Annotated in this window: 53 protein-coding genes (2 of these 53 running past the window's edge); 37 read left to right on the top strand and 16 right to left on the bottom strand. The window is 53.1% G+C overall.

Annotated elements, in window-relative coordinates:
* From cobJ to H6F94_RS07500, 4 genes are all read left to right on the top strand, one after another.
* Positions 1-11: the 3' portion of a precorrin-3B C(17)-methyltransferase gene (gene cobJ / locus H6F94_RS07515; protein ID WP_313949242.1), read on the top strand. It extends 1771 nt beyond the left edge of the window; only the last 11 of its 1782 coding nucleotides appear in the window; its start codon lies beyond the left edge, outside the window; the stop codon is at positions 9-11.
* Positions 8-448, top strand: a complete 441-nt coding sequence (locus tag H6F94_RS07510; protein WP_190801592.1) for an ATP-dependent zinc protease family protein — start codon at positions 8-10, stop codon at positions 446-448. Before cobJ ends, H6F94_RS07510 begins: the two co-directional genes overlap by 4 nt.
* Positions 449-579: 131 nt before the next feature.
* On the top strand, positions 580-1092 hold the full coding sequence (locus H6F94_RS07505) for a single-stranded DNA-binding protein (RefSeq protein WP_190801591.1): 513 nt from the start codon (positions 580-582) through the stop codon (positions 1090-1092).
* Between the two features lie 480 nt (positions 1093-1572).
* Positions 1573-1836 carry a DUF7219 family protein gene (locus H6F94_RS07500; RefSeq protein ID WP_190801813.1) on the top strand — a complete coding sequence of 88 codons (264 nt, stop codon included), beginning with the start codon at positions 1573-1575 and terminating at the stop codon, positions 1834-1836.
* 37 nt (positions 1837-1873) lie between these two features.
* On the opposite strand, the gene H6F94_RS07495 is transcribed toward H6F94_RS07500, so the two are convergent.
* From H6F94_RS07495 to petB, 3 genes are all read right to left on the bottom strand, one after another.
* Positions 1874-4225: a heavy metal translocating P-type ATPase gene (locus tag H6F94_RS07495; RefSeq protein ID WP_190801590.1), complete on the bottom strand. Its 2352-nt coding sequence runs from the start codon at positions 4223-4225 to the stop codon at positions 1874-1876.
* A 119-nt stretch (positions 4226-4344) separates the two neighbouring features.
* Positions 4345-4830, bottom strand: a complete 486-nt coding sequence (gene petD / locus H6F94_RS07490; RefSeq protein ID WP_190801589.1) for a cytochrome b6-f complex subunit IV — start codon at positions 4828-4830, stop codon at positions 4345-4347.
* 35 nt (positions 4831-4865) lie between these two features.
* Positions 4866-5513 carry a cytochrome b6 gene (gene petB / locus H6F94_RS07485; RefSeq protein WP_190801588.1) on the bottom strand — a complete coding sequence of 216 codons (648 nt, stop codon included), beginning with the start codon at positions 5511-5513 and terminating at the stop codon, positions 4866-4868.
* Positions 5514-5680: 167 nt separating this feature from the next.
* On the opposite strand from petB, the gene H6F94_RS07480 reads away from it, so the two are divergent.
* The 4 genes from H6F94_RS07480 to H6F94_RS07470 all read left to right on the top strand — a co-directional run bounded on the left by H6F94_RS07480 (position 5681) and on the right by H6F94_RS07470 (position 10130).
* Complete coding sequence (locus H6F94_RS07480; RefSeq protein WP_190801587.1) at positions 5681-6937, top strand: S41 family peptidase; 1257 nt, start codon at positions 5681-5683, stop codon at positions 6935-6937.
* A 68-nt stretch (positions 6938-7005) separates the two neighbouring features.
* The gene (locus H6F94_RS32870; RefSeq protein ID WP_277878016.1) at positions 7006-7134 is read left to right on the top strand and encodes a hypothetical protein; all 129 of its coding nucleotides are present in this window, start codon (positions 7006-7008) and stop codon (positions 7132-7134) included.
* Positions 7135-7281: 147 nt separating this feature from the next.
* Entirely contained in the window at positions 7282-9513 is a 2232-nt protein-coding gene (rne, locus tag H6F94_RS07475; RefSeq protein ID WP_190801586.1) for a ribonuclease E, read from the top strand.
* A gap of 2 nt (positions 9514-9515) precedes the next feature.
* Positions 9516-10130 (top strand): ribonuclease HII, encoded by a 615-nt coding sequence (locus H6F94_RS07470; RefSeq protein WP_190801585.1) that lies wholly within the window; start codon positions 9516-9518, stop codon positions 10128-10130.
* Here H6F94_RS07470 and H6F94_RS07465 read toward each other — a convergent pair.
* Positions 10094-10684: a DUF1997 domain-containing protein gene (locus H6F94_RS07465; protein WP_190801584.1), complete on the bottom strand. Its 591-nt coding sequence runs from the start codon at positions 10682-10684 to the stop codon at positions 10094-10096. The two genes, H6F94_RS07470 and H6F94_RS07465, sit on opposite strands and share 37 nt — an antisense overlap.
* 315 nt (positions 10685-10999) lie before the next feature.
* Here H6F94_RS07465 and H6F94_RS07460 point away from each other — a divergent pair, with 315 nt between their 5' ends.
* From H6F94_RS07460 to acs, 10 genes are all read left to right on the top strand, one after another.
* On the top strand, positions 11000-12103 hold the full coding sequence (locus H6F94_RS07460; protein ID WP_190801583.1) for a sulfate ABC transporter substrate-binding protein: 1104 nt from the start codon (positions 11000-11002) through the stop codon (positions 12101-12103).
* 123 nt (positions 12104-12226) lie between these two features.
* A complete protein-coding gene (gene cysT, locus H6F94_RS07455) occupies positions 12227-13087 on the top strand; it encodes a sulfate ABC transporter permease subunit CysT (RefSeq protein ID WP_190801582.1) in 861 nt (286 codons plus the stop codon).
* Entirely contained in the window at positions 13077-13955 is an 879-nt protein-coding gene (gene cysW / locus H6F94_RS07450) for a sulfate ABC transporter permease subunit CysW (RefSeq protein WP_190801581.1), read from the top strand. Before cysT ends, cysW begins: the two co-directional genes overlap by 11 nt.
* Before the next feature lie 34 nt (positions 13956-13989).
* Positions 13990-14727: an NIL domain-containing protein gene (locus H6F94_RS32175; RefSeq protein WP_190801580.1), complete on the top strand. Its 738-nt coding sequence runs from the start codon at positions 13990-13992 to the stop codon at positions 14725-14727.
* Positions 14728-14765: 38 nt separating this feature from the next.
* A complete protein-coding gene (locus H6F94_RS07440) occupies positions 14766-16142 on the top strand; it encodes a selenium-binding family protein (RefSeq protein ID WP_190801579.1) in 1377 nt (458 codons plus the stop codon).
* Between the two features lie 81 nt (positions 16143-16223).
* Positions 16224-16589: a 2Fe-2S iron-sulfur cluster-binding protein gene (locus tag H6F94_RS07435; RefSeq protein ID WP_190801578.1), complete on the top strand. Its 366-nt coding sequence runs from the start codon at positions 16224-16226 to the stop codon at positions 16587-16589.
* Positions 16573-16878: an NIL domain-containing protein gene (locus tag H6F94_RS07430; RefSeq protein WP_190801577.1), complete on the top strand. Its 306-nt coding sequence runs from the start codon at positions 16573-16575 to the stop codon at positions 16876-16878. Before H6F94_RS07435 ends, H6F94_RS07430 begins: the two co-directional genes overlap by 17 nt.
* Positions 16847-17242, top strand: coding sequence for an NIL domain-containing protein (locus H6F94_RS07425; protein WP_242041040.1), 396 nt, complete (start codon positions 16847-16849; stop codon positions 17240-17242). The genes H6F94_RS07430 and H6F94_RS07425 overlap by 32 nt, the downstream gene beginning before the upstream one ends.
* On the top strand, positions 17239-17832 hold the full coding sequence (locus H6F94_RS07420; RefSeq protein WP_190801576.1) for a Crp/Fnr family transcriptional regulator: 594 nt from the start codon (positions 17239-17241) through the stop codon (positions 17830-17832). The genes H6F94_RS07425 and H6F94_RS07420 overlap by 4 nt, the downstream gene beginning before the upstream one ends.
* 190 nt (positions 17833-18022) lie before the next feature.
* Entirely contained in the window at positions 18023-19987 is a 1965-nt protein-coding gene (gene acs / locus H6F94_RS07415) for an acetate--CoA ligase (protein ID WP_190801575.1), read from the top strand.
* Positions 19988-20062: 75 nt separating this feature from the next.
* On the opposite strand, the gene H6F94_RS07410 is transcribed toward acs, so the two are convergent.
* Positions 20063-21562, bottom strand: coding sequence for a pectate lyase family protein (locus H6F94_RS07410; protein ID WP_190801574.1), 1500 nt, complete (start codon positions 21560-21562; stop codon positions 20063-20065).
* A gap of 622 nt (positions 21563-22184) precedes the next feature.
* On the opposite strand from H6F94_RS07410, the gene H6F94_RS07405 reads away from it, so the two are divergent.
* From H6F94_RS07405 to H6F94_RS07385, 5 genes are all read left to right on the top strand, one after another.
* Positions 22185-24383 carry an NACHT domain-containing protein gene (locus H6F94_RS07405; RefSeq protein WP_190801573.1) on the top strand — a complete coding sequence of 733 codons (2199 nt, stop codon included), beginning with the start codon at positions 22185-22187 and terminating at the stop codon, positions 24381-24383.
* A gap of 196 nt (positions 24384-24579) precedes the next feature.
* On the top strand, positions 24580-26625 hold the full coding sequence (locus H6F94_RS07400) for an NACHT domain-containing protein (protein WP_190801572.1): 2046 nt from the start codon (positions 24580-24582) through the stop codon (positions 26623-26625).
* A 220-nt stretch (positions 26626-26845) separates the two neighbouring features.
* Complete coding sequence (locus tag H6F94_RS07395; protein WP_190801571.1) at positions 26846-26986, top strand: hypothetical protein; 141 nt, start codon at positions 26846-26848, stop codon at positions 26984-26986.
* A gap of 90 nt (positions 26987-27076) precedes the next feature.
* Positions 27077-27481, top strand: a complete 405-nt coding sequence (locus H6F94_RS07390) for a hypothetical protein (RefSeq protein WP_190801570.1) — start codon at positions 27077-27079, stop codon at positions 27479-27481.
* Complete coding sequence (locus H6F94_RS07385) at positions 27478-27819, top strand: Cdc6/Cdc18 family protein (protein WP_190801569.1); 342 nt, start codon at positions 27478-27480, stop codon at positions 27817-27819. Before H6F94_RS07390 ends, H6F94_RS07385 begins: the two co-directional genes overlap by 4 nt.
* Positions 27820-27846: 27 nt before the next feature.
* Here H6F94_RS07385 and H6F94_RS07380 read toward each other — a convergent pair whose 3' ends face one another.
* Together H6F94_RS07380 and H6F94_RS07375 are read right to left on the bottom strand one after the other, a co-directional pair.
* On the bottom strand, positions 27847-28929 hold the full coding sequence (locus tag H6F94_RS07380; RefSeq protein ID WP_190801568.1) for a substrate-binding domain-containing protein: 1083 nt from the start codon (positions 28927-28929) through the stop codon (positions 27847-27849).
* A 100-nt stretch (positions 28930-29029) separates the two neighbouring features.
* A complete protein-coding gene (locus H6F94_RS07375; RefSeq protein WP_190801567.1) occupies positions 29030-30493 on the bottom strand; it encodes a carotenoid oxygenase family protein in 1464 nt (487 codons plus the stop codon).
* Positions 30494-30642: 149 nt separating this feature from the next.
* Here H6F94_RS07375 and recJ point away from each other — a divergent pair, with 149 nt between their 5' ends.
* Entirely contained in the window at positions 30643-32367 is a 1725-nt protein-coding gene (gene recJ / locus H6F94_RS07370) for a single-stranded-DNA-specific exonuclease RecJ (protein WP_190801566.1), read from the top strand.
* A 248-nt stretch (positions 32368-32615) separates the two neighbouring features.
* Here the strand turns inward: recJ and H6F94_RS07365 are convergent, their stop codons facing one another.
* Together H6F94_RS07365 and H6F94_RS07360 are read right to left on the bottom strand one after the other, a co-directional pair.
* Positions 32616-32858, bottom strand: a complete 243-nt coding sequence (locus H6F94_RS07365) for a hypothetical protein (protein WP_190801565.1) — start codon at positions 32856-32858, stop codon at positions 32616-32618.
* 176 nt (positions 32859-33034) lie between these two features.
* On the bottom strand, positions 33035-33340 hold the full coding sequence (locus tag H6F94_RS07360) for a carbohydrate porin (RefSeq protein ID WP_190801564.1): 306 nt from the start codon (positions 33338-33340) through the stop codon (positions 33035-33037).
* A gap of 345 nt (positions 33341-33685) precedes the next feature.
* Between H6F94_RS07360 and H6F94_RS07355 the strand changes: the two genes are divergently transcribed.
* The 6 genes from H6F94_RS07355 to H6F94_RS07330 all read left to right on the top strand — a co-directional run bounded on the left by H6F94_RS07355 (position 33686) and on the right by H6F94_RS07330 (position 42152).
* On the top strand, positions 33686-35311 hold the full coding sequence (locus H6F94_RS07355) for an alpha-amylase family protein (protein ID WP_190801563.1): 1626 nt from the start codon (positions 33686-33688) through the stop codon (positions 35309-35311).
* A 428-nt stretch (positions 35312-35739) separates the two neighbouring features.
* Complete coding sequence (locus H6F94_RS07350; RefSeq protein ID WP_313949241.1) at positions 35740-36987, top strand: ABC transporter substrate-binding protein; 1248 nt, start codon at positions 35740-35742, stop codon at positions 36985-36987.
* Positions 36984-37901 (top strand): carbohydrate ABC transporter permease, encoded by a 918-nt coding sequence (locus H6F94_RS07345; protein ID WP_190801561.1) that lies wholly within the window; start codon positions 36984-36986, stop codon positions 37899-37901. The genes H6F94_RS07350 and H6F94_RS07345 overlap by 4 nt, the downstream gene beginning before the upstream one ends.
* Positions 37902-37913: 12 nt before the next feature.
* Positions 37914-38786, top strand: coding sequence for a carbohydrate ABC transporter permease (locus H6F94_RS07340; protein ID WP_190801560.1), 873 nt, complete (start codon positions 37914-37916; stop codon positions 38784-38786).
* 7 nt (positions 38787-38793) lie between these two features.
* Positions 38794-39894: an ABC transporter ATP-binding protein gene (locus H6F94_RS07335; RefSeq protein WP_190801559.1), complete on the top strand. Its 1101-nt coding sequence runs from the start codon at positions 38794-38796 to the stop codon at positions 39892-39894.
* Positions 39895-40082: 188 nt separating this feature from the next.
* Complete coding sequence (locus H6F94_RS07330) at positions 40083-42152, top strand: P-loop NTPase family protein (protein WP_242041039.1); 2070 nt, start codon at positions 40083-40085, stop codon at positions 42150-42152.
* 88 nt (positions 42153-42240) lie between these two features.
* Here the strand turns inward: H6F94_RS07330 and H6F94_RS07325 are convergent, their stop codons facing one another.
* From H6F94_RS07325 to H6F94_RS07315, 3 genes are all read right to left on the bottom strand, one after another.
* Entirely contained in the window at positions 42241-43617 is a 1377-nt protein-coding gene (locus H6F94_RS07325; protein WP_190801557.1) for an aldehyde dehydrogenase family protein, read from the bottom strand.
* A 203-nt stretch (positions 43618-43820) separates the two neighbouring features.
* Entirely contained in the window at positions 43821-43988 is a 168-nt protein-coding gene (locus tag H6F94_RS07320) for a hypothetical protein (protein ID WP_190801556.1), read from the bottom strand.
* A 330-nt stretch (positions 43989-44318) separates the two neighbouring features.
* On the bottom strand, positions 44319-45464 hold the full coding sequence (locus H6F94_RS07315) for an iron-containing alcohol dehydrogenase (RefSeq protein ID WP_190801555.1): 1146 nt from the start codon (positions 45462-45464) through the stop codon (positions 44319-44321).
* Positions 45465-45680: 216 nt separating this feature from the next.
* On the opposite strand from H6F94_RS07315, the gene H6F94_RS07310 reads away from it, so the two are divergent.
* On the top strand, positions 45681-46337 hold the full coding sequence (locus H6F94_RS07310; protein ID WP_190801554.1) for a ferritin-like domain-containing protein: 657 nt from the start codon (positions 45681-45683) through the stop codon (positions 46335-46337).
* 167 nt (positions 46338-46504) lie between these two features.
* On the top strand, positions 46505-47464 hold the full coding sequence (locus H6F94_RS07305) for an alpha/beta hydrolase (RefSeq protein WP_242041038.1): 960 nt from the start codon (positions 46505-46507) through the stop codon (positions 47462-47464).
* 721 nt (positions 47465-48185) lie between these two features.
* Here H6F94_RS07305 and H6F94_RS07300 read toward each other — a convergent pair.
* Positions 48186-49067 carry an SDR family oxidoreductase gene (locus H6F94_RS07300; protein ID WP_190801553.1) on the bottom strand — a complete coding sequence of 294 codons (882 nt, stop codon included), beginning with the start codon at positions 49065-49067 and terminating at the stop codon, positions 48186-48188.
* Positions 49068-49265: 198 nt separating this feature from the next.
* Here H6F94_RS07300 and H6F94_RS07295 point away from each other — a divergent pair, with 198 nt between their 5' ends.
* On the top strand, positions 49266-50984 hold the full coding sequence (locus H6F94_RS07295; RefSeq protein ID WP_190801552.1) for an ABC-F family ATP-binding cassette domain-containing protein: 1719 nt from the start codon (positions 49266-49268) through the stop codon (positions 50982-50984).
* Between the two features lie 78 nt (positions 50985-51062).
* On the opposite strand, the gene H6F94_RS07290 is transcribed toward H6F94_RS07295, so the two are convergent.
* Positions 51063-51530 (bottom strand): PAS domain S-box protein, encoded by a 468-nt coding sequence (locus tag H6F94_RS07290; protein WP_190801551.1) that lies wholly within the window; start codon positions 51528-51530, stop codon positions 51063-51065.
* A 423-nt stretch (positions 51531-51953) separates the two neighbouring features.
* Positions 51954-52535, bottom strand: coding sequence for a general stress protein (locus H6F94_RS07285; protein ID WP_190801550.1), 582 nt, complete (start codon positions 52533-52535; stop codon positions 51954-51956).
* A 419-nt stretch (positions 52536-52954) separates the two neighbouring features.
* Between H6F94_RS07285 and H6F94_RS07280 the strand changes: the two genes are divergently transcribed.
* Positions 52955-53551, top strand: coding sequence for a MarC family protein (locus H6F94_RS07280; protein WP_190801549.1), 597 nt, complete (start codon positions 52955-52957; stop codon positions 53549-53551).
* 19 nt (positions 53552-53570) lie between these two features.
* Here H6F94_RS07280 and H6F94_RS07275 read toward each other — a convergent pair whose 3' ends face one another.
* A complete protein-coding gene (locus H6F94_RS07275) occupies positions 53571-54740 on the bottom strand; it encodes a hypothetical protein (RefSeq protein ID WP_190801548.1) in 1170 nt (389 codons plus the stop codon).
* A 130-nt stretch (positions 54741-54870) separates the two neighbouring features.
* Between H6F94_RS07275 and H6F94_RS07270 the strand changes: the two genes are divergently transcribed.
* From H6F94_RS07270 to H6F94_RS07260, 3 genes are all read left to right on the top strand, one after another.
* Positions 54871-55257 carry a hypothetical protein gene (locus tag H6F94_RS07270; RefSeq protein ID WP_190801547.1) on the top strand — a complete coding sequence of 129 codons (387 nt, stop codon included), beginning with the start codon at positions 54871-54873 and terminating at the stop codon, positions 55255-55257.
* Between the two features lie 163 nt (positions 55258-55420).
* Positions 55421-56158, top strand: coding sequence for a hypothetical protein (locus tag H6F94_RS07265; protein ID WP_190801546.1), 738 nt, complete (start codon positions 55421-55423; stop codon positions 56156-56158).
* Between the two features lie 45 nt (positions 56159-56203).
* Positions 56204-57009: the 5' portion of an aldo/keto reductase gene (locus H6F94_RS07260; RefSeq protein ID WP_190801545.1), read on the top strand. 79 nt of this gene lie beyond the right edge of the window; only the first 806 of its 885 coding nucleotides appear in the window; the start codon lies at positions 56204-56206; the stop codon falls past the right edge of the window.

Genomic DNA, 57009 nt, shown 5'->3' with positions numbered 1-57009 from the left:
TTGAGCCATGAAAACCTTGGGCTGGCGGGAGTATGTTGATCTACCGGAATTAGGGATCTATCAGCTCAAAGCCAAAATTGACACAGGGGCTCAATCTTCATCGCTCCATGTCTCCGCCGTAACCGTACTCGACCACGATGTCGGAGGCCGTGAATACATTGAGCTCACTGTGCCCCTAGCCAGCCATGATGCCCCTACGCTAATCGCTCGGGCCTGGGTGAGCCGCTACACTTGGGTCAAAAATACAGGTGGGGTTCGGCAGAAGCGCCGCGTGATCGAAACGCTCCTCTGTCTGGGCGGAGAATGTATTGTCATGCCCCTCACCCTCAGTGATCGCAGTGCTATGAGCCATCGGATGATTCTGGGCCGCACTGCCCTGGCAGGACATTTTCTTGTAGATGTCAGCTGTGAGTTTCTGATCTCGCCGATTCCAGTTCCAAATAGCTAAAATAGATCATGTGTACTACTCAGCTACTCACTCACTCCAGTTAGGTGGAGCCGAGAGATTGACTGACTCGATCTGTAGCTGAGACTCATAGCTAAACTGATGGTGACTTGCTTGGGAGAGGACGTTACCCGATGAACCACTGTGTATTGCTGGCGGAAGTCCTGAGCGATCCGGAACTACGCTATACCCCTGACAATCAAACTCCCATTGCGACTTTCAGTGTGGAGTTTGCTGGCTTGCGTCCGGATGACCCAGTCTCACGGGTGCGTGTTGTGGGCTGGGGCAATTTGGCTCAGGAAGTTGTGGAGAAGTATCACAAGGGCGACCGGCTCTTGATCGAAGGACGGCTGGGCATGAACACGGTCGAGCGCGAGGGCTTCAAGGAGAAGCGGGCTGAACTCACCGCGCAACGCATCTTTGCCCTTGGCGGCCAGGGTGAGGTCCTAAATAGCAGCGCTAGCACACCTACACCTTCTACACGCACCGAGACCAATCGGGCTCCGGCCTCCCGCAGCACTCCAGGTTACACTCCAGCGCCTGAGCTGGAAACTCCAGCTCCTAAGGCGCAACCCGCTGCGGTCCGGCGTACTAAGGTGGCGCCTCCACCTCCAATCGAACCTGATCTGGATGATATTCCGTTCTAAGGAGTCTGCTGGTCGCAATAGCGCTCCTGCTGGAGTGACTGCTTAACCAGTTTTCCAATGGCCCCTGCTGCCAAGACTGTCTTGGCCAAATTTATCTGTGCTTAGTCCCTCTGAAATTTTTTGAGGGACTACTTTAGCTTGTTTAGCTTTCAAATGTTTGGCCTTGCAATTGTGTTGTAGGTAACCGTTGCTTATCGCCAAGGCCAAGCATAGTCACCTAATCGTGATGCCTCTTAATCTGCTATGAACCCCCTACTTAAGAGGCTAGGTCCAAGCAACAACCTTAGACTGCCTACTCCTTAAACTATCCTGCTCTTGAGTTGGTGCTTTCCAGTCAATAAGCTCCCAGCTTCCAACCTTCCCTGCCAACTCAACGAATCACCCAACTCAGTGAGTTAATTGAGTTTGTATCGCTAACCATTGCTTGCTAGCTACGGGGAACGATTTATTTATTAGAGGTAGAGGTGCGAAAGTTTGACTGTGACCAACTCCGATAAGGACCGCTTCATAACGCCTCGTAGTCGCTACTATGGCGAATTTACTCCAGAGCAACTCGCCTTCAACGCCAACCTTCAGGAATTCGCCCAAAGGGTCAGTCTGATCTGCGCTCTAGAAACTGGGGGCAAGCTCTCAGCAGAGGATGCCTACACCCAAATTCAGGCGCTATGGAAGGGCCTAAAGCTTTCCAAGAAAAACCTGTTGGATGCTGAGCGGCCGCCCAGGCCCGACTCTGAGCAAGGCTAGAGCTGTCTAGGGCTAACTCCGCTGTCCCTGCGTCCCTTCAAATGCCATCCAGCTGCGTCCGGCGCAGCAGCAGTGAGCTCGTAACCACACTGACTGAGCTGAAGGCCATCAACAGACCAGCCACGGAGGGACTGAGCAGCACACCAAAAGCCGGGTAGAGCACGCCCGCCGCGACCGGAATGCTGAGCAGGTTGTAGCCAAAGGCCCAGAACAGGTTGGCACGGATTTTGTCGAAGGTGGCTTGGCTCAGATGCAGAGCTCGAATCACGTCACGCAGATCGTCACGCATCAGGACAATCTGGCCTGTTTCCACGGCTACATCCGTGCCAGAACCCAGGGCGATACCCGCATCGGCTTGTGCCAAGGCTGGGGCGTCGTTGATGCCATCACCGACCATCGCGACGCGCTCACCTTGCTGTTGCAGTTCCCGAATGACTTCAGCTTTGTCAGCTGGACGAACTTCAGCGTTGACCTGCGACGGCGAAATCCCTAATTGTTGAGCGATAGCTAGGGCTGTTTCTAGCCGGTCGCCAGTCAAGATCCGAACCTGCAAGCCGGAGCACTGCAACTGCTCAACCACCGCTTTTGCTTCTGGCTTCAAGGAGTCAAAGACCGCGATTAACCCCAGAAACTGACCTGCCACCGCTAGATAAATCGGGGTTTTGCCAGCTTGAGCCAGTGTAGTAGCTTGTTCCTGCCAAGCCTGGCCCACACAGATTTGATGCTGTTCTAGCCAAGCCAAATTGCCTAGAGACACGCTTTGGCCTTCCACTAGAGCTTGTACGCCCCCTGGCGCTACCTGAAATTGCTCAACCGTGGGCAGCTCAATCTGCTGCTGAGCGGCGTAGCGCACAATCGCTCGGGCTAGAGGATGAGTCGTTCCCTGCTCAACCGCTGCTGCCCAACGCAAGATAGTCTGCTCATTGTCCTGGCCCAACACATCGGTGACTACGGCTTGCCCCTGAGTCAGCGTTCCGGTCTTATCGAAAACGACGGTAGTCAGACGGTGAATACGCTCTAAAGCCTCACTGCCCCGAATCAAGATGCCACGCTCAGCGCCAATGCCCATACCGACAATGATCGCTGTAGGGGTTGCCAGGCCTAAAGCGCAAGGGCAGGCGATCGAGAGGATGGCAATAGCGATCTTGAGGCTGAACAATAGAGGCGATGTTGTCGCCACGCTCTGCATGAGGTGATCGTGCATCGCATGGGCAGGCAGAGTAGCCATAGCCCCCATCGGTGGCCAAATACGACTACCCAGCAAGAACCAGAAGCTAAAGGTCAAGGTTGCCAGCGCCATAACTCCGTAGGTGAAATAGCCCGCCACCTGGTCGGCTAGTTGCTGCGCCTTAGACTTGCTGCTCTGGGCTTGCTCCACTAAAGCCACAATCTGGGCCAAAGTCGTATCTTGACCCGTACGGGTAGCCTGGAGCGTCAACATACCCGTTTGATTGAGCGATGCGCCTGTGACTGTGTCGCCGTCCCGTTTGGTGACAGGTAAGGGCTCGCCGGTCAGCATAGACTCATCAACCGTAGACTCACCAGCAATGACTAGGCCATCCACTGGAATCTTCTCGCCTGGCAATACCCGCAAGTAGTCACCAGGGCTCACCTGTTCTATGGGGCGTTCCTGTGGGTCCGCGCCCGATGCCGAGCTCAAAACCTGCGCTGTTGGCGGTTGTAGGTTGAGCAGAGCCTTGATTGCGGCTGAGGCTTTCCCTCGGGCCCGTGCTTCCAAGGTGCGTCCCAGTAAGATAAAGCCCAGCAGCATCACGGGCTCCTCAAAGAAGCACTCCCAATCGAGCCGGGGAAATAGCAAGGCAACGGTGCTCGCCCAATAAGCAGAGCCTGTACCCAAAGCCACCAGGGTGTTCATGTTCGGGGCGTTGTGCCACAGGCTGCGAGCCCCGTTGATGAAAATCTCACGTCCCGGTCCAACTAGGGCTAGCGTCGCCAATAGCCAATGCACCCACATATTGCTGAGCAGAGGCACGTCGGGCAGACCCATCTTGCCCAGGTGACCTAGACCGGCTAGCAAAACCAGCGCGGCGGCAATGCCAATCGCAGGTCCCTCGCCGGGAGACTCAACAAGCGTTACGCTAGCAGGCGCATTGGCCTGCTCACTCCAGGAACGCAGGCGTCCTGTAAAGCCTAGTTCTTCAAGGGACTCCAGCAGTTGCTGCGGTTGAACGGCTCCAGCCTTGTGCGTTACGGTCGCCAGCTCTGTTGCCAGGTTGACGTTGGCACTAAGCACGCCTGTATTGGCGCTCAGGTGTTGCTCTACGGCACGAACACAGCCTGCACATTTCATGCCACTAACCTCCAGGGTTAGCGTCTCTGGTGTGCTCGGCAGCGTAGCTTTCTCAGGCGCTTTAGACGTCAATTGCACAGTAGTGGTCCTGGCGACAGAAAACTATTTAAGCCTAGCGAAGATCTCAAATAAACGAGACTGACGCCCGGTTTCTTAAACCGAGCGTCAGAAATGAGGCAAGTTTCGGACCGGGAGCTTTAGAACAAGCCCAGGGTCAGAGACTTGTCGATGGGGAAGGTCGCACCCACACCCAGCCACAGCGTAACCAGCGTTCCGATCAGAAACATTGTGGTTGCTACAGGCCGACGTAGAGGGTTCTGGAACTTGTTGACGTTCTCGATGAAGGGCACCAGGATCAGACCCAGAGGTACAGAACCCATGAGCACAACTCCCAGCAGCTTGTTGGGCACCGTGCGTAGGATCTGGAACACCGGGTAGAGATACCATTCCGGCAGAATTTCGAGAGGGGTAGCGAAGGGATCAGCGGGCTCACCGATCATTGCAGGGTCGAGGACCGAGAGGCCAACGATGCAGGCAAGCGCTCCTAGCATCACCACCGGGAAGATGTAGAGCAAGTCATTGGGCCAGGCAGGCTCACCGTAGTAGTTGTGGCCCATGCCCTTGGCAAGCTTGGCGCGTAGAATCGGGTCGCTCAGGTCCGGCTTCTTTTCAACTTTTGCCATAGTGCTCGGGTGTTCTCCTTTTTCAAGTTTAGAGATTACAAGGGACCAGAGATGCCTTGCTTACGGATCATCAGGAAGTGCAGCAGCATGAACACTGCAATCAGCCAGGGCAAGACAAAGGTGTGTGCGCTGTAGTAGCGAGTCAACGTTGCTTGACCTACGCTAGAACCGCCGCGCAGCAGGTCGGAGATGAGAACACCGACTACAGGGATGGCCTCAGGCACGCCAGAGACGATTTTAACGGCCCAGTATCCCACCTGGTCCCAAGGGAGGGAGTAGCCAGTCACACCAAAGGATACGGTGAGAACTGCCAGGATCACACCCGTTACCCAGGTGAGTTCGCGGGGCTTTTTGAAACCGCCGGTTAGGTAAACCCGGAAGGTGTGCAGGATCATCATCAGCACCATCATGCTGGCGGACCAGCGGTGGACGGAGCGGATTAGCCAGCCGTAGTTCACTTCGGTCATCAAAGACTGCACCGAGGTGAAGGCTTCAGCCACAGTGGGCTTGTAGTAGAAGGTCATTGCAAAGCCGGTGGCAAACTGGATCAGGAAGCAGGTCAGTGTAATACCACCGAGGCAATAGAAAATATTGACGTGGGGAGGAACATACTTGCTAGTGACGTCTTCCGCTAGCGCCTGGATTTCGAGCCTTTCCTCGAACCAGTCGTAAACTTTGGCCATAGAGCTAGTGATCCTGGATTATGAATTGCTCTTCATGAAAAATGTAACATAGGCACCACGGGGATTTCCTTCCCTGGATGCCTCGCTCAATTCCAGTCTACTCGACCGCTTCCCTCTTGCTTTTGAGCCTCTATTCCGCTTCTTTGAAAATTCTTGACTGCGTAGCAATGCACAACTGGTTATCGGTTACAGGATGGCTGAAACGGTGGCTTTGGGGTATAGTTCTCCTCCTACTGATTCAAGGGTTCTGGAGCCTACCAGTTGCCGCCCGCGTCACGCTGAACGAAGATCAGCAACTGCTGAACGAAGTTTGGAGAATTGTTAATCGCACCTATGTGGATGCCAGCTTCAATGGCCAGAACTGGTCATCCCTGCGTCAGAAAGCCTTACGAGGTGGGCTCAAAGACCGCAAAGCGACCTACAGTGCGATCGAGTCAATGTTGGAACCTCTAGGTGACCCGTTCACGCGTTTCCTACGTCCAGAGCAGTACCTCAGCCTGCGCACTAGCACTCGTGGGGAGCTGACTGGTGTCGGACTTCAGATCGCCTTGGAGCCTGAAACTGGTGCGCTTACCGTGATTTCGCCGATTGAAGGTTCACCCGCCGATCGAGCCGAATTGCGGCCACTAGACAAAATTCTGGCGATTGATGGCGTTCCGACCACAGACATGGCTCTTGATGAGGCTGCAGAGCGGATGCGGGGGACCATTGGCAGTCAGGTCCGGCTCACGGTGGGCCGCGAGGGTCAGTCTAGCTTTGAGGTGCTCCTGGTTCGCGACCGGATTGAACTCAACCCAGTTCACGCCGAACTGCGCCAAGTGCCCGACCAGAGCGCCATTGGTTACATTCGGCTCAGTCAATTCAATGGCAATGCGGTGTCTGAGATGGCACAAGCTGTTCAAACCCTCAAAAGCCAGGGTGCCACGCGCTACATCCTTGACCTGCGAGGCAACCCTGGCGGTCTGTTGCAAGCGGGAGTCGAGATTGCTCGGCTTTGGCTAGATCAAGGCGCTATCGTTTACACAGTCAATCGGGAAGGCGTCCAAGATAGCCTGGAGGCCCGAGGTTCTGCCCTGGCCCAGGAACCGTTAGTTGTCCTGGTCAATGGCGGTACAGCCAGTGCTAGCGAAATTCTCGCCGCTGCTCTGCAAGACAACGGACGGGCCAAGCTGGTCGGCACCCAGACCTTTGGCAAAGGTTTGATTCAGTCCTTGTTTGACCTGAGTGATGGCTCTGGATTGGCAGTTACTGTTGCCAAATATCAGACTCCCAGCCATCACGACATCAATAAGCTAGGCATTACCCCAGATGTCGTCGTTGAGGCTCCCAGTTTGAAGCGCGACCAGATTGCAACGGCTCAGGATCCGCAGTACCAGGCGGCTATCAACCTGTTAAGCAATGCAACACTAGCTGTGTCTGGCTAGCTTGCGTTCACACGTTATAATGCTGAACTATAGGAAGCTGCCTGAGTCGCCACAGTGTGAGTTGGCGGATGCAGATCCCCAGACTGTTTGCGGATAGCCGTCCGCAAGCTCAAAGTGCGATACGGGTGACTTCTGCCAGAGCCTTCTCCCAATTTGACTTTTATGACCCTGACCCGACGCGTGTGCCGGGATTTTAGCAGTTTAGGGATCTTCTCGTCGCTTGTCAGACCATTAGCTTAGCCTGGGGTTTGGTGCTTTTTACATCACTCATTCCGATGGCAATTTCACGTTTTCCAGAGCAGCAGACCTAGGTGCTCTGTGCTTCTCACTTTTGAGGAAATTGAATGTCCAAGCAAATTATCATTGCGGAGCAACACCGAACGGCTGCCGTCTTCTCAGAAGACCAAATCCAGGAGCTGATCGTTGCCAAGGGTTCGCATCAAGTTGGCGATGTGTATCTGGGCGTGGTCGAGAATGTTTTGCCCAGCATCGACGCGGCCTTTGTCAATATTGGTGATTCGGAGCGCAATGGCTTCATCCACGTGTCCGATTTGGGTCCTCTGCGCCTCAAGCGAATAGCCGCTTCGATTACTGAACTAGTGGCTCCCCAGCAGAAGGTGCTGGTGCAGATCATGAAGGAGCCGACCGGCAACAAAGGCCCTCGCCTGACGGGCAACATCACACTGCCGGGTCGCTATCTAGTCTTGATGCCCTTTGGTCGAGGTGTAAACCTCTCTCGGCGCATTCGTAGCGAGAACGAGCGCAATCGATTGAGAGCTTTAGCAATTTTGATTAAACCGGCAGGCATGGGTCTGCTAGTGCGCACCGAGGCTGAGGAGATGACCGAAGAGGCCATCATGGAAGACCTCGATACGCTGATGAAGTCTTGGGAAACGATTCAGCAGGAGGCCACAACTACTCGTGCTCCGGCCTTGTTGAATCGGGATGACGATTTCATTCAACGGGTGTTGCGCGATGTTTACAGCGCCGATGTCAACCGCATTGTGGTTGATTCCAGCACTGGGTTGAAGCGAGTTAAACAGTATTTAACCAACTGGAGTGCTGGTAAGCCGCCGACTGGGGTCTTCATCGATCACCACCGTGACCGCGCTCCGATTCTGGAATATTTCCGGGTCAATGCAGCAATTCGTGAGGCACTGCGCCCTCGGGTTGATTTGCCTTCGGGTGGCTACATCATCATTGAGCCGACTGAGGCGCTCACAGTCATTGATGTCAACTCAGGCTCCTTTACTCGCTCGGCGACCTCCCGCGAGACGGTGCTGTGGACCAATTGTGAAGCCGCTACTGAAATTGCTCGTCAGTTGCGCTTACGCAATATCGCTGGCGTGATTATCGTCGATTTCATCGACATGGACGCGCGGCGTGATCAGTTGCAGGTGCTGGAGCACTTTAGTAAAGCCCTCAAGGCTGACAAGTCTCGCCCGCAAATTGCTCAACTGACTGAGCTGGGTCTGATTGAGCTGACCCGGAAACGGCAGGGCCAGAGTATTTACGAATTGTTTGGTCGGCCTTGTAATACCTGTGCTGGCTTAGGCTACATGGTGCATTTGCCGGGCGACCTTAACGGTGAGGGTGAGAGCCTAGAGCGCATGGTTTCCTCCTCTCCCCGTCCCACCTTCCGAGAACGGGAGCCGCGCGAGCGCGAACCTCGGGAGAATCGCGAGTTCCGTGACTTCCGACCGATTACCCAAGAAAATCCACCGCGTACCCAGCCGGCTCAGGTTGAGCCAACTGAAGATTTTGATCTGTCGGAGAACGACGATCGAGAGCTGGACCTGGGTGGGGGGCCTGGCTATCCAGATCGTGGTGCTAATGGCAACCGTCGTCGTCGTCGTCGTCGTGACGGTTTTCGCGAGAATGGCAGCCGCGAGAATGGCCTGCCGCCTAGCATTCCCAGTTTGCAGAATGGACGTTCTGAGCCACCCAGCGGTGTCGAGGAGCGTCCCGAGCCACCGCGAACAGATACTCCTACTTCAAGACCAGAACCTCTAAGGATTGATCGGCCTCGCGAGCCTGAGCCAGTCGAAGCGCGGCGGGAAGACCCTCGGCCTCGACCCGAGCCGCCTGAGCAAATCACTGTGGAGATGACCGAAGAGGAGCAAGACCTCTACGCACTCATGGGCATCTCGCCTGTGGTTTTAGCGCCTCCAGGTCTCAAAAACCCCCGCACGGCAGTTGTGACAGTTGCCCTACCTGGAGAACCGCCTCGCCCTCTGGTTCCCCCTGTCACTACAAGGTCGGAGCCCGAGCCGATCGCCCAACCTAGTATTCCAGCCTCTAACATTTCAGCCCCTATAGGTGAAGAAGCTGAGACTGAACCAATTGCTGCTCCGAGTCCTCTAAGCCCTGTGCAGGCAAGTCCTGTGCAGAGTGGAGTGCCAGTAAGTGCGGCTAGCGATCTAACTCCAGGGGACGAGACAACTACCGAGGAGGTGCAAAGCTCAGAGCTGGCATTCAGCACTGATACCAGCGTTGCTGAGGACAGTGCTGATGACGTTGATGCTGCGGGTGGTCCTCCCCGCCGTCGTCGCCGTCGCTCTTCTGCGCGAGGCTAAACTTGTCCCCCTTAGTCGCGGGGGTTGATGAGGTTGGACGGGGCTGTCTATTCGGTCCCGTCGTAGCGGCGGCAGTCATCCTGCCTGATGCCAGTTTGCCCCTACTGTTGAAAGCAGGGCTCACTGACAGCAAGAAACTGACAGCCTTGGATCGAGAACGGCTGGATCAGCAGATCCGGTTTGTCGCGCTCACTTGGGCGGTAGGCAGTGCCTCAGTAGTAGAAATTGACCGGATCAATATCCTACAGGCGTCACTATTAGCGATGGCGCGGGCAATTGCCCAGCTCGAACCGCAGCCAGCCCATTGCTTGATCGACGGCAATCAACGAGTGCCTGAGCTGCCGATGCCACAAACTACCATCATCAAAGGCGATCGCGACTCTCCGATGATTGCCGCAGCTAGTATTGTGGCCAAAGTTTGGCGCGACCAACTGTTAACCCAATTGGCACTGGAATACCCTGGCTATGATCTAGCAGCCAACAAAGGCTATGGCACGCGTAAGCATCGAGCTGCCATTGCCCGCCAGGGCTTAACTCCGTTGCATCGCCGCAGCTTTAAGCCTTGTCAGCTCGATCTGCTTCAACCATTGGCTGGCAGCGAAGACGGATCCAAGTGAGGGGCACTGCGGTTAGGGGCATCAGACTGCACCCAACGGCTATAGTCCTCTAGGAGTTGTCCGGCTAAGCGCTGCTTGATCGTCATCAATACGCTCTTAAGTAGACCGGTGCCAGTGGCTTCCAGCAAGGGAGTCGGAGTCAGCCAAAGCGCTGGCGGCAACTCGACCCGTACTTCTAGATTGGCTTCGCCCACCAACCGAGTTTGCCCTGCAACCTCCAAGGGTTGCAGCACCCCCACCAGATCCAGCGCAAAACGTTGGTTGAAATACTCCATGCCTCGAATTTGGCTACCAACCGAGCGGAGCCGTACGGTGCCATCTGCCTCCGCCCACACCTTCAGGTCCACAGTCGGCTGGATTGCTAAGTGCAAAAAGTTCAGGGGCCGCATCTTTAAGCGAAATAGATCTGGGCCCAATGTCTCCAGGCGACTAGGGTCAACCAACGCACTGACTAGGCGTCGTGGTTGACGCAGATAGTGCCGAACCAAAGTAGGGGCAGCCCCTGGCAAGGCGGGAACGACCAGGGACACAGGCTGAGAGGCAGTAAACCGCATGGGTTACAAACTCGGGAGGTTTAAGAGAAGAGCGTAAAGGTCTGACGGCAAGACCTGAACATTACTTAACCTAATTTTACAGACTTCTCATCCAAGCGTTATTCTGCCCTGCGACCCATTCGCGCTGAATGCAAACTCAGGCTTTAGTCCAGCTTGACCCTCATTCCTCAGGCAGGTGTTGCTACTGCATTCAGGGTCAGGGCAAATCTGATAAAAAATTTCATTTGCCTTTTTGGCAATCCCTTTGTAACATTTACAGTCAGACATAAATCCGGTATTCCGGGCGGATAATCGGGGATTTAAGGAGCGCGTGACATGGGTTGGTGGCAACAAATTGGACAAAGTATACGCAGAAATAGGTCACTCAAGAGTTTGGTGGCGCTGTTTCTGGTTGGGGTCAGCTTGAGTGTGTCAATGGCAGCCTGCACCGGGGGTAATGCCAGCAACTCCGCAGCCAGCCCTGCAGATGGCGCCAGCCCTGCTGCTCAAAAAGACGTCGAGTTGACGTTGGTTTCCTACGCAGTGACCCGAGCTGCCTATGAGAAGATCATCCCGCAATTCACGGCTAAGTGGCAGCAGGAAAAAGGTCAGAATGTCACTTTTAATCAAAGTTATGGTGGATCTGGCTCTCAAGCCCGGGCGGTGATCGACGGCTTGGAAGCTGATGTCGTGGCTTTGGCGCTGGCGCTGGACACCAAGAAAATTGAGAAAGCAGAGCTGATCCAGCCCGGCTGGGAGAAGGAAGCCCCTAACGGTTCGATTGTGCACAAGTCTGTAGCGGCGCTGATCACGCGTGAGGGTAACCCGAAAGCCGTTAACACTTGGGCAGACTTGGCTAAAGATGGCGTCAGTGTGATTACTGCCAACCCTAAGACTTCTGGCGGTGCCCGTTGGAACTTCCTAGCGCTATGGGGCTCGGTCACCCAGACTGGCGGTGATGAGGCGAAGGCTAAGGAGTTCACCACCAAAGTCTTTAAGAACGTGCCAGTGCTGCCCAAGGATGCCCGTGAAGCCACTGACGTCTTCGTGAAGCAAGGCCAGGGCGACGTTCTGATCAACTACGAGAACGAGGCCATCCTTGCCAAGCAAAATGGTGAGAACCAACCCTATGTCGTGCCCACGGATGTCAACATCTCCATTGACAACCCTGTAGCTGTGGTTGACAAGAATGTTGATAAGCACGGCACTCGAGAAGTGGCTGAAGCCTTTGTTCAGTTCCTCTTTACGCCAGAAGCACAGCGTGAATTTGCCAAAGTTGGCTTCCGTCCGGTTGACCCAGCGGTAGGTTCAGAAGTGGCTGACCAGTATCCAAAAATCACCAAGCTGTTCACCGCTCAAGATATGGGTGGCTGGGATCAAATTCAGACCAAGTTCTTCGATGACGGTTCCGAGTTCGACCAAATCCAAGCCAGCAAGTAGGGCAACTTGAGTCAGCATCTCTAGCTGGCTAGCCACATCAGTCATGGCACCGGGGTCTTGAAGCCCCGGTGCTACCCCAATCCCGTTAACGGTTGAACCCAGCCATTCTCTTCACTCTCCCCTATGGCCGTATCATCTCTGCGCAAATCTTCACCCCCTGGCTGGAAGAGCACCTTAGGCACGATTTCCAAAATTTCCTGGCCCTGGCGCATCACCATTGGCTATCTCAGCATCATGTTGCTGCTGCCAACGGCGGCGCTGTTTGCTAAGGCTGCTACCGAAAGTCCTGCTAACTTCTGGAAGATTGCCACCAGTCCCGTTGCGCTGTCCGCTTACGATGTCACCTTTGTGACCTCATTCATTGCCGCCCTGTTCAATGGTGTATTCGGCGTTTTAATCGCCTGGGTTCTGGTCCGCTACGACTTTCCGTTCAAGCGGATTATCGATGCTGCAATTGATTTGCCTTTTGCGTTACCAACCTCAGTTGCAGGCTTAGTTTTAGCTTCGGTTTATAGTGACAACGGTTGGATCGGCTCCCTATTTGCGCCACTGGGTATCAAGATCGCCTTCACCCGCTTAGGGGTTGGGATGGCGATGGTTTTCATTTCACTGCCCTTCGTGGTACGCACGCTGCAACCCGTGCTGCAAGAGATGGAAAAAGAGATTGAAGAAGCGGCTTGGTGCTTGGGAGCTTCGCGTTGGCAAACCTTTTGGCAAGTGATTTTGCCGCCTCTAATGCCCGCAATTCTGACTGGTGTGGCCTTGGGATTTTCGCGGGCAGTGGGTGAATATGGGTCTGTAATTATTGTTTCTTCAGGTATTCCGTTTAAGGACTTAATTGCACCGGTACTGATTGTGCAGAGACTTGAACAATTCGACTACTCTGGTGCAACGGTTATTGGCACCGTTTTGTTGGTTGTTTCGCTGTTGATCTTGCTGGCGATCAACTTGCTACAAGCTTGGGGACAACGTTATGCCGACTAAATTAGAACAGCCTGCGGGTCATTCCTTTGGCGTCTCCCAGCAAGACGCACCGGATCAAGAGCGGGCTTGGGTCAAATTTACGCTGATCGGCGTGGCTCTGGCTTACTTAGGCGTGGTGCTATTTATCCCAGCAGTCAATGTTTTTTACGAAGCCTTTAAGAACGGCTTCGGTGCTTTTATCGCCAACCTGACCGAACCTAACTTCGTGCATGCCATCCAGCTCACAGTGCTCATTGCCCTGATTGTGGTGCCCCTGAATACAGTGTTTGGTTTGTGTGCAGCTTGGGCGATTGCTCGACATCGGTTTCCAGGTCGTGCTTTCGTGATCAGCATTTTGGATGTGCCGTTTGCGGTGTCGCCGGTAGTTGCTGGTCTGATGATTGTCTTGCTCTACGGGCGCAACGGTTGGTTTGGCCCCTTTTTGCAGGCCGAAGACATCAGGATCATTTTTGCCCTGCCCGGTATGGTCTTAGCCACTGCTTTTGTGACCATGCCCTTTGTTGCCCGTGAGGTTTTGCCTGTTTTAGAAGAAGCAGGCTCGGATCAAGAAGAAGCTGCCAAAACCTTGGGCGCGAGTGATTGGCAAATTTTCTGGCGAGTCACGTTACCCAATATTCGTTGGGGTTTGCTCTACGGCGTGATTCTCACGAATGCTAGAGCAATGGGTGAATTTGGTGCGGTTACGGTTGTCTCGGGCAACATTGCTCGCAAGACCCAAACCCTGCCGCTATTTGTTGAAGAAGCTTACAAACAGTACCAAACTCAGGCCGCTTTTTCAGCAGCGGTTCTGCTGGCAGCTCTAGCGCTCGTGACCCTGGTGCTCAAGGAAATTCTAGAGCGCAAAACTCGCATTCGTGATGCCGAATAAAAGCTGAATCAACGCTACATAGGAGAAGTTCAAGATGGCTGTTCAAAGCAGCAAAGTTCAAGCTCAAGCTCAAACCCCTGAATCTAACCATTCAGACGCCACTGATTCAATTATTCAAACGCGAGTTCGGGTGCGGATTCCTCGAAATTACTATCAGGATCCCGTTATTTCGCAACTTGCTTCCCGGCATAATCTAGTGGTTAATATTACCGCTGCTTTGCTAGGGGCGAATGCCCGTGATGAAGGCTGGTTTGATTTGGAACTGCAGGGCACAGCTGAGCAAACGGCAGCGGGCATTGACTACTTGCAATCGCTCAATCTGGATGTCTATGGCTTGACCCTGAAGGACATTCTGGAAAGCAAATTAGTGAAGCCTAAGCAACCGCAAGCCGATGTAAACTCTACCCACTTAGGCAATATCAACCCAGGCTATACCAACCCGGACCATACAAGCCCTACAGACAGCGCGACGCCTGCTACCCATTCATCTGCTACTCGTTCGCCTGTAATCGATCAGGCTTTGGCCCACACTCGGGTGCGCGTGCGTATTCCCAAAACCTTTCGTGAGGAACCAGTCATTTCCAGACTGGTTTCGCAATACAGCCTGACAGTCAATATTGCTGGGGCGCTGCTAGGCCCAGAGGCTCGGGACGATGGTTGGTTTGATCTAGAGTTATGGGGCCAGCCTCAGCAAATCCAGTCGGGTTTGAGCTATCTGAAGCAACTGAAATTGCAGTTGTGGTTCGATTCTGGTGCTGCTGATGACTGGTAAGTCTTAATCTCGCGCCATTCAACAAGAGGTGTAGAACCATGTCTGATCAAACCCCTCACTCTAATGCCCATGCTTGCTGTGGCCCCGGCTATGCCTCGCCAGAAGCAGCCATGCAGGCCGAGCGAGAGAAACTGCTCTACACCATCGCCCTCTACACCGGCACTAGGGTTGAGGCTCCCGACTATCTGGCCACCGTCGATGTCGATCCAGCCTCACCCACTTACTCCCAGGTCATCTACCGCACGGAGATGCCCTATCTGGGTGATGAACTGCATCACTTTGGTTGGAATGCCTGTAGTTCTTGCCACAACGATGCCAGCCGCGCTCGTCGCTTTATGGTGGTGCCCGGTCAGCGCTCCAGCCGCATTTATATTATCGATACGGCTGATGCCCACGCACCCAAAGTGCATAAGGTGATTGAGCCTGAAGAAATCAAAGCCAAAACTGACCTGACCGCTCCCCATACGGTGCATTGTCTGGCCGATGGTCAAATCATGATTTCGATGTTGGGGGATAGTCAGGGTAATGCCCCCGGCGGCTTTTTGCTGCTGGATGAAAACTTTGATATCGCTGGGCGTTGGGAACACCAGGCAGATGCCATGCGCTTCAATTACGACTTCTGGTATCAGCCCCGCCATAATGTGATGGTCAGCAGCGAATGGGGCGCACCCAAAACTTACTATCCCGGCTTCAATTTAGAAGATGTCAGCGCTGGCAACTACGGTCGGCAATTGCATTTTTGGGATTGGGCCAAACACGAAATTACGCAGAGTGTTGACCTGGGTGAAGAGGGCTTAATTCCTCTCGAAGTGCGCTTCCATCACAACCCCGATAGCACTCACGGCTATGTTGGTGCTGCGCTCAGTAGTAATATCTGGCATTGGCAAAAGACTGATGGGCAATGGAAGGTCAGTAAAGCAGTCGATGTGCCGTCCGTTGAATTGGAAGGTTGGCCTTTTCCAGTGCCCTCTTTAATTACCGACCTGCTGATTTCGCTGGACGATCGCTATCTCTATTTCTCTAACTGGTTGCATGGCGATATTCGTCAGTACGACATCAGCGATCCAGCTAATCCCAAGCTAGTCGGTCAAGTTTGGTGCGGCGGTTTGTTGGGCAAGGGTGGTGAAGTCAAAGGGCACAAACTAGTGGGTGGCCCGCAAATGCTGCAACTGAGTTTGGATGGCAAACGCCTCTATGTCACTAGCTCGTTGTTTAGCACTTGGGACAATCAGTTCTATCCCGATATGACCGAGACGGGTTCTTATCTATTGCAGATCGATTGCGATACCGAGCAAGGCGGTTTGCAAATCAACGAGAACTTCTACGTTGATTTTGGCAAAGAACCACATGGACCGGCCCGTGCTCACGAAATGCGCTATCCCGGCGGTGATGTCACCTCGGATATTTGGGTCTAGCTAGATCAAGACAGCCCAGACCAAGAAAACCAGACCAAGACAATCAACTCAACCCGTCCAATCCAGTAGGAGCAGCCAGCGATGAAAACCTACCAGATTGAATTGCTCAATCGCAGCCAGCAAGTAATCACCGTTGCTGAAGATCAATTCATTCTGGATGGTGCTGAAGCTGTAGGCTTGCGCTTGCCCGTAGGCTGTCGTTATGGGGCCTGTGTGACCTGTGCCGCTCGCTTGATTGTGGGTGAGGTCGCACAGCCTCAGGCAGTAGCGCTCAAACCTGCTCAGGTTGCACTCGGTTATGTGCTTTTGTGTGTGGCTTATCCGCGTGCGGATTGCCAGTTTGAAGTGGGGCTTGAAAGCCAGAAAGATCTCTACGTCAATCCCTTTAAAGGTTCTGCTGGGCACCTTTCAAGTCGCATAGGAGCTTCAGATGGTGACTCGAAATAATTACGAACCCCCTGATCCGTCTGCTGAAGATCAACGTCTCACTCAAACCCGAATTCGCATTCGGATTCCCCGTAACCACCAAGAACCAGTCATTTCACATTTGGTTTCTCGCTATGGCCTAACCATCAATATTTCGGCAGCTCTATTAGGGGCTAGTGTTCATGAAGACGGTTGGTTTGATCTGGAATTACGGGGTGCGGCTAAAGCCATTCGCAGCGCTCTGATTTACCTGTCCGATTTGGATGTGGAGATTTGGCATGGATCGAATCCTGAACAAGATGGTTGGTGATCACTCAGCAGCCCGTGAGTGGGCAGGGCGTTTGCCTAGCCCAAACTTACCGAGCCCAAACTTGCCTGGCCCAAATCTAACTAGCTCAAACCTGAATAGAGGCACAGCTACTCGCATCCGCGTCAAAATTCGAATTCCCAGTGAGCATCGTCAAGAACCGGTCATTTCCCGCCTGATTTCTGAGCACCGCTTGCTCGTGAATATTACCGGGGCCAAGTTAGAAGATTGCCCTCAAGCCGAAGGCTGGTTTGACCTGGAATTGCACGGCACGCCGCCGCAGCTTCAGCAAGGACTCGCCTACCTTCAGAACCTGGACATCCAAATCTGGGGCAAACCCAATCCTGATGGAGATAGTTGGTCATGACTGCAAGAACAATACCGCTAGCTTTTCCGGTCAAGTTCACTGATTTTCGGCTCGATTTCACCCGTCGCAGCTTTGTCCGTCGTGCGTCGGTGCCCCTGCTTCAGGATTATTTGTGGCGGATTGAGAGCGGCATTATTCGCACCTTCACCTGGAATGAAGAGGGCGAAGTTCTCACCTTGGGGTTGTGGGGACCGGGTGATGTTGTAGGCCGTCCTCTCTCCAAGGCGAACCCCTATGAAATTGAGTGCCTCACTGCGGTAGAACTGAGCATTTTGCCATCTCACAGTTGGTACCAAGTGCTGCCAACCTTGCTCGCTCAGATCCAGCAGTCAGAAGAGTTGCTTAGCATTATCCGTTGCCGCCCGGTCGAAGCTTCGTTGATGCAATTTCTGGTTTGGTTGAGCAGTAAATTTGGCCGGGAAGTTGAGAACGGCAAACTGATCGATTTGCCCCTCACCCATCAAGAAATTGCTGACTTAATCGGCTCGACCCGCGTAACTGTTACCCGCTTGCTCAATCAAATGGAGCAGGAAGGCACAATCCACCGGGCCTTGCGCCGCATCACGATTCTAAATGTGGCTAGGGCTTGACCAAGGCTTGACTTAGTCAGAACTTAGTCTACAAGGGCTTTGAGGCTACAACTTAGGGGCAACGCTTACCGCTTTGCTCAGTGTTCTGTCTAGTGCTTTGCCCAAGTGCTCTGCTTAGCCCCAAACCGCTTTAGCGCAGCGGCTTGAGTGTGCCACAATTCTGGTCTGTAGCCTCCAATACGCCAGAACCATGAGCCAGCCAGCTATCGAATCTATCCTCCATGAGGAACGGCTGTTTGCACCGCCGCCAGAATTCGCCCAAAGCGCTCGGATTAAAAGCCTGGACGAATATAAAGCCCTCTATGACCGGGCGGCGGCTGACCCAGCTAAGTTCTGGGCAGAAATGGCCGAGCAAGAGCTGCATTGGTTCGAGAAATGGCACACGGTTCTAGACTGGCAACCGCCCGTGGCCAAGTGGTTTGTCGGCGGCAAAATTAATATTTCTTACAACTGCTTGGACCGCCATCTCACCACCTGGCGACGCAATAAAGCAGCGCTGATTTGGGAAGGCGAACCCGGCGATTCGCGCACCCTAACCTACGCACAATTGCATCGAGAAGTCTGTCAGTTCGCCAATGTGCTCAAGCAGTTGGGCGTGCAGAAAGGCGACCGCGTTGGCATCTACATGCCCATGATTCCCGAGGCGGCGATAGGCATGCTGGCCTGTGCCCGGATCGGCGCTGTCCACAATGTGGTGTTTGGCGGCTTTAGTGCAGAGTCGCTCAAAGACCGTCTAGTCGACGCTGAGGCCAAGCTCGTGATCACCGCTGATGGCGGCTGGCGCAAGGGTGCCATTGTGCCTCTGAAATCTCAGGTCGATCGCGCCCTAGCAGGTGGCGGTGTGCCCAGTGTCCAGAACGTGCTGGTCGTGCAGCGAGTGGGTGAGGCGCATCCAGTCGAGATGACCGCAGGCCGCGACCACTGGTGGCACGAACTGCAAAAAGATGCTTCTGCCGATTGCCCCGCCGAGCCGATGGACAGCGAAGATCTGCTGTTTGTCCTCTATACCTCAGGCACGACCGGCAAACCCAAAGGCGTCGTCCATACTACGGGCGGCTACAACCTCTACGCCCACTTGACCACCCAGTGGGTGTTCGACCTCAAGGACACCGATGTCTACTGGTGCACGGCTGACGTGGGTTGGATCACCGGCCACAGCTACATCGTCTATGGCCCACTATCCAATGGGGCGACCTCACTGATGTATGAGGGTGCGCCCCGCGCCTCCAATCCCGGTTGCTTCTGGGACGTGATCGAGAAGTACGGCGTCAATATCTTCTACACGGCACCGACTGCCATTCGTGCCTTCATCAAGATGGGCGAACAGCTGCCCCAGGCCCGCGATCTCTCCAGTCTGCGCCTGCTGGGTACGGTGGGTGAACCGATTAACCCGGAGGCCTGGATGTGGTATCACCGCGTGATTGGCGGCGGCAAATGCCCAATTGTCGATACCTGGTGGCAAACCGAGACTGGCGGCCATATGCTGACGCCACTGCCCGGTGCGATTCCAACCAAACCAGGTTCCGCCACCCTGCCCTTTCCGGGCATCATCGCGGATGTTGTGAACCTGGAGGGTAATCCCGTCCCGGCAGGTGAAGGCGGCTATCTGGTGATTAAGCACCCCTGGCCGGGGATGATGCGCACGGTCTACGGCGATCACGACCGCTTCCGCCGCACCTACTGGGAGCATATTCCGGGCAATCTCTACTTTGCCGGGGATGGCGCTCGCCGTGACCAAGATGGCTATTACTGGGTGATGGGCCGCGTCGATGACGTGATTAGCGTCTCTGGTCACCGCCTGGGCACGATGGAAATTGAGTCGGCCCTGGTCTCACACCCGGCAGTAGCGGAGGCGGCAGTGGTGGGCAAACCGGATGAACTGCGCGGTGAGGCGGTCTTCGCCTTTGTGACCCTAGAAGGAGTGCACCAAGCCAGTGATGCCCTGAAAGAAGAACTGAAAAAGCACGTCGTCAAAGAAATCGGTGCCCTGGCTCGTCCTGACCAAATCCAGTTCACCGATTCTTTACCCAAAACCCGCTCCGGCAAAATCATGCGCCGCCTGTTGCGCAACCTAGCCTCTGGGCAGGAATTGCTCGGTGACACCTCGACCCTGGAAGACCGCTCGGTCCTGGATAAACTGCGCGAAGAGGCGTAGGAAAGCTCTGCCCCCGGCCCTTCTCCATGCGGGGGCGGGCTGTGTGGGCGGCAATGCCATGCCCCTACCGCTTCATTACCGGTGGCGATGGGCACGGGAAATTAGACTGCTGCCGCTAAAGCAAACTAGCAAGGCGGCTGCCTCCAGCGGACGGGAACCAGAACCGAACAGCGAGTTGAGATATTCCTCGACCCAGGTGTAGCCACTGCTGGCCCGGTTGTCGGCATCGGCAGGGTCGGTGGGGTTGAGGCCCTGGGCTTGTTCCCAGGAGTCGGGCATGCCGTCTTGGTCTCTGTCTTGCGGGGCGGTGCCGCTGCTGAGGTTGGGCCAGCCGCCGACTTCGCGGGGTGAGTCGATCATGCCGCCTGTGCCGTTGCGCACCGATTGCAAAAGGCGCTGATCGACACTGTCCCGTCCGGCGGTGATCGCTCCAGCGCTAGCGAGCACGCGCTCATAGGCAGTGTTAGCAGGGTCAGTGTGGATGCCGGAGGGCTCAAGGGCGGGGCGGTCGCTGCGGTATTTGGCCCTGCCTGCTATGAGCCATTGATCGCCTGAATCGTCGGGGCGGTTGGGGCCGATGTTGCCTTGTAAGTAAACCTTGCTGCCTTTGAGGGGGCCGCTGGCGCTTTTACCGATGGCCCGAAAACGACTATTGGGACCGGCTTTGTAGTAGTTGCCAATCACGTTGAGGAAGAGTGGCCCACTGCGGCTGTCGCGGTCGCTGTAGTAATCGGTGGCCTGGTTGCCCCAGTTGTAAATGACGTTGTTGACCACTTCAGTTGCAGTGCCACCCTTCATGGAGGGGTTGCGGCTGACGTTGTGGGCGAACAGGTTGTGGTGGATCGAGATCTGTTGGGCGTGGTCGCCGACTAGTAGGCCCATGCTGTGGCGGCCTTTGTGGTGCAGGCTCTGGCTCAGGGCTTCGCCGATCAGATTCCACTGGAAGCTGATGTTACGTACTGGACCCCAGGTGCTCAGGTTCTCGTCGATGGCCCAACTGACTGAGCAGTGATCCACGATCACGTTGTAGACCTGGTTGCGGCGCTCAGCACGGATGGCAATGGCATCGCGGTCGCCTGGATCGGGGCCGTTGGGGTCATCACCGACGCGTACGCGCAAGCCACGCACGATGACGTCGTGGGTGGAGATCAGCAGGGTGGCGCCGCGTAGGGTGATGCCATCGCCGGGGGCAGTTTGTCCGGCAAGGGTGACGTAGGGATCCTGAAGGACGATGTCGCGTTTGAGGGTAATGGTGCCGCCGACCCGGAAGACGATGATGCGGGGTTCCCTAACTTCGGTTGCCGCCCGTAAACTGCCAGGGCCAGCGTCGTTGAGGTTGGTGACAGCGATAACTTTTCCGCCACGTCCGCCTTTGGCGAGTGCTCCATAGCCCTCAGCGCCTGGAAAGGCGACCAAATCATCGGTTGTTCTGTCGGTGGCCAGGCTAACGGACGCCAAACCTACACGTGGCTGCAATTGGTTGAATAGGCGGCCAAATAGGACTTGGGGGCTGCGCTCGGAGGCGATGAGCAGAGCAGGCGGTGTGAGTGGGGGCGCAAGTAGGGCTGGAATCATAGGGGGCAGGTGCCTTCATTACTCAGCGGCAGAGGTTAAGGAGCTGGCAAAAGTAACTGATCTGTCCGCAAAACTTGGAACCGCGCATACAAAAGTAACTGATCGATGAGTGAACATAACTGATCAGCCCCGGTAAGCAACTGCTCTAGAAGCAGAAGCAACTGTTCAGAGCCCAAAAGCAACCGATGCGAACGTGACAATAACTAACGCTTTCAGAAAAGTTGCATTCGCTTAAGCAACAGTTATATACGCACAGGCAAAACCAAGATCAGGATTGAGAGGAGAGACTTCTGCCGTGGCTGAGAAAGGCACCCGGCCCCCCCAAGGTTGGGGGGAGCAAGAATTCCAGTTAATGCTGCATCAGGGAGTTATACCAACTCCCTTTTTAACTGCTACACATCGACCCCTCCCAGCCTCCCCTTGCCAAGGGGAGGAGCCATAGGCGGTGGGGTTCTGATTTCTAGCTCTCATTTAGACAATTGGTATTAGAGGGACGTAATAAATCCGGTTCCTCCCAGGGTGGAGGAGGTAGGAGGACTCTCTGTGTTCTGGCGGCTATAGTGGCACTCAAGATGGATTGCTTCGGTGCCCCTCGTTGCCAGCACTGAGCAAAATACAAGTAATGCCAGATGATCCTTTACTAAGATTGCTGCTTGGCGCAGTGGTGGCTGCTGTTTTAGGTTGGTTGCTTAACCAATTGCCCTCGCTCCCTCAAGTCCCAGGAAGGACCTTTTCAGTCTTGAGGTTGGCCTTTGAGCTTGTGATTCTAGGCGTTTCGTTGAGTTGGTTGGCTAATCCGCCTGAGTCAAGCAGTGAGAAGACTAAAGCTTTAGTAGAAGCTTTAGGGATCCTGTGCCTAGTTTTCTTCACTATCGATGCGTCTCAACTAGTTAATATCCTGAGAAGAAACGCTGGGCCAAGCAGTGAGCCTGATAGAGGTGGAACGGCTGGGATTTCTCCTAAGCAAGAGTATCGAATTCTCAAGATTTTGCAGGAGGAAGTCAAGAAAGAAGTTAAGGGGCGGCTGAGTGGTTCTTTGCACAATAAGGTGCACTTGGCTCTGTGTATGAAGGCGCAGCCGAAACAGGTGGATTCGCCTTTGGCTAGGGGTATCAAGATTGGCATGCAGCCTCATTATCCTGCCACACCAAGAACAAACGTCATTGAGGTTTTTGAACACCCAGAAGTTGCAGGCAAGCTGTTGATTTTGGGGGCACCAGGAGCTGGAAAAACGACAATGCTTTTGGATTTGGCAAAGCAACTTCTCGCTCGTAATGAGGAAGATTTTGAACAGCCAATTCCAGTCTTGCTAGACCTCTCATCTTGGCAAAAAGACGAGCAAAGTATTTTTGATTGGGTGGTGGCGCAACTCAATCTCAGGCATAGGGTGCGGGCAGATGTTGGGCAGCGGTGGTTGCGAGAGCAAAAGCTTTTGCCGTTGCTGGATGGGTTGGATGAGTTGGCCTCAGAGCGTCAGGCGAAGTGTGTTGAAGCGATTAATGCTTGGCTTCAATCGGATGAGCGGCCTGGACGTGTCGTTGTTTGCAGCCGTTTGAAAGAATACGAGAGCCATGAGGCCAGTCTCAATCTAAATGGGGCAATCTGCTTATTGCCTCTGGAGCAATCTCAAATCAAAGAATATCTGTTGCGCGTTACAGGCCCGGAATTGTGGCAAAGCATCGCAAGTGATCCGGCATTACTGGATTTGGCTCAAACGCCGCTTTTTCTAAGCATTATCACCCTGGCTCATCAGGAAATATCTCTTCCAGAATGGCATCAGCTTGCTTCTTCTCAAGAGCGCCAGCGTTATCTCTTCGATGCCTATATCAGACGGATGCTAGAGCGAACGATAAAAAGTCAAGAGTACACCGAGCACAAAAAACCAACCTCAGAAAAAACTCGTTACTGGCTGATTTGGTTAGCGCAAAGACTAAAAGCCGGAAACCAAACTGAGTTTCTGATTGAGAAAATGCAGCCGACCTGGCTACAGGAACGCTCTCAGAAGCGAGCATATCAAATTGGATGTGTGCTGATTGGTGGACTAGTTGGTGTGCCTATTGGTGTGCTAATTGGTGTGCTGAGGTCTGGGCTGATGTTTGGGTTGAAGTCCGGGCTAACTAGTGGACTGACGTTTGGGCTGATGTTTGGGCTGATGTTTGTGCCAGGGGTCGGGCTGGGGCCTAGACAGATGGATGAGATTAGTGTGGTTGAAACTCTAAGCTGGTCCTGGAAGAAAGCATGGTCTGGGCTGTGTAGAATCCCCATCCCTGAGCTCAGAATTGGTCTGCTTAGTGGTTTGCTTAGTGGTTTGCTTGGTAGTCTGCTTGTTGATCCAAAATTTGGGGCAATGTTGGTGCTGATGCTTGCGCTGCTGTTCCGGCTAAGGCTTGGGCTGAGAGGTGGGCTAAGTGGCCTTGAAGTAGAGAGGAAAGCTACTCCTAACCAAGGCATCCGGCGTTCTGCATGTAACGCTGTGTGTGGTGCACTGATTGTTGGGTTAATGTTTTCGTTGATTATTGGAATGGTCGGTGGACTGATTAGTGGGCTAGTAGTTGAGCCGATTGTTGCGCTGAGGTTTATGCTGACTACTGGGCTAGTTATCGGGCTGATTATTGGGCTGTTGCAGTATGGCGGTATAACCTGCATCCAACATTTCACTCTCCGTCTCGTTCTCTGGCAAAGCGGCAATATCCCCTGGAACTACGCTCGCTTTCTCAACTACGCCACCGAGCGTCTCCTCCTACAACGGGTTGGTGGTAGTTATCGCTTCACCCACGATCTGCTGCGCGAGCATTTTGCCCAAATGCCAGAGCGTAGTTGAAATCAGCCTTGCGGAACCTATTGCAAAAATCACAACGGTTCTGATTAGAGATTTTGCCTAGCGAAAAAACGCCATGAAAGCTTAAGCGTTACGAAATCGAAGAGAAGCAATAAATCCGGTTCCCCCCAGAATTGGGGGGTTAGGGGGGCTCCAGCAGCTATAGTGGCACTCAAGATGGGCTGAGCCAGTTCAGACGATGCAGAAGAATTTTTTCCTGTTGGCCTTGTTGTCTGCAATTATTGCTCTTCTGGTTGGCTGGCTCACGAACAACTTGCCAGAGATTCCTAAGCAGCCCCAATTCCTTTGGTTCCAAACCCGCTCAATCTCTGGAATTGAATTCTCTGCAACCCAGCAGGCAATCGTTTTGCTGCTGCTGATTTTAACGCTTGCGTCGGCTTTTCTGGTTTGGCTTTCAAATCAGTCTGAGGCGGATAGTGACAAGCCTAAGCAAGATGAAGCAACTGGGATTTCTTCTGAGCAGGAGTCTCGCAATCTCAAAATTTTGCAGGAGTCGGTCAAGGGAGAAGTTGAGGGGCGGCTCAGCAGTTCTTTGCACAATCAGGTGCGCTTGATTTTGCATATGGAGGCACAGCCGAAACAGGTTGAACGGCCTTGGGATGTGCAAGTCAAAATTGGCACACGGCCTCACTATCCTTTGGCGCCAGGAACAAGCGTCATTGAGGTTTTTGAACTCCCGGATGTTGCAGGTAAGCTGTTGCTTTTGGGAGCACCGGGGGCTGGCAAAACGACAATGCTTCTGGATTTAGCGAAGCAGCTAATTGCTCGTAATGAAGAAGACTTTGAGCAGCCAACTCCAGTTTTAGTAAACCTTTCATCTTGGCAGAAGAACGAGCAAAGTATTTTTGATTGGTTGGTGGCGGAACTCAAGCTCAAGTATGGGGTGCGGGCAGATATTGGACAGAGGTGGTTAAGAGAGCGAAAGCTTTTGCCGTTGCTGGATGGGTTGGATGAGTTGGCCTCAGAGCGGCAAGCGAAGTGTGTTGAGGCGATTAACGAGTGGCTTCAATCGGATGAGCGACCCAGACATGTAGTTGTTTGCAGCCGTTTGGAAGAATACGAGAGCCATGAGACTAGCCTTAATCTGAATGGGGCAATCTGCTTGTTACCTCTGGAGCAATTTCAAATTAAAGAATATCTGTTGCGCGTTACAGGTCCAGAGTTGTGGCAAAGCATTGCGAGTGATCCAGCGCTACTGGATTTAGCTCAAACGCCGCTTTTGCTGAGCATTATCACCCTGGCTTATCAAGAAATTTCCTTTCCAGAATGGCAGCAGCTTGCTTCTTCTCAAGAGCGTCAGCGTTATCTCTTTGATGCCTATATTAGGCGGATGCTAGAGCGATCTATAAAAAGCCAGGAGTACACCGAGCGAAAAGAGCCAACTCCAGAAAAAACTCGTCACTGGCTGATTTGGTTAGCTCAAAGACTAAAAGCCGAAAAGCAAACCGAATTCTTAATCGAGAAAATACAGCCAGCCTGGTTACAACGAGGCTCTCAGAAGCAAGCATATCGAATTGGAGTTGGGCTGAGTGGTGGGCTGAGTGTTGGGCTAAGTGGTGGGCTGAGTGGTGGGCTGAGTGTTGGGTTGGTTAGTGGGCTGAGTGTTGGGTTGATTTTTGGGCTGAGTGTTGGGCTGAGTGATGAGATTGAGCTGGTTGAGACTCTACGTTGGTCTTGGAAAAACGCAGGGGCTGGACTACGTGAATACTTCCAGAGTGGTAGGTTGCTTGTTGGGCTGAGTGTTGGGCTGCTTGTTGGGTTGATTTTTGGGCTGAGTGTTGGGCTGCTTGTTGGGCTAAGTGTTGGGCTGCTTTTTGGGCTGCTTGGTGGGCTGCTTTTTGGACTGATTCTTGGGCTGCTTGGTGGGCTGAGTGGATTTGAAGTAGAAAGGAAAGCTATTCCTAATCAGGGTATTTGGCGTTCTGCAAGTAACGCTGTAATTGTTGGACTGCTTTTTGGGCTGAGTGTTGGGCTGCTTGGGGGGCTGCTTAGTGGGCTGAGTGCTGGCCTGATTCTTGGGATGTTTCAGTATGGCGGTCTAACCTGCATCCAACATTTCACTCTCCGTCTCATCCTCTGGCAAAGCGGTAATATCCCCTGGAACTATGCCCGCTTCCTTAACTACGCCACTGAGCGCCTCTTCCTACAACGGGTTGGTGGTAGTTATCGCTTCACCCACGATCTGCTGCGCGAGCATTTTGCCCAAATGCCAGAGCGTAGTTGAAATCAGCCTTGCGGAACCTATTGCAAAAATCACGATGGTTCTGATAGGTTAATCTGCACCGCTCGAATTGGAGAATTTGCCTAACGAAAAAACGCCACAAAAACTTAAGCGCTACCTAGAAGCTATGAGGAACTTCTAGATAGCTAACCCCCTAACTGTGAATGGCACAGTCCGGCGGCTGACAGGTGATTTTAACACCGACTAGCCACCCCGACTTGCATTGGCAAATCACCGGGGTGGCTCATTGTTTGGCGGCATCCACGGTAAGGGCGAGGCAACCTCGCCCCTACCCAAGGACCGCATTCTGGCCCCCCTAAAGGGCAGGGAAACCCTGCCCCTACCCACGACTGTGAAATTGTAAATCCCTCGGTTTTCAATGACGAATTCCGTAGGGGCAGGGTTTCCCTGCCCGGTGCAACATTGCAGCCTCCCTTCTACAACTCGCATCCCTATGCGCCAACTTTTGCAGACCATTAATCCGCATCAATTCGAGATTTCGCTCAGCTATCTCGCCACCTACTTAGGCATTCCACCCGACCTAATTCTGCGTTTTGAACAATGGGCCAATGTCCTGTTTGTGCATCGCAAAGATCGAGGCGGCCAATTCATCAGTTACCGCAACCTCATCTACTGGCTCGAAGCCTGTGTGCAAGCCATTCGCACCTGTTCAGACCATCAAGCCCTGCAAGAACTCGGCCAACTGCTCAAACACGAAATCGAACGCTTCACCTACGCCGCCGACACCGTCGCCTATCTCCACCGACTGTGGCAACAACGCAAAGCCCAATTGGATCTCGACCTCAACCTGCGCAGTTTTTACACGCCCAATCCCCAACCCCTCACCGCACCTCAATGAATACTTCTCACCTCTCCCCTTCTCAAATTCGCCTGCAACTCTGGGACCACATCAGCCGCGAAATTCGCCTTCCCACCTCCTCCAAAATCCTGTTGCTCGTGATTGCCAATCTCACCGACCCCAGAAGTTTACGAGCCCGCATTCCTATTTCCTTGCTCGTCGTCCACAGCGGCCAAAGTGAAACCGAAATCAACCGCCTGCTCAGCACCCTCGAAACCAAACAATGGATCGAAAGTATGCGCGTTCCTAATGAAGTGCGCGGTCGTCCCGCCGTCACCCTCTATAACCTCTCCGCCCCACTTCTGCACCGAGCCTTAAGCAATAACTCCCGAACTTAGGAACCTAAATTAGGCCCCCATTAATTCCTAACGCAGCCGAATAAAACCCGCCTGCTCGATCAGCTTTTGTCCCTGGTCAGTTAGCAGCAGCTTGCTATAGGCTTCACCCGCCTCTTGCTCGCGTCCCTGTTGCTTCACCACCACAAACAACTTGCGCGTTAAAGGATAATTGCCATCGCGAAAAGCCTCACCGTTCAGTTGATTGCGTTGAGCCGGACAATTGGCCGGTGGTACCAAAGGTTCCTGATAAGGCGGCACCCACTGATTGGCCTCCTGTCCAATTGGCAACGGTTTCACCCCGCACTGGGGCACCGCTTCCGGAGCCGAAGCGTAGTAGACACCGCCTGCTGTGCTGCTCACTTTGCGCAGCGCTTCTGTGGTCGTAGCAACGTATTGCACGTTCGGCCCAAACGCCTGATTCTGCAAAACGTTTTCGACTAGAAACTCCGCCGTACCGCCATCGCCCACCCGCCGCGAAAACGGCGTAATCGGTAGATTCGGCCCACCCACCTGGCTCCAGTTGTTCACTTGCCCCCGGTAGATTTGCCGCAACTGGTCAATCGTCAGACCCGGCAGATTCAAATTGGGATTGACCACCACCGCAATGCCATCAATGGCCACCGGCGATTGGGCCAAAGCAAAGCCCCGCTGCTGCGCTGCCTGATATTCGCTGTCTTGCAATGGACGCGAGGACTGCGCAAAATCCAGTTCGCCATTCAGCAACATGCGAATTCCCGTGCTCGAACCGGGTGCCCCGGTCACCGGGCTGGTATAGCGCAACTGAAACTCAGGCCGCGCACTCTGAATCTGCGAGTCAACCAACTGCCGAATCGGTGCCCAAGTGGTGCTACCGCCGTAGCTAAACAAGCCACTCGGCACCGGCACATCTTTGAAATTAGCCCCCACTGCCGCAGGTGCTGACTCGGTTTGCGTAGCTGAACCCGCCTGACCTGAATTGCCATCTTGAGCAGAGGGCTGGGATTCAGGGCTAGTCCCGCCCAACCTCAGTCCCAGTTTCGGCCCCAAGAAAAATACCAGACCCGCCGCAAGCAGCAGTGTAACTACCAAAGAGGCTAGTAGAACCGGCGTTTCGTTATTGCTTTTGCTCATGGAAGCCTTGGGGCAGACCGCAAGAGAACTGCCCCCAAGTTAGCCTTTGCTGACTGAGCTAGCGCGTCGCCCCCAACACCGAGTCCTCAACCATAGGCGCTTAGACTCCCAGCACCTGCTCCGTAAAGCTGCCGTGCAGCCCATAGGGGATGATGTGCTTCAAGTGCAGCCGCGCCACCGGACCCGCGGCCACATCGCGCGCATCCAGAATCACCAAGTCACTGCGCTGATGGGCCGCATCGTAGACCAGGCTCAGCAGCCAGCCGTCTTCTTCACCCTGACCATCTGGGAAGGGCACAAATACCGGCTCACCCATAAAGCCACGCGGCGCGGCGCTCCAGAGTTGCTGCTCACCTGTTTCCAGATCCAACTTGAGGATCGCCTGAAGTGGAGCATTGCCCTCGGGCTGGTGAGCTGCACCGATGTAGAGATGGCGGTAGGGCTGGCCCACATAGTCCGGATGCACCGTGGGGAACTCGCAGGCCCTGGGCGTCAGCAACTCGCGCTGCACTGTGCCCTGTGCCAAATCCAAACGGAAGCGCCACAGCTGCGACACCGGCACGCTATTGAAGTCAATCTCACGGAAATTGCTGCCCGGTTCGACGCTGGGGAAGTCCTCATAGGCAATCGAATCGATCACCACGGTCTGCCCTTCCTGGAAAGCATTGACATGGTGAAACACGAAGCAAGGATCCATTTCCAGGGTGCGGATGGCACTGCCATCACGCGGCACCAGCAAAATGCGCGTCTTCTGTCGCGCCATAAACTTCAGGCATTCGCCTGGACCGCGTAGCCCCAACAAGAAGGGAATCGGATTCAGAAACACCGGGTTTTGAAAGAAGATCGCGTACTCTGGCGTCAGCGCAAAGTCATGCACGAAAGCAAAGCCCGGGACCGCGTGCGTATGGGTCTTGACCACTTCGCCCGCCGGGTTCAGCTCATACATGGTCAGGCTGGTGGAAAGCCCAGTGCGAATGCCAAAGTTGACCAAGTTGCCACTGACCGGATCCAAGCGAGGATGGGCCGAGAAAGGTGCGCCCTCAGGCAACACACCGCCCAGATTATCCAAGCCCAGAGTGTCGAGCGTGTCAGGGTCAAGCTTGTAGGGTGAGGCCGCTTCCCACAGCGCCAGCAATTTGCCACCGATATAAATGACGTTGGTATTAGCAATGTGCTTCAGCCGCACATCAAAGGCATTGGCGAAAAACCCACCGGGCTTGTTGGTGCCAAAAACCCCACGATACAGTGGACGTCCTGCCGCTTGCTCAGCCAGGTAGCCTTCCGTACGCACATAGCGATTGCGGAAATGAACCCGACCATCGCCGGCAAAACTAAAAGCGGCGATCATGCCATCGCCATCAAAGGGATGCTGCAACGGGTGTCCACCCACCTCCAGCAAACCAGGGCCATTGCGCACCAACGTGCCCCGCAAAGCCGCAGGCAGTTGGCCTTCAATATCTGCATCTGAAATCCAGTAATCGACTTCTTCGCGCAGCGAGGTGTAACCCCCCTGCCAGTCTTCTTGCGTAAATGCTGTTTGCTGAGACGGGAGCGTGGACGTCATAAAGCCGCTAAACCTAAAAAAACTTAAAAGCTATCCCCTTCATATAAGTTAACACTGCTTGCTAAGGCCGACACAGGCGTCGATAATCTCGCCTACAGAGTCAACAATTCAATCAACACTTCAAAAACGTATTTGGATGCGAGCCCTCGATGCCTTTGCCTGACCAACGCTGGATCACCCAACCTGCCCAAGCTCAGCTCGTGCAGCAGCTTGCCGACGAGCTAAATCTGTCTCCCCTAGTGGCGCAGGTGTTGGTAAGCCGAGGCAAAAATAGTCTGGAAGCGGCGCAGACGTTTCTCCATCCTGAAACCTGGCAGTTACCGGATCCGCGCGAGCACTTCAGTGATTTAACACCGGCACTCGATTGTCTAGAACAGGCAGTGAGAACAGGACAACCGATTGCGATTTGTGGCGACTATGACGCCGATGGTATGACCAGCACAGCTCTGCTGCTGCGCACCTTCCGGCAGTTAGGAGCCAAGGCCAGTTATGAGATCCCCAGCCGCGCCCACGATGGCTATGGCATCAACGAGCGCATGGTGCTGGAACTGGCTCAACGCGGCGTCAGCGTGATTTTGACGGTGGATAACGGCATCGTTGCCTTCGATCCGATTGCCAAAGCCAAAGCCCTGGGCCTAACCGTGATTATCACCGACCATCACGAGCCCTCCCCCGATGGCAAATTGCCGGTTGCCGATGCGATTTTGAATCCCAAGCTGATCCCAGTTGACTCACCGTTTCGGGGCTTGGCAGGGGTGGGCGTAGCCTATGTGCTGGCCTGTTTGCTGGCCGAGCGCTTTAACCAGCGCAAGCAGCTGGCCGGTGAGCTACTAGAACTGTTTACGCTGGGCACGATTGCCGACATGGCTCCCTTGACCGGGGTAAATCGGCGTTGGGTGCGCTGGGGTTTGCAGCGATTGCCGCACTCGAACCTGGCGGGAATTCAAGCGCTGATCGAGGTGACGCGGCAGGGCCGAGGCGAAGCCTTTCGACCCGATGCTGTGGGCTTTGGCCTGGGACCACGCATCAACGCTATGGGTCGCATCGACGACCCGCGCGTGGTGATCGAACTCTTGACCACAGACTTTGCGGCGCGAGCCAAAGAGTTAGCGCTGGTCTGCGAAGAGATCAACCGCGAGCGTCAGCAACTGTGCAAGCAGATAGAGCAGGAAGCCGTGGCCTGGTTGGGGCAGAACCCCATCGACTTTGCAGCCGAGCGCGTGCTGCTACTGGTTCAGGAAAACTGGCACCACGGCGTAATTGGCATTGTGGCCTCGCGCCTGAAGGAGCGCTACGGTGTGCCGGTGTTTATTGGTTCGCTCTCAACCACCGAGGTGCGGGGCTCAGCGCGGGGCATCCCCGAGTTTCATGTGTTCGAGGCACTGGAGTTTTGCAAAGACCTGCTGGCGAAGCACGGCGGTCATGAAGCAGCCGGTGGTTTCTCGTTGGATCCAGCGAACCTGCCCAATCTGCGGCAGCGCCTGCGCCAATTCGCAACTGGCTGCTTAAAACCTGAGCAATTGCGTCCCTTAGTCGAAATTGATGCCTGCGCCGACTTGGCAGATCTCAGTTTGGAGCTGATGGCGCAACTGGATCAGCTGCAACCCTGCGGCATCGGCAATCCTGAACCGATCTTCTGTAGCCGTGGCCTACAAGTCATTGAACAGCGCACGATGGGACAAGAAAATGCACATCTGCGGCTCACGGTGCGAGATAAGACTGGAACCCGAATAAATGCAGTGGCTTGGCGCTGGGGAGCTCACTGTCCATTACCGGAACAAGTCGATCTGGCTTATAAATTACGAACCAATACCTGGAAGGAGAAAACCAGTTTGCAATTAGAACTAGTTGGGGCGCGCCCTAGCACTTGCTAATTCTTTCTTCGTGACGATTGCTAAAAAACTAGACTCGAAACTGGGCTCTAAAAAACCAGACTTTAAGAAACTGGGAAGTTTCAATTTGGAGAGTGGGAATTTAGAGGCCGTGGGTTTTCAGCAGATGATCGCTAGCGAAGAACAGACCACTACCAACGGAGACCAAAAGAAGAAGAGCTAGCATTTTTTTGTCCTTTCTGAATAGGAGGGTTATTACTTCTTACGGTAAGAGAACATTACAGTCCTGCCTATACCCCGACCGGGTGAATTTGCAAACCTGTTGTCTTAAACCGTAAGATTTGCTTGAGCAACCGCACCATCCAGTAGACAAGGGTGAAACCCAGCAAAGCTGAGGACAGCCAGGATAGCCCTAATAAGGGTAGCCCCAGTCGAGATAGCCCTAGAAGTACCGCATCATCCGCAAAGCTTAGAGCCAAAGGTATTAGCTGTAGCAGTGGGTTGGGCGATAGATCTTCCGAGCGGGTATCCATGAGAGGGATGGCTTGTGGCTCAATAATTAAACTATCGGCTATTCCTCTCAGGGTTTAAGTGATCTGCGAGCTATAGAAACCGTGATCTTAGGCTTCAAGAACGGTGATTCTGGTCACAAAATTTGGCTTTTCATCTATTTCGCAAGGCTCAGCCTTGAACATGGAATCAAAACGGCTCAAAACTCGAAGATAGTCCGCAAAGTCCACACGAAGATCGTGTTGTTGCTCTCGTCGTGTTCTAGATTAGTGACTGCAAACATGCCTGGCCGAACGGTGATTTCGTCAGTTAAGCGAACCTGGTAGAAGCTCCCAAACCGGAAAGAGGTGTCCTCGTCTTCTTCGACCTCACGTCCGCTAACTTGGGTGAGCTTGGGTGGTTGCCCAAACAGAAATTGGATCCAGTCCCCGTCTCGCCCAAAGGCGACAGGAGCGGTGGCCAGTGAGGCTGCGATGCCAGACGACAGCAATAATTTGATGCTCACGTTTGGTTCTTCTTAAGATTTAACAAAAAGAGCAGTAAGTAAGGCAAGACCGACGAAAAGCAAACTTCTACTTTTGAAAGCAGTAGTGCTCAAGTACCAAAGCCTTAAAACGCATTGAGAGCACCCATTGCAGAAATACTGTTGAGGTACTTCTGAGGGTGAACTAAGCTTATTTAGTGTAAGCAAAGCGTCTAACTTGCTCAAGTACAAACCATCTCTCCTGAGGCAGATCAGCTAATAGAATTTAAAAGGCTTCAAAGGGAGGATCGACATAAAAGCTATCCTTCTCCCGCACGATGCTGCGTAAGAGGTAGATTTCATAATGGAAAGCATTGAGAGGAAAGCATGAGAAACCTCTGGTACAAAAACGCAATTATTTACGCGCTTGACGTTAAGACCTATTTAGATAGTGACGGCGATGGCGTCGGTGACTTCGCAGGTCTGACTCAGCGCTTAGATTACTTAGCGGGTCTGGGCGTAACCTGTATTTGGTTGCAGCCGTTTTATCCTTCACCCAACCGAGATAACGGCTACGACGTGATGGATTACTACAGTGTTGACCCTCGCCTGGGCACATTGGGAGATTTTGTTGAGTTTACGCATCAAGCGCGAGAACAGGGCATGCGAGTGCTGATTGATCTCGTGGTTAATCACACCTCAGATCAACATCCCTGGTTTCAAAGCGCCCGCGCTGACCGAAACTCGAAGTACCGCGATTACTATGTCTGGTCCGAAACGTTGCCCGCTAATGCCCATGAAGGTGTGATTTATCCTGGCGTGCAGGAGCGGATTTGGAATTACGACGAACAGGCTAAAGCTTACTATTTGCACCGCTTTTACTACCATCAGCCCGATCTCAATATTGCTAATCCAGCAGTGCAAGAAGAGATTCGTAAAATTATGGGTTTTTGGTTGGAGTTGGGTGTCTCTGGTTTTCGTGTTGATGCTGCGCCCTTCCTGATTCGACCTAAGGGCAATCAACCTACCATCCTCAACGACCCTCACCGCTTTCTGCGGCAGATGCGCCAGTTCCTCTCGTCGCGGCGCGGCGATGCGGTCCTGCTAGCTGAGGCCGATGTTGAACCGCATGAGGTTGCTCCCTACTTCGGTGAGGGCGACGAAATGCACCTGCTATTTAACTTTCTGCTCAACCAGGCCTTGTTTCTAGCGATGGCTAGTGAGCAAGCGGAGCCACTGCACCACTGCTTGCAAGCACTGCCGCCGATTTCGCCGGTCGGACAATGGGCCAACTTCGTGCGCCACCACGACGAACTCAACCTGGGCATGCTCAGCCCAGCACAGCGTCAAGTGGTGTTCGAGGCTTTCGCTCCTGATCCAGACGCACAGATCTACGAGCGGGGGGTGCGTCGCCGCCTGCCGCCGATGTTGGCTGGAGACCGTCGCCGTCTGGAACTGGCCTACAGCCTATTGTTCAGCCTGCCGGGAACGCCAGTCCTGTACTACGGCGAGGAGATTGGCATGGGCGATGACCTGGGGTTGCCCGAGCGAATGAGTGTGCGCACGCCTATGCAGTGGTCGCCGGAGGCTAATGGCGGTTTCTCCAATGCTGACGCTGCTAAGCTAATTCGCCCTGTAATCTCGAGCCCTGAGTATGGCTATGCCCAGGTAAACGTCGTTGCCCAGCATCGCGATCCGCTCTCGGTGCTCAATTGGATGGAGCGCTTGATCCGAACGCGTCGGGAATGCCCAGAATTTGGCTGGGGAACGCTTCAGATCCTGGAAACTGGCTCAGCCTCTGTCTTTGCCCATTGCTGCCAATATGAGCGAAGAGTGGCGATAGCGGTGCACAACCTATCTGCTCAGGCTTGTATTGTGACCTTAACTACAAAAGATTTAGACGCTATTTACGTGACCGATCTTCTGGGAGACCAACAATATGAGCCGCTGAATCATAATTTAGCGGCTATTGCTTTAGCTGGCTATGGCTATCGCTGGTTTCGGATCAAGTGAAGCATTTTGAACTTTCAATTCCTTGGAACTTCAATTCAAAAGCCCAATCTAAAAACCTGGATTAGGCTAACTTAAGAAAATGTCTAAATGTCTTAAAGTCAAATATTTGGGAGCAAAACCATAGGAAACGGTAACATTGAATACCTCTCCCTAGGTGGATGCTCTAATGACATCCAACATCTCCAGTAAGCTCGCTTAAAAAGCTCCTATATCTTAAGAGAGGCTAAACATTAAACCAGCTAAGAAGGTATTAAGTTAAATTACAGTCATTAATTTGTAGCCTAGAAAGCTCGAAATCCCGTGATAGCCTTTAGCTAACGAATTTAGATTCCAAAACTCTCACCTTTAATACCATGAGCTGGCTTATAAAACTTAGGCAGCCGCTCAGTAGATTCTGGAGCCTCCTTGGGAGGTTTAAGCTACTGCTTGTGTTTCTGCTGAGTGCTTTACTAATAGCTCTGCCTGCCCTGACGCAGAGGCCCGTTGTTACCCTGAACCTGTTAATTCAGGCGCTAGAAACTTCACAATGGACCGATATCATTCAGGACTTTGAAGCAGCAAATCTTGGTATCCGCCTCAATTTAGTCGAAGGTCCAAACGCCACAGATTCGGTAGAAAACCTCTACACCTCCACTTTTTTGCTGGGCAAATCTCCTTACGATCTGGTCTACATGGACGTCGTTTGGACTCCTAAGTTTGCCGCTGCTGGCTGGTTACAGGATTTGTCTAACCAGGTTTCGCCACAAGACTTAGCTGATTTCTTCCCGGCAGATGTAGAAGCTGGACGCTACGAAGGCGGGCTCTATCGCCTGCCCTTCCGCACTGATGCGGCCATGCTCTTCTACCGAACTGACCTACTGGAGCAAGTTGGTGCTCAGCCGCCCAATACCTTCGCCGATTTGATCGCCACTTCCAAAAAAATCCAGGCCACAGGCGCTGCGCCCTGGGGCTATCTCTGGCAGGGTCGCCAATACGAAGGTGCGGCGGCCATGTTTGTGGAGGTTTTAGAAGGGTTCGGGGGCTTCTGGGTGAATCCCGACAACAACGAGATCGGATTAGATCGACCGGAGGCGATCAAAGCAGTCGATTTTCTGCGTGAAACGATTACGGAGCGCATTTCGCCACCTGGCGTGGTGACTTACATCGAAGATGATGTCTGGCGCTTCTTCAGAAGTGGCGCGGCAGGCTTCATGCGTAACTGGCCCTATGCAGTGCCTCTCGCCAATGCTGGAGATTCCCCAATCCGGGGCAAATTTGCAATCAAGCCAATGGTGGCTGCACCCGGTGGTCGCAGTGGCGCTTGCAAAGGTGGTTGGGGATTTGGGATTTCGAAGAGTAGTGCTCACCCCAAGGAAGCCTGGAAAGCAATTCAGTACATCACGAGTGCGCAAACCCAGAAGAACTTCACGCTTAAAACTGGCTATTTGCCTAGCCGCCGACCTCTGTTTACGGACCCCCAAATCGTTGAGAAATACAGCTACTTCCCTGACTTACTGCAGGTGGCTGACAAGGCAGTATTGCGTCCTCCAATCGCTCAATATGCGCAGGCGTCTGACATCTTGCAGCGCTATTTGAGTGCTGCTTTTAGTGGCAGGCTGAGTTCACAAGAAGCAATGCAGCGGGCGGCTCGTGAAACTAGAGCTCTGGTTGGCAATTTTCAGGGAGTTGCCGGATGAAATTTGAAACCACGATTCGCACACGTGAACAAATTATAGGCTGGGTTCTTGTTTTACCTGCGCTGATTTTGTTGCTGTTGGTCTTTGCCTATCCGATTGGTCGGGCCTTTTGGCTGAGCCAATTTACCGAGAACCTGGCAACCAAACTAGAGCCTGTTTATTCGGGCCTCAATAACTATAGCCGTTTGGGAACCGATGGGCGCTTTTGGCAAACGCTGGGGAACACCACAATCTTCACCTTGGGCTCAGTCATACTGGAAATGCTGTTGGGTTTAGGCATTGCCTTGGTGCTCGATCAGTCTTTTAAAGGTCGAGGCATTGTGCGCACGATTGCTATTTTGCCCTGGGCTTTGCCTACAGCCCTGATCGGTTTAGCCTGGGTCTGGATCTTCAATGACCAATACGGGGTGGTCAACGATTTACTCAGACGGGTCGGTGCGATTCCAGCAGGTGCAGGCATCAACTGGCTGGGCGACCCAAACCTGGCAATGCTGGCGGTAATTGCGGCAGATGTGTGGAAAACGACGCCCTTCATCAGCATTTTGTTGTTGGCTGGTTTACAATCAATTCCTCAAGATTTGTATGAGGCTTATGCCATTGATGGGGCGAGTCGTTGGCAACGCTTTCGGAACATCACTTTGCCGCTGCTCATGCCGCAAATCTTGATTGCTGTGCTGTTTCGCTTTGCCCAAGCCTTTGGCGTCTTCGACTTGATTGCGGTGATGACTGGCGGTGGACCGGGCGGTGCCACAGAGACTATTTCTCTATACATCTACGCCACGGTCATGCGCTATCTCGACTTTGGCTATGGTGCTGCCCTGGTCGTCGTAACCTTTGTGCTACTGGTCGCCGTTGTGGCGCTGGCCACGTTTGCCCTGTCCCGAGCCCGAGCCCGAGCAGCAGGCGCTACCTAGGAGTTGTGACCCATGACCACTGTTCATGAGCCTGTGTCCAGCAACCAAGCTAAGGGTTTGCCCATTCGCAACATCATCCTCGGTGTGGGTGTTGTACTGGTTGTCGCTTTCTGTCTGGGACCGGTTCTCTGGCAATTGCTAACCTCAATTAAAACTAACCGAGATATCGCCGCTATTCCCAATGTCTACGTTCCTAGGGAATATACATTTCAGCACTATACAGAGCTGTTTCGGCGTCGGCCTTTTCTCAGCTACATGTTCAACAGCGCCCTGGTTTCTCTAATCTCAACTATTCTGTGTTTGGGTTTAGGGTCGCCAGCGGCCTATGCTTTGGCCCGTTTGCGTTTGAAAGGGGAAAGAATCCTGTTGGCGATCGTCCTGGTCGTTACCCTATTTCCCTATGTCTTGGTATTTTTGGGGCTACTGGAAATTGTGCAGCGTTTGGGCCTAGCCAATAATTATCTGGCGCTGATCATTCCCTACACAGCGATTAATTTGCCTCTGACAATTCTGGTGATGCGTAGCTTCTTTCAACAGTTGCCTAAAGATCTCGAAGATGCAGCCAAAGTTGATGGTTACAACACCTGGCAAATGCTGACTCAGATCGTGTTGCCGATGACCCTACCTGCCTTAGCAACCACAGGAATTCTCACCTTTATCTCCGCCTGGAATGAATTCATCTTCGCCCTCACTTTTATGACCCGCGAAGAGCTCAAAACGATTCCGGTAGGCGCTGCCCAGTTGGGGGGCGCTTCAACCTTTGAAATCCCCTATGGTCCTCTGGCCGCAGCCACGGTGGTCGGAACTTTGCCGCTCGTCTTGCTTGTGCTATTTTTCCAACGCCAAATTGTTCAAGGTCTTACTTCTGGAGCCGTCAAAGGTTAAAAAGATCATGGCTAAACTCGAACTACAAAGCGTCAGAAAAGCATATAACCCAACCACGATTCCAGTTAAAGACGTCAGCCTCAGCGTCGAAGATGGCGAATTCTTGACCCTACTGGGGCCCTCCGGCTGTGGCAAATCCACAACTCTGCGCCTAATTGCCGGACTAGAGCAACCAACCGCGGGCAACGTGTTGATTGGCGGTCGCAACGTCAATAACGTTGATCCTGGTCACCGCAACATTGCCATGGTCTTCCAGAGTTATGCGCTCTATCCGCACATGACCGTTTACGAGAACATCGCAGCTGGGCTCAAGCTGCGTGGCATGACTCGTGGCGAGATTCATCAACGGGTGGACGAAGTGGCTGGGTTGCTCGGTCTCAACGAACTGCTCAAGCGCAAACCCGGTCAGCTCTCTGGCGGCCAACGTCAACGCGTCGCTCTGGGACGCACCCTGGTGCGCAAGCCCGATATCTTTTTGCTTGATGAGCCGTTGAGCAATCTCGATGCTTTATTGCGGGAACATGTGCGGGCTGAACTCAAGCAACTGTTCGAAGCGCAGAAAGCGCCGGTTGTCTATGTAACCCACGACCAGACCGAGGCCATGACCCTCTCAACTAAGGTCGCAGTGTTCAACGACGGTTACTTGCAGCAACTCGACCCGCCCAAGCGCATTTACTCCCATCCGGCTAGCCGCTTTGTCGCTGGTTTCGTCGGCAGTCCTCAGATGAACTTCCTGACCATTCCCTGTGAAGGCAATTACGCGCTGCTAGGCGAACGCCGCATCCCACTGCCCGGCCAGCATCGGGCTCAGCAAATCGTCCTGGGTATCCGACCCGAGCACGTGCGCCTAGCCGATCCTGGCGATACCCTAACCGTGCATGGCACGGTGCAACTGGTGGAACCTCTGGGCATGCATAACCTGATTACGCTCAAATTCCAGCAAGATCGGCAGAGCGACCATAGCCTGCGTTTTCTACTCCCCGCCGATCGAGACTGGAGTGTAGAAACTGCAACCGTTGCCTTGCCCTCTGAACACATACACTGGTTTGATAGTGAGTCAGGGGTACGGGTTGGCAGCGAGGTCAGCGCACAGGTTGGCGCTGCCTGAGCAACTCATCTCAGTATTGGCTATCAGGTATCGGCTACGTAGTAGCAAATATTCAGTATTTGGAATAGAAGCTGAAGGAAGCCAGCAAATCCGTAGGTGGAAGCTAGTCTAGGGGATGCATAGGTATGGTGGCCTCGTTGTCACACCTAAGTTCCTCGTACCTGAGTTCCTCACACTGAAGGATGCCCATGTCCTTGTCCCTGGCAGAGCGTCTACGGGCAGAACGCCATCAGCGATTCGTCGGGCGTGCCCTAGAGCGGCAGTTATTCCAATCAGCCTTGGTGGCAGCAGAGCTACCTTTTCATGTATTGCATGTCTTCGGCCCTGGTGGTGTCGGTAAGACGACATTGCTGCGTGAGTTTGTGCGCCTGTGCGAGCAGGCTCAGGTTCCCGCCTTTTATGTAGACGCCCGTAACCTAGAAGCTTCACCTGACTCCTTCTTGAAGGCAGTAAAAGCTGTCATGAGTTCAGCCCCACCTGAGCTCACTGGCTCAAGCCGACAGGTCATTCTTGTTGATACCTACGAACTCATCGACCGCCTCGACGACTGGTTGCGCGATGAATTTCTGCCTCAACTGCCTGCCCAGGCACTGATTGTCCTAGCCGGTCGCCACGCGCCGACTTCGGCTTGGCGGAGTGATCCGGGTTGGCAAGCCATTGTGCAAGTTGTGCCCCTGCGCAATTTGAGCCCCGAAGAGAGCCGGGCTTACCTGACTCGACGCGAGGTGCCATCGGCTGAGCACCAAGGGGTTTTGGAATTTACGCACGGCCATCCCCTAGCACTGTCGCTGGTGGCTGACGTATTTGCTCAGGGCCAGGACTTGCACTTTCAGCCGGAAGCTGCGCCGGATGTGGTCAGAACTCTCCTGGCCCGCTTTGTGCTGGAATTGCCCAGTCCCGCTCATCGCATTGCCTTAGAAGCCTGCGCTCTGGCCCGACTGACTACTGAAACCTTGCTAGCAGAGATGCTGGGGCTGCCAGAAGTTCACGAGCTATTCCAGTGGTTGCGAAGTCTATCGTTCATTGAGGCTGGACGCTCAGGGCTATTCCCCCACGATCTAGCCCGCGAAGTGCTGATCGCTGATCTGCGCTGGCGCAATCCTGACTGGTACACCGAGTTGCACCTGCGGGCTCGCACCTATTACACCAGCCGCCTAGAGCAAACGCGGGGACAAGAGCAGCACAGCACCCTGTTCGATTACATCTTCCTGCACCGCGATAACCCTGCGGTGCGTCCGCGCTTCACCTGGCATGAAAGCAGCACGCTGCTGACCGACCGCCTGCGTGAAGGTGACCCACCAATTCTAGTCAGCATGGTAGCAGCCCATGAGGGGGAGGCATCAGCTCAGCTGGCTGCCCATTGGCTGGCTCGGCAACCCTACAGTGTGCTGGTATTTCGAGACGGCGAAGGCACTGCCCCGGTTGGCTTCGTCATGATGCTGGCCCTGAACCAGACCACGCCTGAGGAGCGCAGTGTCGATCCCGCGGCTCAAACTGCCTGGGACTATCTGCAAAACCACACCCCCTTGCGAGCTGGCGAAGGCGCAACTCTGCTGCGCTTCTGGTTGGCTGCCGATACCTATCAGGCTGTTTCCCCGATTCAAAGCTTGATTTTCATTCATTTCGTGCAATATCACCGCACGACTGCAGGGCTAGCCTTTACCTTTTTCTCCTGTGCAGAACCCGATTTCTGGGCTGCGATGTTCAACTACGCTGACCTGGCTCGTCTGCCAGAAGCAGACTTTAGCGTGGGTGAGCGGCATTACGGCATGTATGGCCACGACTGGCGTGCGGTGCCACCGATGGCCTGGCAGGCGTTATTGGCGCAACGGGAGATTGCTGCCTCGGTGCAAGCGACCGCGACTCCAGAGGTAAGTATGCCTCTGATGGTGCTCAGTCAGCCTGCTTTTGTGGAGGCTGTGCGCGAAGCCCTGCGCAATTTTGCCCGGGCCGATGCTTTGCGCAACAATCCTCTGTTGCAGTCGCGGTTGGTGATGGAGCAAGTTCCGGCTCAGACGGATGTAGCTGAGCGCATTGCGGTCTTGCGCCAACTGATTCAGTCGGCCTGTGAGTCCTTGCAAAGCTCGCCCCGAGAGGCCAAATGTTACCGGGCATTGCACCGAGCCTATCTTCAGCCTGCCCCCACCCAGGAGCAGGCAGCTGAGCTACTCGACTTGCCTTTCAGCACCTTCCGTCGCCACCTCAAGACTGGCATGTCCCAGGTTGCAGACTTGCTCTGGCACCAGGAGATTGGCTAGAGCTAGATCCAGAGAGATCCAGATAGAGCAGGTCGTGGGGCAGCTGAGCTAGAGAGGTGCGCCCAGGCTCGACTGCCTCATGACCTGCTCAAAGCCAAGCCTTGAAATGCCAAGCCTTGGGTTGCGTAAAGGTCTGAATGCCATAGGTGGAGAGAGTGAGACCTTGGCCCGAATGACCCCGACCGGACCAAGGCAAGCGGGGGCTAACCCGGTCGCAACAGTTCCAGTAGGCTGTGCCGGTATTGAGTTGGCTTAAAATTCGTTCTGCTCTAGTTCGCTCAGCGGTATAGACACTTGCCGTTAGGCCGTAGGGCGTATCTGCCATCAACTGAGCGGCTTCAGCATCGTCCTTGACCTTCTGGATGCCAATCACCGGTCCAAAGCTCTCATCGCGCATCACGCTCATCGAGTGGTTCACCGCAACCAGCACCGTAGGCGCGAAGAAGAAGCCGGTTCGTGGCAAACGCTTGCCGCCACATAGCAGTGTTGCTCCTTGGGCTAGAGCATCGCTCACTTGCGCCTCTAGAACCGTCAACTGAGCTGAACGTGCCAGCGGACCGATGTAGGTCTCGTCGTGATTGGGGTCGCCAACTTGAAAACCCTGCACCGTAGTCAGAAATGCCTCAACGAATGCCTCATAGACGGCTTCATGCACGTAGATGCGCTCCAGGGCGCAGCAACTTTGGCCGGTATTGTAGAAGGCGCCATCGGCAACGGCCCCAGCCACTGTCTGAACACTGACGTCATCGCAAATGTAGGCTGCATCCTTACCCCCCAATTCCAGTTGCACCTTCATCAGGTGCTTCGCTGCGGCGACAGCGATTTTGCTGCCTGTCGTGTAGGAGCCGGTGAAAAACACCCCATTCAGTGGGTGGTCAAGCAGCAGCGCTCCAACCTTGCCATCGCCAAGCACGGTCTGAAAAATACCCTCCGGCACACCTGCCGCTTGCATTAGCGCAGCAATCGAGCGTCCAGTTAGTGAGGCATATTCAGATGGTTTATAGAGAACAGCATTGCCTGCCAGCAGGGCGGGAATGAAGACGTTACTGCCGACAAAGTAGGGATAGTTCCAGGCTGAAATATTGGCGATTATCCCCAGCGGCTCGTGAGTGATCTGCTCTTGCAATCCCAGCTCAGCATCGGCTAGGACCGTCTCGGGAGCTAAGACGCGCTCAGCTTGCTCCAAGAAAAAAGCGACGCGACTAGCTGTGGTGCGAACTTCAGCACGGGCTTGTGTGATTGGCTTGCCCGTCTCTGCGGTTAAGGTTGCTGCCAGGTCACCGGCTTGCTCACTCAGTAATTGGCTAAATCGCTCAATAGCCTGAGCTCGCTCTCTGTAGGAACAAGCTGCCCATATAGGCTGAGCTGCTTTAGCCTGAACGACTTTGTTAGCCACTGAAACTGCGTCGTCTTCGGGTAACTGCACCAACACCTTCTCGCTAGCGGGATTGATCACAGTGAGCATGGAAGTTTCCCCGAAGTTTTCCTGGAGGGCTAGGTTTTAGTATTGCGCCTCCAGGCACTGCTCCTAGCTCTTGTGAGGGAAGTTTAAGCTTCTGAGTGAGCTTCTAAACTTTCAACCAACCCGTTCGCAACCTATATGATGTTATGTCCAGTGCAGGAATGAGACAGCTGGATCAGTGAAACAACTGAGTCTGTGCTTCTAATTTAAGCTGAGGCAATCGCTCCCTTGTCCTGTTTTTGCGTTGGAGAAATCCGTGAAACTTCGTGAACTAAAACGCGACCATCCGGATACACAAAACAAATAGTGTTGGCTCCCAATTTAGAAGAACCTTCTCTCAGCCTGGACTCGGGCAGATTGCGGTTGGGGGTCATGGCTAACTCCAGGGAGAACGACTGGCTTGTTGGGGATACCAGTTAGCATATGAAGCTCTCCCACGGTCTGTTCACCGCAAAAGCTATTAAAAAAGTACGCGGTAACCTCAGTTGACACCTAGTTAGCGAGGTGCAGTTAAACCTTTTTACAGTTCCTACACTCAATGGAACGGCTAACTTAACCTTGTCTTGATACTAAGCCGGTCTGGATACTGAGAAGTACGTAGTCGCTAAATTGATTAGGGAATCAACTTGGGCAGTGTAGCGGTATCTTACCCAGCTCAATCGCAATAACAGACAACAGCTGGGAAAAAGATACCAATAAGATACCTACAGGGCTTCTGCGTAAATACTGCGGATATCTTCAGCTGTGCAGGGACGGGGATTGCGCGAGTGGCAACCATCGGCAAATGCCACTGCTGTTAACTGATCTAATTTGTCAGCACTGACGCCGACTTGCGAGAGCCGAGCTGGCAGGCCAATCTCAGCTCTGAGTGCTTCGAGCCATTGAATAAAGCCTGCGGCAGTTGGCTCTGCCGCCTCTGTAGCTACCGCAAGATGGGCTAGCCGTTGGGGCACCGCCAATTGGTTGAAGCGCATGGCATAGGGCAGCATCAGGCTGTTAGCCAAACCGTGGTGCAGATCATAAACCGTAGACAGGGCATGGGCACAAGAGTGCGTGACCCCCAAGCCTTTTTGAAAGGCAACGGCCCCCATCATGGCTGCCGCCAGCATCTCACTACGGGCACTGAGGTCATCTCCATGCTGCACACTGCGCGCTAAGCTCCGCGCAATCAGACGCACGCCATCAAAGGCAATGCCATCGCACATTGGTTGAAAGCCCTTGGCGAGGTAAGCCTCGACACAGTGAGTGAGGGCATCAATGCCTGTTGCCGCTGTCAGCTTGGGGGGTAGACTTAGCAGCAGTTCCGGATCGGCAAAGACCAGTTGCGCCAGCAAGTGGGGCGAGAAAATGATCTTTTTAGCGTGGGATTCGTCGTCAGAGATCACGGCACTGCGGCCCACTTCGCTACCTGTTCCTGCGGTAGTGGGCACGGTCACGAAAAAAGGTAATTCCTGGTCGATAGGGCGTCCACCGTCCTCTCTGCCATCCTCATAGTCAAATAGGTCGCCGGGGTGCGAGGCCATCAAAACTACTGCCTTCGCGACATCCATCGCCGCACCACCACCCACGGCAATGACTGCATCAGCGTCATGTTGTCGAAAGGCTTCAACGCCAGCGTTCACTTGAGACTTAACAGGGTTGCCCTCCAACTCACTAAAGCTGCTAACGCTCAAGTCGGGGCCCTGTAGATTGCTCAGGATCTCCGCAAAGAAGGGCTGGCTGTTCACACCCCGGTCAGTGACCACTAAAGGCCGTTTCACTCCCCGAGTTTTGAGGGCTTGCCGAATCTCTCGTCGCGCACCGACGCCAAAGCGAACTGTGGTTGGAAAGCTGAATTCATACAGGCTCATGGCTAGAACTTGTAAGGGGAGAGCATGAACGAAGCTACCCCGAAGTGGAGGTTGAACCTGAAGCCGTCCATACCATTCTGAGACTTGTGTTGCTGGCTGCAGACAGAGTTGCTCAAAAAGTGAGCTAAAAATGGCGCTGAGGCGAGCACCTTTTGGTCTGGGAAATGACTAGGGCGAGCAGGCAAGCTGTCAATAACTAAACCAGGAGACAGCAGCATGCAGGATCCGATTGTGCGTCGGCCTAACACCTCTTCACGCCGTAGCTTGCTAAAAAATGGCATGTTAGCGGGCGGAGCATTAGTGGGTGTGGCAGGGACCGCAGGCTTGGCCGCTATCACTGCCTCTCCAGCTAACGCGGCCCATGAAGCTAGCGACGCTGCCATTCTTAATAAAGCTCTGTTTTATGAACATCAAGCAATTTGGGCCTACAGTTTTGCCGCAGGCAAGCTCAGCAATACGGATGTTGGTAAAGCTGTTCTAGCCTTGGCGTTGCGCAACCAAGCTGATCACATGCAACACCGAGATACCTTGAGTGCAGCGGTCCGCAGCTTAGGGGGCGCACCGGTTATGGCACGCTCAAGCTATGACGTCTCGTCTTACATCCGAGCGGGCGAAGGCAATCTTGATTCTGACGTGAACATTGCCAAGCTGGCTTTAGCGTTAGAAACAGATGCCGCCATTGCTTATGGCAGTGAAATTTCTAAGTTGAAGACGCCTGCACTGATCACGGCAGGTGCAAGCATTGGCGCAGTTGAATCAACCCATGCAACCGCAATTCGTGCTGCCTTCAAATCTCTGGGCGTGGGCATCGAATATGTGCCTGCCTCATTTATTAGCGCCGATACTCGTAGCCAGTGGGTTCTGAAAGTTTAGGTCCATGGTCTAGAGCCATAGAAATCTGAATGGCTCTCAGTTGGCTTGGAAATGTACTTGCTCAGGGAGATAATTCAACACTCTCTGAGCTTTCTCATGCTTTTTAATCTTTTAGGGACATCACCCAATATCAACGTTAATGTAAACTGTCCCATTGTGAGATTTCAATGAATTCAACGACTCAACGCAATGGCTATCGCAATCGCTCTAGACGGGATAATCTTTTTGGGGCTCCCAAACCTATGGAGGTGTGGCCTAATTTATTCTTCAGACTTCTGCTTGCGGGTAGTGTCGGCTCAGTTTTGTTATACCTCTTGGTTTGTTTGATCTTGTGGTCTCAGCAACGTCATTTCATTTTTCAGCCGGAAAGAATAATTCAAACCACACCTGCTGTCTACCAACTTAAGTATCAAGATGTTTATCTGCCAGTCACCAACTCTGATGGGGTAGCCAATCATCTCCACGGTTGGTGGATTCCGGCAGCTCAGCCTGACTCCAAAGTATTGCTATATCTACATGGTACCGGTGCTAATATCGGAGCTAATGTTGAGCACGCTCGTAGACTTCACCAACTGGGATTCTCAGTTCTTCTAATTGACTACCGAGGTTATGGTCACAGCGGCGGCAAATTTCCCTCTGAAACTCAAGTTTATCAAGATGCCGAGATTGCTTGGAACTATTTGATTCAGCAGCAAATCAAGCCGCAGCAGATTTTCATCTACGGTCATTCGCTAGGAGGCGCAATTGCTATTAACCTAGCAATTCATCATCCTGAAGCTGCCGGTCTGATGGTCGAGAGCACTTTCACTTCCATGAGTGAGATGGCAAGACGAAATTCCCGCTTTTGGTTCGTGCCTACAGATTTGCTCCTGACCCAACGCTTCGCCTCTCTGGACAAGATTTCATTGTTGAAATTGCCCATCCTACTGTTACACGGAACGGCTGATCATACAGTGCCTTTTCAGATGAGCCAACGCCTCTTCGCCGCAGCGCCAACGACAAAAGAATTAGTGCTCATCCCTGGTGGCGATCACAACAATAATGCTCAGGTTAATGGTGCTCGATACCGACAAGCTGTGCAAGCGTTCGTTACGCAAACCTGTACTGTCACGCATCGGGGCTGTTGATGATTTACAATTCATCAAATTCCGTGTCGTTGCTTAGGCTCAACTTGACCTGCGTTTTCCAGGCATACCGGGCAATTTCGACAGCTGTCAAATGGAATTCTCAATATAAGCAGTGCTGGCTGCCTTCATCGACCGGATGCTCTGTCCATTAAGCTCCTCGGTAAATAAATCTGCACCAACGATCTAGTTTGTCTGCTCTGCGGTTTGATTAAGCCAGCGCTGTCTAACCAAAGAACTAAAGACATCAGAAAAAGACTCATTAGTGCCCCCGGCCGTCCTTAATAAACTAGATTGGCTTCGTGTTGGGTGATGTCGTAAGCAAGCTCGTAACCAATGACGTTAACGGTCTTTGCGAAGTGCTACGACTGGCTCAAAGTGCGAAGAGCCCAATCCTACTGATCCAAAGTGCCCCATCGCATCAGCTCACCCAACAGATGCGGTGACGGAATTCATTGAATTAGATAAGTTTTATAAGAGCAAGATACGGCTCTAGTGGCTTTGTGCTTCATGGATAGCAAGTTCCCTCCCCTCCATCTGCGCTTGAAGAGTGATTGGGGTTGGGGAGATACATTGCTCCTAGGTTCTACCCTAGTGTTAGCCGCAGTTGTCCCCATCTAAAGGCATAGGACTAGACATGGAGTTTAGACACAGATCAGCTTAAAGAAACTGCCTTTTGTGCCTGAGTCGTACTTATGTCTTGCAGGCTCGTGTCTTGCACAGGTCATACAGGTCCAGCAATGCGGTCCAGGCCATAAAACTTGCTCTGGAGCCGATCCTTGACCGCAGCAGGCAACAAATTGAGCAATGGCAGGAGTAGTGCTCCCCCGGGAGCCGCTACGTAACGAGCGCGAGGACGGCGGTCAGTGACGGCCTTGACTATTACTTGAGTTGCTCGTTCTAGAGGCCAGGCTACCTTATCAACCTGGTCCACTATTCCCTCTAGCTTCTCAAAGGCAGGGGCATAGACGGTTTGCTTAGGATCGGCAATCGTGCCCTCGGCTTGCTGCTGCGCGACTTTGAAGAACTCCGTGCTCACTGGCCCAGGCTCAATCAACACCACAGAGATGCCAAAGGGAGCGAGTTCCATGCGCAAAGCATCGCTAATCGCCTCTAGAGCGTACTTGCTGGCACTGTAGATCCCAGAGAAAGGAGAGGCGACTTGTCCCGCCAGCGAACTCAAGTTGACGATGCGACCGCCCCCAGCCGCTCGCATGGCAGGGACCAGAGCTCGAATCAGGGTTAGGGGACCGAAGAAATTCACATCCATCTGCCGCCGTACAGCAGCATCACTCACTAACTCCACAGGCCCCATCTGACCGTAGCCTGCGTTGTTGACCAGCACATCCACCCGTCCGAAGTGGCTCAGGGCTTTTTGGGCTAAGCCGTTTGCCTGCTGTGCATCGGTAATGTCCGTCGCCACGCTGAGGACTTTGGCTCCTGCCTTGGAGCAATGCTCGGCGACTGCTTCTAACCTTTGCGGGTTGCGACCACTCAGCACTAAACGCACGCCTAGAAACTGGCGAGCAAGTGCCTCGGCCAGGGCAGCACCGATGCCTGATGAGGCTCCCGTAATTAAGATCACCTGTTCGGACGTAGAGCGCATAGCAGCGGTTCGTTGCAAATCTTTACTTGTCTGTGAATTGAGAATACCCACTAATGTATCGAGTCGAGCGATCGGATACATGAACCTAGGGAGGCAGCCCTGCTGTTGCCGTGCGAAGATTGAACTAAGTAATTCGTTACAAACAACGTCCGCTGGCCCCGTCCTGACCTGACCCCTGCCTTTGTAGGAGCCTTCCTAATGCTGCGACTCGAACACATCAGCAAAATTTACCCCACAGGTGAAGTCCTCAAGGACGTGAACTGGGAAGTCAAGCCGGGAGACCGTATTGGCCTGGTGGGGGTCAATGGAGCGGGTAAATCAACCCAGCTCAAGATCATTGCGGGTGAGACGGAGCCAACCTCTGGTGAAATCATCCGGCCTGCGTCTCTACACATCGCTTACCTCAGCCAAGAGTTTGAGGTTGATCCACAGCGAACTGTGCGGGAAGAATTGTGGACGGTGTTCACAGAAGCTAACCGGATCCAGATGGAACTGGCGAAGGTGCATCGCGATATGGAGCAGGCAGACGCGACCCAACTTGATCGCCTGATTCACAAGATGGATCGCTTGCAGCGCGAATTCGAGGCCCGGGATGGCTATGGATTGGATGCACGCATCGAAAAGCTGCTGCCGGACCTGGACTTTGAACCCGAAGACGCTGAACGGCTGGTCAGCAGCTTCAGTGGTGGCTGGCAGATGCGCATGAGTTTGGGCAAAATTCTATTGCAATCGCCCGACCTGCTGCTGCTGGACGAGCCGACAAACCACTTGGATCTAGAAACAATCGAGTGGTTAGAAACCTATCTGAAAGGGTTAACGACACCAATGGTGATCGTTTCCCATGACCGCGAATTTCTAGATCGCCTGTGTACGCAAATTGTCGAAACTGAGCGTGGTGTTTCTACCACTTACTTGGGCAATTATTCCAGCTATATACAACAGAAGCTAGAAGGTCGCGAAGCTCAACAGAGCGCTTACGAGCGTCAACAGAAGGAACTGGAAAAACAACAGGCATTTGTAGAGCGCTTTCGGGCAAGCGCCACCCGTAGCACTCAAGCCAAAAGCCGCGAAAAGCAACTAGATAAGATTGAGCGCATCGAGTCACCCGTAGGGGATTTGCGCACGCTGCACTTTCGTTTTCCCACAGCACCTCGTAGTGGGCGTGAAGTGGTTGAGATCAAAGACTTGACCCATTTGGCTGGCGATAAAGTGCTGTTCTTAGGAACGGATCTGCTGATTGAGCGGGGTGATCGTATTGCCTTCCTAGGGCCTAATGGAGCCGGTAAGTCTACATTGTTGCGTCTGATTATGGGCTTGGAAGCTCCTTCAGAAGGCAAAGTGGAATTGGGTAACCACAATGTTGTTCCGGGCTACTTCGAGCAGAACCAAGCCGAAGCTCTAGACCTAAATCGCACCGTCATGGAGACAATTCATGATGCCGTGCCCCAATGGAGCAATGAGGAAGTTCGGACTTTATTGGGTCGCTTCTTATTCAGTGGCGACACTGTATTTAAGAAGGTAGCAGCGCTGAGCGGCGGCGAAAAAGCGCGTTTAGCACTAGCAAAAATGTTGTTGGCTCCGGTGAACCTGTTGATCCTCGATGAGCCTACTAACCACCTGGATATTCCAGCTAAGGAAATGCTTGAAGATGCCATTCAAAATTATGATGGCACTGTGCTAGTTGTCTCTCACGACCGTTACTTTATCTCGCAAGTTGCGAACAAAATTGTGGAGTTGCGCGACGGGGAACTGCGAGTTTATGAGGGTGGCTATGCTTACTATTTGGACAAGATTGAAGAAGAGAAACTAAAGGCCAAGCTAGAAGCTGAGCGAGCAGCCAATGAGGCTAAAGCTGCAGAGAAACGGGCCAAGCAAAAAGAGAAGGAAAAAGCTCGCAAGACCAACGCTAGGACCTAAGGCTAGAACTGGTGTTGGGTTAGCTTTATCCTTACGTTAGGTGGACTTGCGCTAGATGGGCTTGCAATAGGCGAGAGGTTACAACAGCCCTCGCCTCTGCTGGCTCAATTCCCGAGAACAGGCAACTGTATATTCTCTACCCCTGAACTCTAGATAACAGACAGAATTTTCAACTGAAACTAGGCTGCCATCTTTGCACCGATGCAAGGCTCCAACAGTTAGACAGCCCTGTTGCTTGAGGCCCTGCCAGTAATCCTGCCACACCTCTAAAGTTAAACCCTGTGCAATATCGGGTACCGACATTGAGAGCAGTTCTCGGCGGCTGTAACCCAGATGCGCACAAGTTGCATCGTTGACATAAATGAAGCGGGCATCAGGTGATGTCCAGGTCACTGGATAAATAGCACAACGGGAGAACCTTAACGCCCATCGTAGTGCCTGCTGGCTTCTGACCGAACTCTCTCTAGCTAGCTCAGTCAGGGCAGCCTGTTGAGTTGCTCTTTCTAAAGCATGGGCAAAGCAGTCTAATTCTAAAGTAGATGCCATGACAGTCTTTTCAAGATGGGTTTTGCTTTAGAGTGCCTTCAGTCTTGAGGGTTTTGGTCGATTGTTCACGCAATGCAATACATCAGCTTAAGTCTGAACTGCTCAGACCTTGAGCTAACAAACCGCGACAAGTCTAGAGCTTGTTAAAAATTGCAAGACTACCCTACCTAAAACGGTATGAATTAATACGGAAGCTGGTCAATGAGCCCAACTTTGAGAAAGTCCAGTCTTGAGAAATTAAGCCGTCTCTCGTACCAAGGCTTACGAGTAGATGCTACTGCCTACTGTTTTAGCAGTATATACTCAGACATACAACCTAACAATAACTTGTATTGCTAGGTTGTATGTCTGAGTATAAAACTGGCTCCATAGAGCCCTGCTCTACGCTAGAGCAGGGCTCAATCAGGGGTTGAACAATTAACGTTAATCTTGCTTCACACGAATATCGGGATCATCGTGGTAGACATGGCCGAAGCGCGTATCAGAAACATCATAACTAGCGAACTCTTCGATGCCACTGTCATGCAAGATCGTCTCGGCTCGTACAACGTCGGCCTTGGAACCCTCAAGGATCACCAAAAAGTCGCCCCGCTGAATGCGATCGTGGTAGACCTGGGCCCGACTCTCGGGAACGCCTAGACCGGCCAAGGCACCCAGTAAACCGCCCGTAGCGGCACCCACGCCAGCACCAGCAGCAGCGGTTGCTAGGGCACTACCCAAAGCTCCGGCAGTGATCACAGGACCAACCCCTGGAATAGCCAGCGAACCAATACCGAGTAATAAGCCAGCCAGACCACCGGCAACCGTGCCAGCCGAGGCGCCAGCAGCAGCGCCAGTTGTGGTGACATCCGCACCGCCGACCCGACCTTCTTCGGTGTCTCGGGCAACGATGGATAGGTTATCCATTGGGAAACCGGAAGCTCGTAGCTGGTTAATCGCTAGCTCTGCTTTGTCACGCGTAGGGAAAATGCCAATTGCTCGTCTGTTGTCGTAATTTATTGCCATACTATCCGATCCTCCATGTTCTAAATCCTGTCTTCATAGTGGGGAGGGAAATAGTAGTTTTCATCACTCTTCAGGTAGGCTGTACTCAGCAATAAGAGAGATTAGCGAGGTTTTACAAGCTTGTATGATTAGGCTGGTCGCTAAATCTCAAGCTAAATCTCAAGAAGCCAGTTGAAATTATACGTAGGAGCCCATAGGAAACTTGGGGCAGGTTGCCAGCACCACTCAAGCACAGAGCTAGGTTGCAACTCCGCTCAGAAATTATCTAGAAGTATCAGATTGTACAACGGTTGATTGTAAGCTAGCTCTCAAATTGGCTCTCTGGCAGCAGTCAAATGGGTCAGTTTCAAACAGCAATCTTCAATTCTGACTAGATAAGCTACTGTTGAGAAAGCCCTCCCATTACATTTGGTTTACTTGTGGATACTGCCGTTCTGGTTAAAACCTTCCTAGCCGTATTTGTCTTGGCAGATGCTTTGGGTAACGCCCCAATCTTTCTGATCCTAACTAAGGGCATGGCTCCAGAACAGCGAGACAGCGTTGTGGATCGGGCCAGCGTTGTCGCAACTGGCGTCCTGTTGGGCTTTGCATTCGCGGGTCAGTCAATTCTGGATTATTTGAGCATTAGTATTGGCTCTTTGAGAGTGGCTGGTGGCCTGCTCTTACTGTTGATCGCACTGCAGATGCTGGAGGGAGAGCTAGATACGCCGATGGTAGATCAAGAGCGGGATGTTGCGATTACGCCACTGGCTCTACCACTGCTGGCCGGTCCTGGTACCTTAACGACCGTGATGCTATTGATGTCTGAGTCGCCCTCCGCTCACATTAGTGTGGCGGTTGGCATCGTTGCAGCGATGGTAGTAACTTGGTTTATTGTGCGTCAAGCTGGTCTAATTGATAAGTGGATTGGGGCTGAGGGGGCAGTGATTGCGACCAAGCTACTTGGCTTTCTGCTAGCGGCTCTAGCTGTGGAGATTGGTAGTGCTGGCATCCGTGAACTGTTTTTGACCCCCTGATGTCTCTTGACCTGACTCTCTAAGACAAACTCTGGCGGTCGTAGATGTCGCCGAGCAGCCCGCGTCGAGTCTTGCCTCCAACCACTAGAAACCACAGTTTTTTGAACTGCCAGAGGTATAGAGGAACGGGATGAGCCGCTCGGTTGCGCAGCTTCGTGATCTGGTCAAGGGTAGAAGCGGCAACTTCGCCTAGACCTAGCCACTGAGCAAGCGGGTGTTGCCACTGCCGTAGAAATCGTTTGATTTGTTGGGAATCAGCGTGGTTAAGGGCGTCTCGCAGAACAATGGTGCGATGCAGCTTATTTTTGTCCGGCGGGCTGCACTGCTCAAGGGCATCACTGCGATAAGTTTCCCATTGGTTAGATAGGAGGCGAGGCAGCATGCCTAACGTGTATTCTTGATTCGGCTTCAAGGTTAGACCCCCTAGCTCAAAAAAAGAGTTGCCGTAGCTAGCGTTGCCCCCACCCGTTGCTAAAAACTGGTAGAGCTTGGCAAAGAAAGGGCTGACAATTTCAGTTTCGATTACAAAGCCAAGCCTAAGACCTGCTTCGGTGTAATCATCAATGAAATTCTTAGCCCCGATCAGTTTGTAGTGTTCGTAGGCTGTGCATAGGTCCTGCTGGCTGGATGAGCTGATGCTGTTCCAGGTGAGTTCCCCTAACTTTGTTCTAACAATTCTTTCAAGCTTGGCAGGGTCGAACTGAGGCAGGGGCTGTTTAAGTTGAGCTTGCAATTGCGCTAGATGAGCCTCCCGTTCTCGGATTTGAGACTCTTGGTCGGCAACAGCGAGCTGAAGATCCTGGAGTTGTTGTTGTTGCTCTCCTGAGAGTTGGTTAAGCTTCTGGTTGAGAATTCCAAGCTGCTGTTTAATGATCGCGATCTGCTCATCCTTTTGCTGAATGATCTGATCTTTATCGGAAATAATCTGCTCTTGATCTTGAACTAACTGCCTTTTTTCTTCGACTTCTAAGGCACTGAGTGCAACTTTAATCAAGTTGTAAAAGCGGGGCTGCGAAACGTCGACTGTCTCTGCCTCTTGGCGACATACCCCTAGAAGACCAGTTTTTGCCCCTTGAGCAATTGCCAGTACCTTACCTTCAGAATTTCTGATTCTTAACTCTCTACTGTCCGCTTCTCCGGCGAGGCTACAACTGTATTTGCGTCGGTTGTAATAAAACTCAGCCTTCATCACCGGCAATTGGACTCATCAATGCATCAATATACCCTTCGACGGAGGAAGGTGCAGCCAAATCATGGCTTATTAGAAAAGTAGAACAAATGAACTACTAAGACGGGTCTAACAAAGGGATAAAGCGAGTATGACGATTGAAGCACTGCGCAAAAGTGAAATGATGACCCATCTGCTCGACGCTCTCGATGCAGGGCAAGATATTGGCCACTATGGTCGGTTAGTCTTTGCGATGGTCGCGCGTCATTTTATGACTGAAGACGAGTTGGTTGAGCAGCTTCAAAAAGACCAAGATTTCAGCGAAGAAAAGGCTCGTGCTTTGGTCGAACAAGTAAAGGGGCACGACTATAATCCTCCCCGGCGCGAACGCATTTTAGAATACCAGCGCCAGCAAGAGTTTCCTATTTGTCCCAACTCTGAGGACCCGGATGCCTGCAATGTCTATCGAGATTTGCAGTTCCCGGACGAAGTGTATGAAAGTATTTCCAATTACCACGAGCACAAGGCAGCAAGCTAAGCTCTAACCCGAAATTTCGATACGTTTAATACGTCAGTTTTGAATGAGAGTTGCCTTAATGGCGGCTCTCATTTTTTAAGCCTGCTTATGGTGAAAACTTGCGGAGCCTTAAAAAGATTGCCATTCTGGGAGCGACCCTTAACAGAAAGTCAAGGAATAGGTAATGTCTAGGCAGAAGCTATCTCAATTTGCCCTGTTCTCGGTAGCTGCTGTGGTAGTCGCAATTGGTGGATGCCGAAGCTCACAATCTTCCCAAGCCTCAACCCCAGCAACGGTAGACTCCTCAGCACAGTCACAATCAGACCCAGAATCAGCAGACCGGGAATCAACTGCAAATACGCTGGCAATAAGTGCTGCCTCCCCTGTCGCACAGGCTCAGCAGTCTGAATCTTCTGCAACCACCCAACCCCACAACACGACACCGACTGTTAGTAGGGATGGACGGGTTGAGTTAGCCAACGGACGAATCTCTTTCGTGCCACCGCCAGGTTTTACGGCGATGACTTCAGAAGAGATTGCCTTCAAGTTTCCTAGAGGTAATCCACCTCAATATGTTTATGCTAACGAGCGCCAAAGTGTTTCGATTGCAGTGACTTTCTCTCAATCGCGGGTTTCTCCAACAGAACTACCTAAACTCAAAGCAGCGATGGAGCCACTCTTAGAACGTGTAATTCCGGGCTTGCAATGGAGAACGAGAGAATTAGTGGACATTAATAATACGCGTTGGGTTCGATTAGAAGCCACTAGTCGGGCCATTGATACTGACGTTCGTAATGATATGTATTTCACATCGTTCGACGGTAAGATGTTGGGCTTCAATTTCAACTCTACAGTCGAGATGGATCAGGCTGCACGCGCTGACCTTTTAAAGAGCCGCGATTCAATTGTGGTTAATCAGTGAAATGCGCTAGCTCATCCATCTTTAAATAGCTCAGTAGGGCAAATTATGAGAACAACACAACTGGGTCCGACCCAACTTCAGGTCAGCGCGATTGGCTTAGGCGGTATGCCTATGTCTATAGCTGGTAGGCCACCGGAGGCCCAGGCAATTGCAGTGATCCATCGTGCTCTAGATCTAGGGATCACCTTGATTGACACGGCTGATTCTTACTGCAAAGACGAAACCGATAAGCACCACAATGAACGCCTGATCCACAAAGCGCTGCAACAGTATGAGGGTGATACCGGCTCTGTTGTCGTTGCAACCAAAGGTGGCTTGATGCGCCCTAATGGCTCCTGGACCCGAAACGGCGATCCTAAGCACTTACGCCAAACTATTCGTGAGAGTTTCGAAGCTTTGGGTGGCCAGCGACCGATTGATCTCTGGCAGTATCATGCCCCCGATCATAACTACAGCATTGAAGAGTCTCTTGCTCCTGCCAAAGAAGCGGTTGATTCCGGTCTAATTCGCTTTGTTGGAGTTTCTAACTTCTCGGTTGAACAAATCAGACAGGCCAGGAAGGTTGTTGAAATCGTTTCAGTGCAGAATCAATACAATCCCTGGTACCGTCAGCCTGAGTCTGATGGTGTTTTGCAATACTGCGAACAGGAAGGACTAACCTTTTTGCCTTGGAGCCCTTTGGGAGGGAGTAGCCGCGTGGGAAGCTTAGATTCGTTTCCAGTGCTCACTCGTCTAGCTCAAGAAAAAGGCGGGTCAATTTATAACATCGTGCTGGCCTGGTTGCGGGCTAAATCACCCTGTGTACTGCCGATTCCTGGAGCTAGCAAAGTGAGCAGTATTGAAGATTCGGT

Source organism: Leptolyngbya sp. FACHB-261, from assembly GCF_014696065.1.
GTDB lineage: Bacteria > Cyanobacteriota > Cyanobacteriia > FACHB-261 > FACHB-261 > FACHB-261.
Note: the sequence above shows the minus strand (reverse complement) of the source record. Positions and strands in the feature narration are given on the sequence as shown.

What these genes read in the sequence shown, in the direction of transcription:
- H6F94_RS07510 (WP_190801592.1), top strand. Translation starts at nt 8, where the DNA reads ATGAAAACCTTGGGCTGGCGGGAGTATGTTGATCTACCGGAATTAGGG.
- H6F94_RS07505 (WP_190801591.1), top strand. Translation starts at nt 580, where the DNA reads ATGAACCACTGTGTATTGCTGGCGGAAGTCCTGAGCGATCCGGAACTA.
- petD (WP_190801589.1), bottom strand. Translation starts at nt 4,830, where the DNA reads ATGGCAAAAGTTGAAAAGAAGCCGGACCTGAGCGACCCGATTCTACGC.
- petB (WP_190801588.1), bottom strand. Translation starts at nt 5,513, where the DNA reads ATGGCCAAAGTTTACGACTGGTTCGAGGAAAGGCTCGAAATCCAGGCG.
- H6F94_RS07480 (WP_190801587.1), top strand. Translation starts at nt 5,681, where the DNA reads ATGCACAACTGGTTATCGGTTACAGGATGGCTGAAACGGTGGCTTTGG.
- H6F94_RS32870 (WP_277878016.1), top strand. Translation starts at nt 7,006, where the DNA reads ATGCAGATCCCCAGACTGTTTGCGGATAGCCGTCCGCAAGCTCAAAGT.
- rne (WP_190801586.1), top strand. Translation starts at nt 7,282, where the DNA reads ATGTCCAAGCAAATTATCATTGCGGAGCAACACCGAACGGCTGCCGTC.
- H6F94_RS07465 (WP_190801584.1), bottom strand. Translation starts at nt 10,684, where the DNA reads ATGCGGTTTACTGCCTCTCAGCCTGTGTCCCTGGTCGTTCCCGCCTTG.
- H6F94_RS07460 (WP_190801583.1), top strand. Translation starts at nt 11,000, where the DNA reads ATGGGTTGGTGGCAACAAATTGGACAAAGTATACGCAGAAATAGGTCA.
- cysT (WP_190801582.1), top strand. Translation starts at nt 12,227, where the DNA reads ATGGCCGTATCATCTCTGCGCAAATCTTCACCCCCTGGCTGGAAGAGC.
- cysW (WP_190801581.1), top strand. Translation starts at nt 13,077, where the DNA reads ATGCCGACTAAATTAGAACAGCCTGCGGGTCATTCCTTTGGCGTCTCC.
- H6F94_RS32175 (WP_190801580.1), top strand. Translation starts at nt 13,990, where the DNA reads ATGGCTGTTCAAAGCAGCAAAGTTCAAGCTCAAGCTCAAACCCCTGAA.
- H6F94_RS07440 (WP_190801579.1), top strand. Translation starts at nt 14,766, where the DNA reads ATGTCTGATCAAACCCCTCACTCTAATGCCCATGCTTGCTGTGGCCCC.
- H6F94_RS07435 (WP_190801578.1), top strand. Translation starts at nt 16,224, where the DNA reads ATGAAAACCTACCAGATTGAATTGCTCAATCGCAGCCAGCAAGTAATC.
- H6F94_RS07430 (WP_190801577.1), top strand. Translation starts at nt 16,573, where the DNA reads ATGGTGACTCGAAATAATTACGAACCCCCTGATCCGTCTGCTGAAGAT.
- H6F94_RS07425 (WP_242041040.1), top strand. Translation starts at nt 16,847, where the DNA reads ATGGATCGAATCCTGAACAAGATGGTTGGTGATCACTCAGCAGCCCGT.
- H6F94_RS07420 (WP_190801576.1), top strand. Translation starts at nt 17,239, where the DNA reads ATGACTGCAAGAACAATACCGCTAGCTTTTCCGGTCAAGTTCACTGAT.
- acs (WP_190801575.1), top strand. Translation starts at nt 18,023, where the DNA reads ATGAGCCAGCCAGCTATCGAATCTATCCTCCATGAGGAACGGCTGTTT.
- H6F94_RS07410 (WP_190801574.1), bottom strand. Translation starts at nt 21,562, where the DNA reads ATGATTCCAGCCCTACTTGCGCCCCCACTCACACCGCCTGCTCTGCTC.
- H6F94_RS07405 (WP_190801573.1), top strand. Translation starts at nt 22,185, where the DNA reads ATGCCAGATGATCCTTTACTAAGATTGCTGCTTGGCGCAGTGGTGGCT.
- H6F94_RS07400 (WP_190801572.1), top strand. Translation starts at nt 24,580, where the DNA reads ATGCAGAAGAATTTTTTCCTGTTGGCCTTGTTGTCTGCAATTATTGCT.
- H6F94_RS07390 (WP_190801570.1), top strand. Translation starts at nt 27,077, where the DNA reads ATGCGCCAACTTTTGCAGACCATTAATCCGCATCAATTCGAGATTTCG.
- H6F94_RS07385 (WP_190801569.1), top strand. Translation starts at nt 27,478, where the DNA reads ATGAATACTTCTCACCTCTCCCCTTCTCAAATTCGCCTGCAACTCTGG.
- H6F94_RS07380 (WP_190801568.1), bottom strand. Translation starts at nt 28,929, where the DNA reads ATGAGCAAAAGCAATAACGAAACGCCGGTTCTACTAGCCTCTTTGGTA.
- H6F94_RS07375 (WP_190801567.1), bottom strand. Translation starts at nt 30,493, where the DNA reads ATGACGTCCACGCTCCCGTCTCAGCAAACAGCATTTACGCAAGAAGAC.
- recJ (WP_190801566.1), top strand. Translation starts at nt 30,643, where the DNA reads ATGCCTTTGCCTGACCAACGCTGGATCACCCAACCTGCCCAAGCTCAG.
- H6F94_RS07365 (WP_190801565.1), bottom strand. Translation starts at nt 32,858, where the DNA reads ATGGATACCCGCTCGGAAGATCTATCGCCCAACCCACTGCTACAGCTA.
- H6F94_RS07355 (WP_190801563.1), top strand. Translation starts at nt 33,686, where the DNA reads ATGAGAAACCTCTGGTACAAAAACGCAATTATTTACGCGCTTGACGTT.
- H6F94_RS07345 (WP_190801561.1), top strand. Translation starts at nt 36,984, where the DNA reads ATGAAATTTGAAACCACGATTCGCACACGTGAACAAATTATAGGCTGG.
- H6F94_RS07340 (WP_190801560.1), top strand. Translation starts at nt 37,914, where the DNA reads ATGACCACTGTTCATGAGCCTGTGTCCAGCAACCAAGCTAAGGGTTTG.
- H6F94_RS07335 (WP_190801559.1), top strand. Translation starts at nt 38,794, where the DNA reads ATGGCTAAACTCGAACTACAAAGCGTCAGAAAAGCATATAACCCAACC.
- H6F94_RS07330 (WP_242041039.1), top strand. Translation starts at nt 40,083, where the DNA reads ATGTCCTTGTCCCTGGCAGAGCGTCTACGGGCAGAACGCCATCAGCGA.
- H6F94_RS07325 (WP_190801557.1), bottom strand. Translation starts at nt 43,617, where the DNA reads ATGCTCACTGTGATCAATCCCGCTAGCGAGAAGGTGTTGGTGCAGTTA.
- H6F94_RS07320 (WP_190801556.1), bottom strand. Translation starts at nt 43,988, where the DNA reads ATGACCCCCAACCGCAATCTGCCCGAGTCCAGGCTGAGAGAAGGTTCT.
- H6F94_RS07315 (WP_190801555.1), bottom strand. Translation starts at nt 45,464, where the DNA reads ATGAGCCTGTATGAATTCAGCTTTCCAACCACAGTTCGCTTTGGCGTC.
- H6F94_RS07310 (WP_190801554.1), top strand. Translation starts at nt 45,681, where the DNA reads ATGCAGGATCCGATTGTGCGTCGGCCTAACACCTCTTCACGCCGTAGC.
- H6F94_RS07305 (WP_242041038.1), top strand. Translation starts at nt 46,505, where the DNA reads ATGAATTCAACGACTCAACGCAATGGCTATCGCAATCGCTCTAGACGG.
- H6F94_RS07300 (WP_190801553.1), bottom strand. Translation starts at nt 49,067, where the DNA reads ATGCGCTCTACGTCCGAACAGGTGATCTTAATTACGGGAGCCTCATCA.
- H6F94_RS07295 (WP_190801552.1), top strand. Translation starts at nt 49,266, where the DNA reads ATGCTGCGACTCGAACACATCAGCAAAATTTACCCCACAGGTGAAGTC.
- H6F94_RS07290 (WP_190801551.1), bottom strand. Translation starts at nt 51,530, where the DNA reads ATGGCATCTACTTTAGAATTAGACTGCTTTGCCCATGCTTTAGAAAGA.
- H6F94_RS07285 (WP_190801550.1), bottom strand. Translation starts at nt 52,535, where the DNA reads ATGGCAATAAATTACGACAACAGACGAGCAATTGGCATTTTCCCTACG.
- H6F94_RS07275 (WP_190801548.1), bottom strand. Translation starts at nt 54,740, where the DNA reads ATGAAGGCTGAGTTTTATTACAACCGACGCAAATACAGTTGTAGCCTC.
- H6F94_RS07270 (WP_190801547.1), top strand. Translation starts at nt 54,871, where the DNA reads ATGACGATTGAAGCACTGCGCAAAAGTGAAATGATGACCCATCTGCTC.
- H6F94_RS07265 (WP_190801546.1), top strand. Translation starts at nt 55,421, where the DNA reads ATGTCTAGGCAGAAGCTATCTCAATTTGCCCTGTTCTCGGTAGCTGCT.